10 protein-coding genes (1 of these 10 running past the window's edge) are annotated in these 57,671 nt (G+C 68.9%); 3 read left to right on the forward strand and 7 right to left on the reverse strand.

Annotated elements, in window-relative coordinates; all coding sequences use genetic code 11:
• On the reverse strand, positions 1–1,164 hold a 1,164-nt coding region (locus O6P37_RS14655), incomplete at its 3' end, for an AMP-binding protein (protein ID WP_269894774.1).
• Positions 1,165–1,175: 11 nt separating this feature from the next.
• Positions 1,176–22,187 carry a non-ribosomal peptide synthase/polyketide synthase gene (locus O6P37_RS14660; protein ID WP_456299328.1) on the reverse strand — a complete coding sequence of 7,004 codons (21,012 nt, stop codon included), beginning with the start codon at positions 22,185–22,187 and terminating at the stop codon, positions 1,176–1,178.
• Between the two features lie 1,021 nt (positions 22,188–23,208).
• On the opposite strand from O6P37_RS14660, the gene O6P37_RS14665 reads away from it, so the two are divergent.
• Positions 23,209–24,201 carry a sulfotransferase family protein gene (locus O6P37_RS14665; protein WP_269894775.1) on the forward strand — a complete coding sequence of 331 codons (993 nt, stop codon included), beginning with the start codon at positions 23,209–23,211 and terminating at the stop codon, positions 24,199–24,201.
• Between the two features lie 10 nt (positions 24,202–24,211).
• Positions 24,212–25,522, forward strand: coding sequence for a hypothetical protein (locus O6P37_RS14670; protein WP_269894776.1), 1,311 nt, complete (start codon positions 24,212–24,214; stop codon positions 25,520–25,522).
• A gap of 45 nt (positions 25,523–25,567) precedes the next feature.
• Here the strand turns inward: O6P37_RS14670 and O6P37_RS14675 are convergent, their stop codons facing one another.
• The 4 genes from O6P37_RS14675 to O6P37_RS14690 all read right to left on the reverse strand — a co-directional run bounded on the left by O6P37_RS14675 (position 25,568) and on the right by O6P37_RS14690 (position 32,358).
• The gene (locus tag O6P37_RS14675) at positions 25,568–25,906 is read right to left on the reverse strand and encodes a hemophore-related protein (protein WP_269894777.1); all 339 of its coding nucleotides are present in this window, start codon (positions 25,904–25,906) and stop codon (positions 25,568–25,570) included.
• Between the two features lie 198 nt (positions 25,907–26,104).
• Positions 26,105–29,050 (reverse strand): MMPL/RND family transporter, encoded by a 2,946-nt coding sequence (locus O6P37_RS14680; protein WP_269894778.1) that lies wholly within the window; start codon positions 29,048–29,050, stop codon positions 26,105–26,107.
• A 9-nt stretch (positions 29,051–29,059) separates the two neighbouring features.
• Positions 29,060–31,942, reverse strand: coding sequence for an MMPL/RND family transporter (locus tag O6P37_RS14685; RefSeq protein ID WP_269894779.1), 2,883 nt, complete (start codon positions 31,940–31,942; stop codon positions 29,060–29,062).
• Entirely contained in the window at positions 31,939–32,358 is a 420-nt protein-coding gene (locus O6P37_RS14690) for an MmpS family protein (protein ID WP_269894985.1), read from the reverse strand. The genes O6P37_RS14685 and O6P37_RS14690 overlap by 4 nt, the downstream gene beginning before the upstream one ends.
• Positions 32,359–33,100: 742 nt before the next feature.
• Here O6P37_RS14690 and O6P37_RS14695 point away from each other — a divergent pair.
• On the forward strand, positions 33,101–33,598 hold the full coding sequence (locus O6P37_RS14695; RefSeq protein ID WP_269894780.1) for a DUF2505 domain-containing protein: 498 nt from the start codon (positions 33,101–33,103) through the stop codon (positions 33,596–33,598).
• A 21-nt stretch (positions 33,599–33,619) separates the two neighbouring features.
• Here O6P37_RS14695 and O6P37_RS14700 read toward each other — a convergent pair whose 3' ends face one another.
• Positions 33,620–57,671, reverse strand: the 3' portion of a protein-coding gene (locus O6P37_RS14700; protein ID WP_269894781.1) for a non-ribosomal peptide synthase/polyketide synthase. It continues 7,172 nt past the right edge of the window; only the last 24,052 of its 31,224 coding nucleotides appear in the window; the start codon falls outside the window, past its right edge; the stop codon is at positions 33,620–33,622.

Genomic DNA, 57,671 nt, shown 5'->3' on the forward strand with positions numbered 1-57,671 from the left:
CGCCACATACAACTCCCCCACCACACCCACCGACACCGGACGCAACAACCCATCCAGCACGAAGAATGCGAGATGGTCCAGTGGCGACCCGATCGGGCTCACGTTGCGTTCTGCATCGGCACGGGAGATCTCGCGGAACGAGGCGTGCACCGTGGTCTCGGTGATGCCGTACATGTTGATCATCCGGGGCGAGTCATGATGGCTGTCGAGCCAGGTCCGAATGCTTTGGGGCTCAAGGGCTTCTCCGCCGAAGATCACCGTCTTCAGCGCGAGCTGCCGGCTGGCCGCCTGCTGGCGGGCATCGACTGTCTGCAGCCCGAGGAACGCCGTCGGCGTCTGGCTCAACACGGTCACCTGCTCGGCGACCAGCAGGGCATGCAGGTCCTCCGGTGAGGCGGTGACCGATTCGGGCACCACCACCAGCCGCCCACCACGGAGCAGCGCACCCCACAACTCCCACACCGAATAGTCGAACGCCAACGAATGACACTGCGTCCACACCTGGCCCGGCCCGTCGACGACGGCTCCCAGCACGTCCAGCAGGTCGATGACGTTGGCGTGCGGGATCGCAACGCCCTTCGGACGACCTGTGGTGCCCGAGGTGTAGATCACGTAGGCGACGTCTTCGGGGTCCGGCGGCGTGAGAGGGGTGGCGGGCTGATCAGCGATGCGAGGATCCTCGACGTCGACGATGGGCAGCCCGAATTCGGCCAGCCTCGGGCGCTGCGCGGCAGTGGTCACCGCGACCACCGGACGCGCATCACCGAGGACGAAGCCGATGCGGGCGTCAGGATGAGCCGCATCGATCGGGAGGTACGCCGCGCCTGTCTTGAGCACGGCCAGGATGGCCACCACTGCCACAGCGGACCGCGAGGACAGCACTGCCACGAGCTCGCCCGGGCCGGCCCCCTGATCAGCCAGCAGGTGCGCCAACCGGTTCGACGCCTCATCCAGCTCGCCGTAGGTCCACGAACGACCCTCGAACGTCACCGCCACCGCACCCGGAGACCGCACCACCTGCTCGGCGAACAACCCGGGAATGGAGACCGACGCTCTGACCGAACCGCTCAGCGCCTCCCGATTGCCCCACTCCTCCAGTTCCGAATGCTCGTCCTCGGTGAGGAAATCAGTCGAAAGCAAGGGCCGCGAAGCTTCGGCGGTCACTCAGTCCTCCATCAGTCGGCGGTCATCGATCCAAACACCATTTGTAGTCGCTCGAGGAGCACCTCGACCTTGGCATTGTCGAACACGTCGGTGTCGTATTCGAATCGAATGCTCAACTGGGAGCCCGGAATCGCTTGCATGGTCAGTGGGTAGTCATTGGACTCACGGTTGCTGAAATCGACGATGGTCAACCCGTCGGGGCCCAGCGGAGCCGTGGTGTCGACCGGGTAGTTCTCGTAGACGAACAGCGTGTCGAACAACTGGTCGTGGCCGGTGACCCGGTGGATCTCGGGCAACGCCAGGTGCTGGTGGTCGAAGGTGGCCCGCGAGGACATGTTCAGCTGAGCGAGCAAATCGACCACGGTGGTCGAAGCGTCGAAAGTTGCTCGCACCGGGATGGTGTTGATGAACAGGCCCACCATCGAATCAGCCCCGGCGAGTTCGGCCGGGCGGCCCGAGACCGTGGCGCCGAACACCACATCGTGACGACCGGTCAGTGAGGTCAGCAGCAGCGCCCATGCCCCCTGCAACACCGTCGCGACTGTGGTCTGCTGGCTCCGCGCCAGCTCCGCCAACGCCGTGGTGGTCTCCTCCGAGACCTTCATCGAGGCGATGCCACGCCGCCCAAGTCGTGTCCGGCGTGTCCCGGCGACCAGGGTCGGTGCGTCCAACCCGGCCAACGCCTCAGCCCAGGCGGCCCGCGCCGCGTCGAGGTCGCGATCGGCCAGCCAGGACACGAACCGCCGATAGGGCACCGCCGCGGGCAACCTGTGGCCGTAGTAGGCGGCGAAGATGTCCCGCAGCAGGATCGGCATCGACCAGCCGTCGATCACGATGTGATGGAACGTCAACACGCAGCGATGGGTGTCATCGGCGGTGCGGATCAGTGCCACCCGGAACGGCGGCGAGGCCTCCAGGTCACACACCGCCGTCCGCTCGGCAGCACACAGTCGCTCGAGCCGGGCTTCGTCGTCGAGTTCCGCGTACTGCCATCCCACCACCGGGTCGGCGGGGATGACCTGCACCGGCTCGTCGAACTGTGCACAGAACCGCGCCACCAGGTGCGGGTGGCGCTCGGCGACCGCGCGTACCGCCTTCAGCAGCCGGTCGGGGTTCAGCGGGCCGGCCACGGTGAAGTCGAGCTGCGTCGCGTACAGCTCCTCGTTCGACTCCGCGGAATCCGTGTGGAAGAGCAGCCCCTGTTGCAGCGCCGTGAGTGGCAGCACGTCGGCGATCTGGTGCTGCTGGGCGAGCGTGTCGAGGTTGTGCTGGCTCAGCCGGGCGGGCGCGACGTCCGAGGGGGTCAGCCCACCCCCACCGTGGCGCACGTGTGCGCAGATCCCGGCCAGCGCCTCGAACCACAACGCGCTCAGCCGCTCGACCTGCGGACCGTCGAGCACCGATGTCGCCCATGTCCAGCTCGCCCGCAACCGCGGCCCGGACTCGGTGTCGACGGTGACCGCGTTGAGTTCGACGGTGTGGGGCAGAGGCATCGGTATCGCCGCCGCATCGAGGTCGACCGACTCGTCGTCGCTCGGCCGCCACAGCTCGTCGGACAAGTCGGCGCCACCGCCCAGCCGGCCCAGATAGTTGAACCCGATCACCGGATCGGTGCCGGCCACCTCGGCGTCACCGACGAGGTGACGCAGCAGACCGTAGGTCAGGCCGTCGGGTAGGGCGCGCAGCTGCTCCTTGGCGCTCTTGATCGCCGAGCCGAGCGCCGCCTCGCCGGCGACCACCTCCGGCCACGACAGCGCGCTCGACAACGACACCGGGTACTTCGTGGTGAACCAGCCCACCGTGCGCGATAGGTCCAATCCCTCGGCCAACTCCTCGTGCCGTCCGTGCCCCTCCACGGCGACACCGACCGGCGCGTCCGCAGTGCCGGCGAACTCCGCCAGCGCCAACCCGAACGCGATCAACAAGATGTCCTGCACACCGGCATGGAATGCCGCCGGGACCTCCCCCAGCACCAACCGGGTGATCTCGGCGTCCAGCGACTCCGTCAGGTGCCCGGCAGTGGCGTAGGTGTCGATCTCCGGCCGCGCCGCGGGCAACACTGCCGGGGTCGACGTCACGCGGCGCCAGGCGGCGGCGTCGGTCAGCGTCTTCTCGGCGTGCGCTTGCCCGGCGAGTAGTTGTGACCACCGCGCAAAGGACGTCGCTTCCGCGGGCAACGTGATCGGCTGCCCACTGCGGTGCTGTGCCCATGCAATGTTCAGGTCCTCCAGCAGGATCCGCCATGAGACCCCGTCGACAGCCAGGTGATGGATGATCATCACCAACTGGCCTGTGGCCGCCGCCCAGACCGCGGACAGCATCATCCCCGCCGCCGGGTCCAGCCGCGCCTGTCCCGCCGCGACCGCCTCTCCGGTCAAGACCTCCACCGACGACACGCATGCCGCGGCATCCACCGTCCCGGGTTCGGGCACCCGCAGGGCCCACCCCCCGGCGCCGTCATCCTCCACCCGCAACCGCAACATCGCATGACCATCCAGCAGCGCCTGCAGCATCGCCACCACATCGGGCTCGCGAACCCCGGCCGGGGTCTGCACCACCATCGTCTGACTGAACTGATCCGTCGGACCGTCGACGTCCTGCAACCACCGCATGATCGGCGTGGCCGCCACCGGCCCCACACCGTCGTCGCCGGCCGCCACACTCTCGGCGGCCTTAACCACCCGAGCCAACCGTGCCACCGTCTGCTCGATGAACACGTCCTTGGGCCGGCACGTCAACCCCGCCGCCCGGGCCCGCGACACCACCTGCATCGACAGGATCGAGTCGCCACCCAGCTCGAAGAAGCCGTCATCGACACCGACCCGCTCCACACCCAGCACCTCGGCGAAGATCCCGGCGAGTACCTCCTCGACGGCCGAGGCGGGCGCCCGGTACGCGTCGCCGTCCAGGTACTCCGGAGCAGGCAGTGCCCGTCGGTCGAGCTTGCCGTTCACCGTCACCGGAAGCGCATCCAGAACGACCACCGCAGTCGGCACCATGTAGGCGGGCAACCGCTCACCCAACAACCGGCGCACCTCGACCGGGTCCACCGCCCCGCTCGCCGACTCGGTCACATACCCGACCAGCCGCCGGTCACCCGGACGGTCCTCACGAAGTACCACCGCCGCCTGCGCCACGCCGATCACCCCGGCCAGCGCAGTTTGAATCTCCCCCAGCTCGATCCGGTACCCACGAACCTTGACCTGCTCATCGGCACGTCCCAGGTACTGCAACTGCCCGTCGGCACCCCACGACACCAGATCCCCCGTGCGGTACATGCGCCCGCCCGGCGCCCCGTACGGGCACGCCACGAATCGCGACCCCGTCAATTCGGGCCGGCCGGCGTATCCCACGGCCACGCCACGCCCAGCCACGTACAACTCCCCGACGATCCCGGCAGGTACCGGCCGCAACATCCCGTCCAGCACGAACAGGGCCGCCCCCGGCACCGGCTCACCGATCGGCGCTGCCGTGCCGGCGATCAGCGGCTTGCTCATCGAGGCGTACACGGTGGCCTCGGTCGGGCCGTACGCGTTGATCATCACCCGACCCGGCGCCCACCGGTCGACCACGTCAGCTGGGCACGCCTCGCCGGCCACAACCAGCGCCATCGACTCCAGGCCCTCCGGCGAGAGCATCCCCACCGCCGAGGGGGTCTGGCTCAACACCGTGACCCGCTCACGAACCAGCAGGGCGTGGAACTCCTCCGGTGAGGCCGCCACGTCCTCCGAGACAACGAGCAGTCGTCCGCCACCGAGCAACGGAGCCCAGATGTCCCACACCGAGACGTCGAACGCATAGGAGTGCCATTGCGTCCAGACGCCGGTACGCGGCAGATCCGCGCTCACCGACTCCAACAGCTGAGCGACATTGCGGTGGGTGACCGCCACTCCCTTGGGCCTGCCGGTGGTCCCCGAGGTGTAGATCAGGTACGCCACATCATCGGCGGCCGGTGGCGCCAATGCGGTACTCGGCTGTGCGTCGACGCGCGGGTCGTGGACGTCGACGACGGCCAGATCGTGGCCTTCCAACCGTCCCGCCAACGCCGCGGTGGTGACCGCCGCGACCGGCACGCAGTCGGCGATCACGAACGCGATCCGGTCGTCGGGATGTCCGGGATCCATCGGCACGTAGGCCGCCCCGGTCTTGAGCACTGCGGCGATGGCGACGATCGCATCCGCGCAACGGTGCATCAGGAGCGCCACCGACGTACCCGGACCCGCGCCGTGCCCGGTCAGCACATGTGCCAGACGATTCGACGCCTCGTCCAGTTCGCGATACGTCAACGAACGACCCTCGAACGTCACCGCCACCGCCGACGGTGTCTCGGCGACCTGCGCCATGAACAACGCCGGAATCGACGCACCCGACGGGGCAGTCCGGGTCAGCGACGCCCGGTTGGCCCATTCGTCCACGTGGGCGCGCTCGTCGGCGTCGAGGAGATCGAGCGTCGACAGCCGCCTCGACGGGTCGGCGGCCATGGCCACCAGCACCCGCTGCAGCCGTCGCAGCAGCGCATCGACGGTCCCTGCGTCGAAGACATCGGTGTCGTGTTCGCACCGGATGTCGAGCTCGGTGCCCGGTCGAGCCTGCATCGCCAACGGGTAATGGTTGAACTCCCGGGTCTCGGCGTCACCGATCGTCAGACCCTCGGCCTCCATCGCCGCGGCAGTGTCGGTCGGGTAGTTCTCGTAGACGAAGAGCGTGTCGAACAGCTGATCGTGGCCGGCGCTGCGGTGGATGTCCGGCAGCGCCAGGTGTTCGTATTCGAGGGTCGCGTTGTGGAACTGCTGCAGTTGGGCGAGCAGTTCCGCGACGGTCGTCGCCGGGGTGAGTCTGGCGCGCACCGGCACCGTGTTGATCAACAAGCCGATCATCGAGTCGGCCCCTGCGACGTCATCAGGCCTGCCCGAGACCACCGCGCCGAACGCCACGTCCTGCCGGCCGGCGAGAGAGCCGATCAGCATCGCCCATGCTGCCTGCAAGACGGTGCTGACTGTGGTGGCCTGCGAGCGCGCCAGCTCGGTCACTGCACCGGTGACCGGCGCGGGCACGTTGACCGACACAGCGCGACGCGGTCCCAGTTCCCGTCGGTCCGGGGCGGCGACCAGGGTGGGGGTGTCGAACCCGGCGAGCTCGTCGGCCCATACGGTGCGGGCCTGGTCGAGGTCGCGACCCGCCAGCCACGACACGAACCGGCGGTAGGGCACCGCGGGAGGCAGTTGCTGCCCGAAGTAGCCGGCGAAGATCTCCTGCAGCAGGATGGGCAGGGACCAGCCGTCCAACACGATGTGATGGCTGGTCAGCAGCACGCGGTGCGTGTCGGCTGCACTGCGGATCACCGCCACCCGAAATGCCGGCGCGTCCTCCAGAGCGGACACCGCGGCCCGCTCCGCGGCGGACTCCCGCTCCATCAGGTCGTCGATGGGGAGGCCGTCGTGGTACTCGACGTAGCGCCAACCGGCGACCGGGTCGGCCGGGATGATCTGCACGGGTTCGTCGAAGCGTTCGCTGAATCTCGCCACCAGGTGCGGGTGGCGGCTCACCACCGACTGCACCGCCGTCGCCAACCGATGCGGATCCAGCGGACCCGCGACGGTGAATCCGAGTTGCAGCGCATAGACATCGGCGCTGCCGGTGTGGAAGAGAAGTCCTCGCTGCAGTGGGGTCAGGGGAAGCACGTCGGCGACGCGGTACTGGTTCTGCAGCTCGTCGAGCTGGTCCTGAGTCAGCCTGGCCGGGGCGATGTCCGATGGGGTCAGCCCACCTCCGCCGTTTGCAACCACGGCACAGATTCCTGCCAGCGCCTCGAACCACAGTCGGCTCAACCGCTCGATGTGGGCGTCCTGCAGCGCCGAGGTAGCCCACGTCCAGGTCGCCTGCAACCGCGGGCCGTCATCGCTGTCGAGGGTGACGGCGTTGAGTTCGACGGTGTGCGCCAGCGGCATCGGCACCGCCGCTGCCGCGGCGGGCAGTGAGGTGGCGGTGTGTGGCCGCCACACGTCCTCGGACAATCCGCCCGTGCCGCCGAGGCGACCCAGGTAGTTGAACCCGATCACCGGGTCGGCGCCGCCGACCTGCACGTCGGCGTTGAGGTAGCGCAGCAGTCCGTACGTCACGCCGTCGGGCAGTGCGCGCAGCTGCTCCTTGGCGGCCTTGACCAGCCGCCCCAGCTCGGCCTGCCCGGAAGCAACCAGCGTCCAGTCGATCCGGGCGCCGGCCAGTGCGACGGGGTATTTGGTGGTGAACCAGCCGACCGTGCGCGACAGATCCACTCCAGTCGCCAGATCCTCGTCGCGGCCGTGACCTTCCACGTCGATGCCGACGGGCATGTCAGCGGTGCCGAGGAACTCCGCACAGGCCAGCCCGAACGCGATCAGCAGGATGTCCTGCACCCCGGCATGGAATGCCGCCGGCACCACCCCCAGCAACGCCTGGGTGGTCTCGACGTCCAATTCGAGCGACCGCTGCCCCGCCGAGGCGTAGGTGTCGCGCTCCGGGCGCGGCGCCGGCAAGACCGCGGGCGCCGTAGCCACTTCGTGCCACGCCCGGGCAGTCGCGGTGACCGCATCGGAGACGGCGTGCTGTTCCAGCAGCCGCGACCACCGCGCGAACGAGGTCCCCGTCGCCGGCAACTCGATCGGCTGCCCGCTACGGAGCTGGGCCCACGCGATGTTCACGTCTTCCAGCAGGATCCGCCACGACACCCCGTCGACAGCCAGGTGGTGCACCACCAGGGCCAATTCGCCCGCACCGGACGCCCAGACCGCCGAAAGCATCACCCCCGCAGCCGGGTTCAACCGTGCTCGCGCCTCGATCACCGCATCCTCGGTCAACACCTCCACCGACGACACGCACGCCGCGGCGTCCACCGTTCCGGGTTCGGGCACCCGCATAGCCCATCCGCCGACACCGTCGTCCTCCACCCGCAACCGCAACGTGGCATGCCGGTCGACCAACGCCTGCAACACCGTGACGACATCGGCCTCACCGACCTCCGCCGGCGTCGCCACCACCATCGTCTGGTTGAACTGGCCCGTCGGACCGTCGACACTCTGCAACCACCGCATGATCGGCGTGACCGCCACCGGCCCCACGCCGGAATCGTCGGCGACCTCGACGGCGGCCACCTCGACCACCCGCGCCAGCCGGGCCACGGTCTGTTCGGTGAACACGTCCTTCGGCCGGCACGTCAACCCCGCGGCACGCGCCCGCGACACCACCTGCATCGACAGGATCGAATCCCCACCCAGCTCGAAGAACGAATCGTCGACCCCGACCCGCTCCACACCCAGCACCTCGGCGTAGATCCCGACCAAGATCTCCTCCACCGCCGTGGAAGGAGCCCGATACCCGTCACGCCGCCCGTACTCGGGCGCCGGCAACGCCTTGACGTCCAACTTGTTGTTCGACGTCAACGGCAACGCATCGAGCACCACGACGGCGGTCGGCACCATGTACTCCGGCAATCGCTCGGCCAGCGCGGCCCGGGCATCGGCCGGGTCCGCGGTGCCGGTGACGTAACCGACGAGGCGCTTGTCGCCGGGGCGGTCCTCACGGGCGACCACCGCCGCCTGCGCAACGCCGTGAACAGCGGCCAGGGCAGCCTGGATCTCACCCAACTCGATCCGGTAGCCACGGATCTTGACCTGCTCGTCGGCCCGGCCCAGATAGTCGAGTTGCCCATCGGCACCCCAGCGCACCACGTCCCCGGTGCGATACATCCTCGTACCGGGGGACGCCTCCGCCGTGCCGAACGGGCACGCCACGAACCGCGACGCCGTCAACGACGACCGGCCCACGTAACCGTCGGCCACCCCGTGACCCGCGACGTACAACTCGCCCACCACACCCGCGGGCACCGGCCGCAGCCACTCGTCGAGCACGAACAACGCCGCACCCGCCACCGGCGACCCGATCGGCACCCGCGCCCCCGGCACCAACGGCTCGCTGATCGCCACGCACATCGTGGTCTCGGTCGGACCGTAGGCGTTGATCATCACCCGGCCCGGCGTGGCCCACCGATCCACCACTTCGGCCGGGCAGGCCTCACCGACCACCACCAGCGCCGCCGCCTCCAGGCCCTTTTCCGACAGCATCCCCACTGCCGACGGGGTCTGGGTCAGCACATCGACCCCTGCGCCGACCAGCACGTCGTGGAATTCACGCGGGGAACCCGCGACCGCTTCGGGAACCACGACCACTCGCCCGCCGCGCAGCAGGGCTCCGAAGATCTCCCACACCGAGACGTCGAACGCCAGCGAATGACACAGTGCCCACACCCCGGCACGCGGCAGGCCCGCATTCAGTGATCCGAGCAACTGCGTCACGTTGCGATGAGTGACCGCAACACCTTTCGGCACACCGGTCGTCCCGGACGTGTAGATCAGATAGGCGATGTCGTCGACCGCAGGCATCGGCACCGCCGATGCGGGATGACCATCGACCAGCTCGTCGTCGACATCGATGACCGTCACCGCATGGCCGTCCAGCCGCGCCGCATGGTGCGCGTCGGTGACCACCGCGGTCGGGGCGGCATCGGAGAGCACGAAATCGACGCGCGCATCCGGAGCCGACGGGTCGACCGCCACGTATGCCGCCCCGGTCTTGAGCACCGCCAGGATCGCCACGACCGCCCGGGCGGAACGGTTGAGCAGCAGCGCGACCCGCTCGCCCGGCCCGGCACCGCGACCGATCAACAGATGCGCCAGCCGATTCGACGCATCGTCCAGTTCGCGGTAGGTCAACGAGGCGCCTTCGAAGCTGACGGCCACGGCTTCAGGGCTCCCCGCCACTTGCTCGGCGAAGAGGTTCGGCACAGAGATCCCCGTCGATGCCTGCTCAGCCAGGATCGCGCGATTGCCGACCGCGTCGAGCCAGAGCCGCTCGCCACCGACCAGCACGTCGATCGACGACAGCGGGCGTGCGTGGTCGATCGTCAGCGCGTCGAGCACGCGCTCCAGCCGCCCGGCCAACGCCTCGATCGTCGGGGCGTCGAACACGTCGGTGCGGTACTCCACCACCCCGGAGATACCGGCCGGTTCGCCGTCCTCGTCGAACCGTTCGCCGATCGAGACCGCGAGATCCATCCGCGAGGTCTGCGTGTCGGTCGGCACCTCGGTGGCCCACACGTCACCCATGGGGAACCCACCGCCGGAGTCGAGTTCAGGCCCGGCGAAGTTCTGCCAGGCCAGCATCACCTGGATCACCGGGTGATGAGCCAGCGACCGGGCGGGGTTCAGCCGCTCGACCAACACCTCGAACGGCACGTCCTGGTGCTCGTAGGCGGCCAGGCTGCGTCGGCGCACCTGAGCCAGCAGCTCCGCGACCGTGGGGTCGCCGGCGAGGTCGACCCGCAGCACCAGCGTGTTGACGAAGAACCCCACCAGGTCGTCGAGTGCGGGATCGTTGCGGCCGGCGATCGGGAAACCAACCGCCACATCCGAACTCGCGCTCACCCTACCCAACAGCACGGCCAACGCGGCCTGCACCACCATGAATCCCGTCGCACCGTGGGAGGCCGCGGTCGCCCGTACCTGCCGCTGCAGATCCGCCGACCACGCCACCTTCACCTGTGCGCCACGCTGATCCGCCACGGCCGGGTACGGCCGATCCGTCGGCAGCACCAACCTCTCGGGCAGACCCGCCAATTCGTCCATCCAGTAGGCCAGCTGCCCACCGATCCTGGAATCGGCGTCGCTCATCTCACCGAACTGCGCACGCTGCCACAACGTGTAATCCACGTACTGCACGGGCAACGGCGCCCATGCCGGGGGCCGCCCCGCACTCCGCGCGGCGTAGGCCGCGCCGAGATCACTCACCAGGGGAGCCAGGGACGTGCCGTCCGCGGCGATGTGGTGGACCACACCCGCGAGCACGTGCTCGTCGTCGGAGACGCGAAGAAGTGTCGTCCGCAGCGGGATCTCGGCCGACAGGTCGAACGCGTGCCTCGCCGCCCGCTCGACCGCTTCGTCCAGACGCTGCGCCGGCCACCCTTCGGCGTCGACGACCTGCCATTCGACTTCGGCGTGCCCGGCGTCCACGACCACCTGCCGCGGAACCCCGTCGACCGTGACGAACAGCGTCCGTAGGCTCTCGTGACGGCCCACCACGTCGGCCAGCGCCGTGCGCAGCGCCTCGACGTCCAGGCGGCCCCTCAACCGCAGCGTCATCGCCATGTTGTAGACCGGGGACGGACCGTGCAGCTGGTCGAGGAACCACAGCCGGTTCTGCGCGAAGGACAGCGGCACCACGGTGGGACGCTCACCGGCGACCAGCGGCGCCAATCCGCTCGAACCCGCACTGGCGCAAGACGCCAACTGCCGCACCGTCGGTGCCTCGAACAACACCCGCACCGGCAGATCGGCGTCCAGCGCCTTGTTGATCGCGGCGATCGCCCGCATCGCCGACAGCGAGTCCCCGCCGAGCTCGAAGAACCCGTCATCGACCCCGATCCGTTCCACGCCGAGGACCTCGGCGAAGATCGCGGCGAGAATCTCCTCGACAGCCGTGGACGGCGCCCGGTAGTCATCGGCGTTCTGGTAGTCCGGCGCCGGCAGCGCCCGCCTGTCCAACTTGCCGTTCACCGTCACCGGCAACTCGTCGAGCACCACGATCGCGGTCGGCACCATGTACTCCGGCAACCGCTGCGCCAACACCGCCCGCGCGCGGCCCGGATCCACGGACCCGGTGACATAACCCACAAGGCGCCTGTCGCCCGGACGGTCCTCCCGGACGATCACCGCCGCCCGCTGCACTCCGTCCACCGAAACCAGCGCCGCCTGGATCTCACCCAGTTCGATCCGGTAGCCACGGAGCTTGACCTGCTCGTCGGCCCGCCCGAAGTACTCCAACTGCCCGTCGGCACGCCAGGCCACCAGGTCGCCGGTGCGGTACATCCTCAGCCCGGGCGCATCCCCCGCTCCTCCGAACGGGCACGCCACGAACCGCGACGCCGTCAAGTCCGACCGGCCGACGTACCCGACGGCGACGCCGTGACCGGCGACGTAGAGTTCGCCCACCACCCCGGCAGGCACCGGCCGCAGCCATGCGTCGAGCACGAACAGCGCCGCAGTCGGTACCGGCGAACCTATCGGCGGCGCACCAGTTCCCGGCAGCAACGGCGCCGTCCTCGACGCACAGATCGTGGTCTCCGTCGGTCCGTAGGCGTTGACCACGAGGTGCCCCGGCGCCCAGCGGTCCACGACGTCGGGCGGGCACGCTTCGCCTGCCATCACCAACGCCAGTCGGTCGAGCCCAGCGGGCGACATCATCGTCAACGCCGAGGGTGTCTGGGTGACGATGCTGACCTGTTCGCCGATCAGGACGTTGCGGAAGTCCTCGGGCGACCGGACCACCTGGTCAGGCACCACCACCAGCCGGCCACCATGGAGCAGAACGCCCCAGATCTCCTCAACCGAGGCGTCGAAGGCGTACGAATGACACTGCGCCCACGCCTGGGTCGGCAGGCCGTCCTCCAGTGAACTCAGCAGTCGGGTGACGTTGGCGTGCGTGACCGCGACGCCCTTGGGCACACCAGTGGTGCCCGAGGTGTAGATGACGTAGGCGATGTCGTCGGGCGCCGGCTCGGCCACGGCGGTTCGCGGGTGACCGAGCACGGCCGGGTCGTCGACGTCGACGACCGTCACGCCATGTCCATTCAGGCGTTCGATCATCTCGCTGCTGGTGATGGCCGCGACGGGCGCAGCGTCCCTCAGCACGAACGCGACACGCGCGTCCGGTACCGCCGGATCGATCGGCACGTACGCCGAACCCGACTTCAGCACCGCCAACATCGCGACGATCGCCTCCGCGGACCGATTGAGCAGCAACGCAACCCGCCGGTCCGGGCCCGCGCCCTGGCTGGACAGGAAGTGCGCCATCCGGTTCGAGGCCTCATCTAGCTCGCGGTACGTCATTGCGCGGCCGGCGAAGCTGATCGCCACGGCCGTCGGCGTGGCGACCACCTGGGCGCCGAAGACTGCCGGAATCGATTTCGGCGCAGACGATTCCCGGGTCAACACGGCTCGGTTGGTCCACCGGTCGAGCCGGGAGTGCTCGTCGGCGTCGAGCACGTCGATTGTCGACAGCCGCCTCGCCGGGTCGGCGGTCATCGCCGCCAGCACCCGCTCGAGACGGTCGATGAGGGTGTCGATGGTGGTCGGGTCGAAGACGTCGGAGCGGAACTCGACCTCTCCTGCGATACCGGCGGGTGTGCCGGCGTCGGTGAAGCGTTCAGTGATCGAGAACGTCAGATCCATGCGCGCCGTGTGTGTGTCGATCGGCATCCGGGTGACCTGCAGATCACCCAGTGCCAGCCCCGCCGTGTCATCGCCACCCAGCCCGAAACCGTTCTGCCAAGCCAACATCACCTGCACCAGCGGATGATGTGCGCGACTTCTGGCTGGGTTGAGCCGTTCCACCAGCACCTCGAACGGCACGTCCTGGTGCTCGAACGCTGCGAGGCTGCCGGCGCGCACCCTGCCGAACAGCTCGCTCACCGTCGGATCACCGGCCAGATCCGTTCGCAGCACCAATGTGTTGACGAAGAACCCGATCAGGTCGTCGAGTGCCGGATCGTTCCGGCCCGCGATCGGGAACCCTACCGCCACATCCGAACTCGCCGACAGCGTGCCGAGCAGCATGGACAGCGCGGCCTGCACCACCATGAACCCGGTCGCCTCATGATCGGCGGCGACCTCGTGCAGCCGCTGTTGGAGATCGGCCGACCACGCGAAACCGACCGTGGCACCGCGCTGATCGGCCACCGCCGGGTAGGGCCGGTCGGTCGGCAGCTGCAGGCGTTCGGGCAGCTCTGCGAGGGCATCCTGCCAGTACGCCAACTGCCTCGCGATCCGGCTGTCGACATCGGCCAGATCCCCCAGTTGCTCACGTTGCCAGAGGGTGTAGTCGACGTACTGCACGGGCAACGGAACCCAGTCCGGGGCACGGTTGGCACTTCGCGCGGCATACGCTCGGCCCAGATCGGTCACGAACGGCGTGATCGACGCGCCGTCGGCGGCGATGTGATGCACCACTCCGACCAAGATGTGCTCGAGCTCGGACACCCGCAGAAGCGTTGCGCGCAGCGGAATCTCGCCAGCGAGGTCGAACGCGTGTCCCGCCGCGGCCTGCACGGCGGCGTCCACCTCGCTCGAGGACCAGCCCGCCGCGTCCACCGTCTGCCAGGTCACGACGGCACGCTCGACCGCCAGCACGTCCTGATACGGCACCCCGTCGACGGCAGAGATCACCGTACGCAACGGCTCGTGGCGTGCCACCACGTCATCCAGGGCGGCGCGCAGCGCCTCTGCATCCAGAGATCCGTTCAGCCGCAAGGCGATCGGCATGTTGTACATCGACGACGCGCCCTGCAACTGGTCGATGAACCACATCCGGTTCTGCGCGAACGACAACGGCACCGACGCCGGCCGGTCGACAGGGACCAGCGGGTCGAATCCGTCCGACGGTGATCCGCCGTCGAGCCGCGCCGCCAGTTGCGCCACCGTCGGCGCCTCGAACAACACCCGCACCGTCAACCCGGCGTCGAAGGACCGGTTGATCGCCGAGATCACCCGCATCGCCGACAGCGAGTCGCCGCCCAACTCGAAGAACGAGTCGTCCGCCCCGACCCGCTCGAGGCCGAGGACCTCGGCATAGATCGCCGCCACCGTCGTCTCGTCCGCTGTCGTCGGAGTCCGGTAGTCGTCTCCTGGCTGATACTGCGGCGCCGGCAGCGCCCGCATGTCCAGCTTGCCGTTGACCGTCAACGGCAACGTATCGAGCATCACGACTGCGGTCGGCACCATGTAGTCGGGCAACCGCTGCGCGAGCGCCGCACGAGCGGTCCCAGAATCGACTGACCCGGTGGCGTATGCGACGAGGCGCCTGGCACCCGGCTGATCCTCACGGGCGATCACCGCCGCGGCATCCACCCCGTCCACGGCCGCCAGTGCGGCGCGGATCTCGCCCAGCTCGATCCGATGACCTCGGATCTTGACCTGCTCATCGGCCCGGCCCAGGTACTGCAACTGCCCGTCCGCACTCCAGGTCACCACATCGCCGGTGCGGTACATCCTCGTTCCGGCGGCATTACCGGCCATGCCGAACGGGCACGCCACGAATCGTGAAGCCGTGAGCCCACCGCGGCCCACGTACCCGATCGCCTGTCCGGAACCGGCCACATACAACTCGCCGACCGCACCCGCTTGCAGTGGCCGCAGCCACTCGTCCAGCACGAAGAACGCCAGATGGTTCAGCGGCACCCCGATCGGACTGCCCGTGCTCTCGGCGTCGTCGGCGACGATCTCCCGGAACGAGGCATGCACGGTGGTCTCGGTGATCCCGTACATGTTGATCATCCGTGGCAGCCCTGGATGATCGGCGAACCACCGCGCAAGTCGATGCGGCTCGAGCGCTTCGCCACCGAATATCACCGTCTGCAGCTTCAGCTGCTCAGCGCGTCCGGGTTCCATTGTGTCGACAGCCTGGAGCGCGTAGAACGCCGCAGGTGTCTGGGAGAAGACGGTCACCTGCTCCTCGACCAGCGCCGCATACAGATCCTCGGGGGACCGGGTCACCCAATCTGGCAACACGACCAGCCGCCCGCCGCGCAGCAGGGCCCCCCATGTCTCCCACACCGAATAGTCGAACGCCAACGAATGCGCCAGCGTCCAGACCTGGCCGACCAGTTCCAGGTCGGTATCGAGGGAAGCCAATAGCTCGATCACGTTGCGGTGTGGCACCGCAACGCCTTTGGGAACGCCCGTGGTTCCCGAGGTGTAGATGATGTATGCGATGTCATCCGACGCCGGGAGAGCCAGGGCCGTGGCGGGGTGATCCTCGATCGCCGGGTCGTCGACATCGACGACCACCATGTGGCTGCCACCCAACCGTGTCGTGAGTTCGGCGCTGGTGACCACCGCGATCGGCGCCGCGTCGGCCAACACGAATTCGATCCGCGCGTCGGGATGAGCCGGGTCGATCGGTAGGTACGCCGCCCCCGACTTGAGCACCGCCAGAATCGCCACCACCGCATCGGCCGAGCGCGGCAGCAGCATCGCCACCAGTTCACCCGGTCCTGCACCGTGCCCGACCAGTGCGTGCGCCAACCGGTTCGACGCCTGGTCCAGCTCGCGATACGTCAGGCTGCGACCCTCGAACGTCAGGGCCACCGCTCCTGGGCGCCGCACCACTTGCTCGGCGAACAGTCCCGGAATCGACACCGACGCGGTCACCGGCCGCGACAGCACCGCCCGATTCGACCAGCCGTCGAGACGGGCGTGCTCGACCGTGTCGAGCACATCGATCGACGACACCCGGATACCCGGATCGGCGGTGATCGCCGCCAACACCCGGTCGCATCTCGCGATCAACCCGTCGACGTCGCCGGCACTGAAGACATCGGTGTCGTACTCGATGCGCAACCGCATCCGCGCACCGGGAATTGCCTGCATCGCGAGTGGATAGTGGTTGAACTCGCGGCTCACGACATCGGTGACGGCCAGCCCATCGGCGCCCGGCGCGAAGCCCGCGTCCAACGGATAGTTCTCATAGACGAACAGCGTGTCGAACAGCTGCTCCTGGCCCGCGAGACGGTGGATCTCCCCAAGCGCCAGGTGCTGGTGTTCGAGGGTGTGAATGTGGTTGTCCTGGAGCTGATTCAACAACCCGGCGACGGTGGTCGTCGTGGTGCAGCGCGCCCGCACCGGGACGGTGTTGATCAGCAGGCCGATCATCGAATCCGCACCGGTGACCTCATCGGGACGCCCCGACACGGTGGTCCCGAACAGAACGTCACGCCGGCCCGTCAGCGAGTTCAGCAGCACTGCCCATGCCGCTTGCAGGACGATGTTCACCGTCGTCCGGTGTGCGCGCGCCACCTCGCCGAGCGCCTGGGTGATCGGCTCGGACAGCTCCGCCGATGCGATGCCGCGCGGTCCCGAGCCGGCCGTGCCGGTCCGACCGACCATCGTCGGGGCATCGACACCTGCGAGCACCTGCTCCCACGCCGCACGGGCAGCGCTCAGATCGCGCTCCGCGAGCCAGGACAAGAACCGGCGATACGGCGGAGCGGCCGGCAACTGCTGCCCGTAGTAGCCGGCGAAGATCTCCTGCAGCAGCAACGGCAGCGACCATCCGTCGATCACGATGTGATGGGCCGTCAGCACGAAACGGTGTCGGTCGGAGGCGAGTTCGACCAGAGCCGCCCGCAGCACGGGGCCGTGCTCGAGCGAACCCACCGCGGCGCGCTCGGCGGCACACAGTTGCCGCATCTGTTCTTCGGAGCCGAATGCGGCCTCTCGCCAGCCGATCTCCGGATGAGTCGGGATGATCTGCAGCGGCTCGTCGAATCGCTGAGAGAAGCGTGCCGCCAGGTGCGGGTGACGCCGCGCGACGGTGGACACCGCATCACGCAACCGGGAAGGATCCACCCCACCGTCCAGCGTGAGATCGAGTTGCAACGCGTAGAGGTGATCGTCGTCGGCGCCCATCGCATCGGCGTGGAACAGCAACCCCTGCTGCAACGGACTCAACGGCAGCACATCGGCCACATCGGAGTTCTCGACGAGCCGATCGAGGTCGGCCTGGCGGACCCGAGCCGGGAGGACGTCCGACGGCGTCAATCCGCCACCTTCGCCACGGCGTACCAACCCGCAGATCCCCGTCAGCGCCTCGAACCAGAGCCGGCTCAACCGCTCGACTTCGACGTCGTCGAGTACTGTTGTCGCCCAAGTCCACTGGGCCCGCAGACGCGGCCCCGCAGGGGAGTCGACAGTCGCGGCGTCCAGACCGAGCGAGTACATCAACGGGGTCGTGACCCCCGTCGCCGCAGCGGTCACAGACACGGCGTCGGCGTCGAGGCGCCACAACTCCTCCGACAGCTCGCCCGCACCGAGCCGGCCGAGATAGTTGAATCCGATCACGGGCTCGGGGCCGTCGAGTTCGATTTCCGGATTCACATGGCGAAGCAGTCCGTAGGTGACTCCGTCAGGCAGCGCCCGCAGGTGCTCCTTGGCCTGCTTGACCACACCGTCCAACGCCGGTTCGCCGGCGACCACCTCGGGCCAGGGCAACCCGCCGGACAACGCCACCGGGTACTTCGCGGTGAACCACCCGACCGTTCGCGACAGATCCACACCGTCGGCGATCTCCTCGGCGCGACCGTGGCCCTCCACCTCGATGCCGACCGGCGCGGCACCGGCATCCAGGAACTCCGCACATGCCACACCGTAGGCAGCCAGCAGGATGTCCTGCACCCCGGCGTGATACGCCGCGGGGACCTCGCCCAGCAACATCCGCGTGGTCTCGGTGTCCAACTCCACCGACAACCGCCCCGCCGTGGCGTAGGTGTCACGCCCGGAGTCCGGCGCCGCCAGCACCTCCGGTACCGCCAACACCTGCCGCCATCGATCAGCAACCCCGGCGACCGCCTCCGACACTGCGTGATCGGCCAGCACGGTCGACCACCTGGCGAACGACGTGCCGCCGGGCGGCAGCTCGATCGGCAGACCCGCAAGATGATGAGCCCACGCGATGTTGATGTCCTCGACCAGGATTCGCCACGACACCCCGTCGACGGCGAGGTGGTGGACACTCAACAACAGTTGAGCGGTGGATCTCGCCCACACCGCTGCGACCATCGCCCCCGCGAACGGGTCCAACCGTGACTGCGCCGCCGAGACGACGTCGTCGGTCAGTCTCTCCGCGCTGACCAGGCACTGCGCAGCGGTCACCGCGCCCGGCGCCTGCGCCACGAACGACCGGTTGCCTGCGCCGTCGTCGTCGACACGCAGCCGCAACATCGCATGCCGGTCGAGCAGGGCCTGCAACACGACCGGGACGTCGGCCTCGTCGACGCCGTTCGGCGCCTGCAGCACCGTCGTCTGGTTGAACTGGCTCACCGGCCCGTCGATCTCGTTCAGCCAGGCCATGATCGGGGTCACCGACACCGGGCCCACACCGTCGTCGACCATCCCGGGACCGTCTGCAGCCCGCACGACCTGGGCCAACCGGGCCACCGTCTGCTCGACCACGACATCTCGAGGACGACACACCAGACCCGCCGCCCGGGCACGGGACACCACCTGCATCGACAGGATGCTGTCGCCGCCCAGCTCGAAGAACGAGTCGTCGACGCCGACCCGGTCAACCCCCAGCACCTCGGCGAAGAGTGCGGCCAGGATCTCCTCGACCGCCGTCGACGGAGCGCGGTACCCGTCGACGCCCTGGTATTCCGGCGCGGGGAGCGCACGACGATCCAGCTTGCCGTTCACCGTCACCGGTAACACGTCGAGCAACACCACGGCCGCGGGAACCATGTAGGACGGCAACCGTTCGGCCAGGGCGACCCGTGCCGGGCCGGGATCGACGGTGCCCGTGACATAGCCGACGAGCCGCTTGTCACCCGGGCGGTCCTCACGGGCGATCACCACCGCCTGCTCGACTCCGTCCAGGGCCGCCAACGCGGCTTGGACCTCGCCCAGTTCGATGCGGTAGCCACGGATCTTGACCTGCTCATCGGCTCGGCCGAAGTACTCCAACTGGCCGTCGGCGCACCATGACACCAGGTCGCCGGTGCGGTACATCCTCATCCCGGGTCCGCCGAACGGGCACGCCACGAACCGTGACGCGCTCAACCCCGACCGGCCGACGTAACCAGCCGCCACCCCCGCGCCCGCCACGTACAGCTCACCCATCACACCCGCGGGCACCGGACGCAACCATCCGTCCAGCACGAACAACGATGCCTCCGGCACCGGCTCACCGATCGGCACCACACCTGCGCCCGGCTGCAGCGGGCGGCTGATCGACGCGAAAATCGTGGCCTCGGTTGGACCGTACGCGTTCACCATCACCCGGCCCGGGGCCCACCGATCCATCACGTCGGCGGGGCATGCCTCGCCGTCGACCACCAGCGCCACCGACTCCAGGCCGTCGGGTGAGAGCATCCCGACGGCGGACGGCGTCTGGCTCATCACGTCGACGCGCTCCGCGACCAACAGCGCGTGAAACTCCTCCGGTGATGCCGCCACGGCCTCCGAGACCACGAGCAGCCGTCCCCCGGCGAGCAGCGGACCCCAGATGTCCCACACGGAAACGTCGAAAGCATAGGAATGCCACTGGGTCCACACCCCGGTACGCGGCAGGTCCGCGTTCACCGACGCCATCAACGAAGCGACGTTTCCGTGAGTGACCGCGACACCCTTCGGTCGTCCCGTCGTCCCCGAGGTGTAGATCAGGTACGCCACGTCGTCAGCCGCCGGCGCCGGCAACGCCGTATCCGGCTGCGCGGCGAGCCGGGGGTCGTGCGCGTCGACGAGGACCACACCGTGGCCTTCCAGCCGCCCCGCCCATTCCCCGGTGGTGACCGCCGCGACCGGTGCACTGTCGCCGAGCACGAACTCCACCCGTGCATCCGGATGACTCGGATCGATCGGCACGTATGCCGCCCCGGTCTTGAGTACCGCCATGATCGCCACGATGGCGTCAGCCGACCGGGGGAACAGCAGCGCAACCGATTCACCGGGCCCGGCACCCTGGCCGGACAGCAGATGCGCCAACCGGTTCGACGCCTCATCCAGCTCTCGATAGGTCAGGTTGCGACCTTCGAACGTCAGCGCCACCGAATCAGGGGTCCGAGCCACCTGCGACGCGAACAACGCCGGGATGGACGCACTCGAAGAGGCGGAATCTGCCAGCGCGGCCCGATTGCCCCAGACGTCGAGCCGCTCCTGCTCGCCCGCTTCGAGGACGTCGATCACGGCCAGTCGCTGCCTCGGATCGGCGGTCATCACCGTCAGCATCTTTTCCAGCAGTCTCGCGATGTCCGCGACGTCGAAGCCCGAGAACGACTGCGCCGCACCCGCCGTACTGATGAAGAGGTCATCGCCGGCCGTCGAGAAGATCCACCCGAAGCCGCCCACCGGTCCGGCGTTGGTGTACGACGCGGTCGCCGCGGCGCCGCCGAAGGACAACGAGTAGGCGGACGGCAGGAAGTTGACTCCCACCCTGCCTGCTGTCTGTGCCGCCCCGGGCAGGCGGCCTCGGCGCTCCAGCGCGTCCGCCGGATAGCGCTGGTGCTTCACGACTTCCCGCACCCGGGCGTCCACACCCCGGCAGAATTCGGCGATGGATGCTGCTGGTGAGACCTCGACCACCAGCGGCACGACGCCTGCGAACATCCCTGGAAGGGTCTTCGACTGCGGGCTGACGCGTCTGGTGACCGGGAAGTCGAGGACGACGGTCGATGACTCACCGCTGCGTCCTCGCAGCACGAGAGCGCACGCCGCTGTGAGGATCGACGACCGGGGCATGGCCCAGGCCTCCGACAGCGCGTCCACCTGGTGACGGAGCGAAGGATCCAGTCGCACGGGACGCGAATGTTCGTATCGCGCCTGGGTATCGTCACTTGACGGCGACGAATGGGGGAACTCGGCGGCGGCCGGCAAATTGTTCGTCCACCAGGCCTCGTCCTCGAGGAAATCCTCGGACGCCTCGTATTCGGCTTCGCAATCGACGACATCCTGCAATGCGCCGAACAGTGCGGGAGGGACCGGCGACCCCGAGACGACAGCAGAGTAGACCGATGCAATTCGCTGCCCAGCCAATCCGAGCGCGAATCCGTCCATGTTCAGGTGGTGGCAGCACGCGAACAGATGGAATTCGTCGCTGTGCGTTTGGAACAGGGCGAACTTGAGCAACGGCCCCGACAGCGGCATCGGCGTGCGCTGAATCGACTCGGCGATCCGGTGGACATCGCCCCACCCGTCGAGCGAGCCGGTCAGATCATGAAACGCCAGTTCGATGTCCGGGTCGTCGACGACGTACTGGACGACCTGACCGTCCACCTCCCTGAAGGCAGCCCTGGCCGACTCGACTTCGCGCACCACGCGCTGAACCGCCCACTCGAGCGCGTCGCGATCCACCGCTCCCGCGATGTGCACGAACATGCCCAGCTGCCACGCAGTGCCGACATCACCGGTCTCCTGCGCGAGCCAGATATCGAGTTGTCCGCGCGTCAACGGTAGGGCGCCCCCACCCGATTCCCCGATCGGTATCAACCTCTCAACCCCCTGCCGGTGTCACACGCCGAACCCGATCCGCCACCGATCGCCCCGCGTGGGCGTCCTGGCCGGATCTCGAGCCGATCCCGGCTCACGTGGCCCGGGCCGCAGTGCGCCCGGCTTTGCCGTGGTTCACCTGCCGGTGAACTCCTACGTGAGCGATCACGGGCAGATAGCGTTGCTCGATGTGGCCCATCAAGGTCAGGGGCACGCCACGATCGTGACCGCACGAATCGGCGCCCACCTGGCCCTCCCCTCGCTTCGCCCGCGTCCAACGGAATGGTGCACAGCACACTACTGGAAGGTAGCAAGTGCGTTCGGCGGTTTCGTCAGGTTGATGACGAAGCCGTCAACATATTAGCCGAATCCGTTCGGTGGTTTGACGGGGATACGTTGTCCGGAACGCCTATACCCAATACTCTGCCTGCATTAACCGGCGAAATTCATGGCGTGCTGGTCGTCAGCGGAATAGCAGTGTGGATCAGGTCCGACATTTGCGTCAGCTTCGCCGCGAGCGAATGTCGCCTCATCATCTGCGATTGGCCTGGCAAACGGCCGTCCTGGGCCGGCGCCGAAAAGGGGAGGTTCGCGTCCCGACCGTCGAAGAACGTTGCGCGCGCTAGGCGCACGCCACGATGCGGTGGGCCGGTTCGGGGTCGCCAGAGTTGCCCTGAGCGTCAATATTCCGCTCAGCGTACCTGCGCCGGTGCTGAGCGCCGCTGATTGCGAAATCTGGCGTGCGCCCGCTTTCAACGGGTCAATGCGAGGCGCAGAATCGCTGATGCGGCTCACGCACGTAGCGCCCTGCCCTACTCCGACTCGGCGGATTCGATCTTGCCGAAACGGCCGCGAAGCGAAGCCGTCGAGCTACCTTGTAAACGCAGCGGAGAACTTTCGAACCGTCGAAGTCGGGGGATGGTGTGGGCTCGAATCGGAATGCCGCCGGTAGTCTCTGCGCGTCGCGTGTTGGTTTTCGCTGATGGCGCATTCCGCCCGGAACGCGGGGGCGGCCCGCCCCACCGCGCTCTTCGTAATGGGTTCCGGGCGGTCCGGATCGTCCGCACTCACCCGGATTCTCTCGCAATGCGGTGGTTCGCTGCCGACTGCGCTGGTCGGGGCGACCAAGGACAATCAGCGCGGGCACTGGGAGCCGCGAACCGCCCTCTACGTCAACGAGGCGATCCTCCGTCGCCACGGCAGCGCCGGCTATGACCCGTCATTGCGGATCCAGGCTGAAGACGCGCTGAACCCAGCCGAGAAGGCCGCATGTATCGCCAAGGTGCGACAGTTCTTCGCCAAGTTGCCCACCGCCCCATTCGTGGTCATCAAGGAGTTGAGGATCACCTGTCTGGCGGACATCTGGTTCGACGCAGCTCGTTCGGCCGGATACGACATCGCCACGGTCATCCCGGTCCGCCATCCCGGCGAGGTGGCCGCGTCGATCGCGGCACGCGACAACTTGTCACCCGAACACTCGAGTGCCCTCTGGCTGAAGTACAACCTGCTTGCCGAGAGGCACACCCGTGAGGTGCCCCGGGCATTCGTCGAATACGCGAACCTGCTGGCCGACTGGCGGCACGAAGTCACACGGATATCCGCGGCGCTCGAGATCGATCTGAGCGTCCGGGACGACACCGCGATCGAGGAGTTCCTGCAACCGACCCTTCGACGACAGCGACTCGCCGGACCCGTGCCCGAGCCTTTCGGCACCGACTGGATCTCCGCGGTTTACACGGCCCTCTGCCGGGCCTCGCGGGACGAGCCGTGGGACCAGTCGGAGATGAACCGCGTCTACGAGGCGTACCGGGCCAGTGAACGTGGCCACTGGACGGCGTTCGAGGGCTTCCGCCGCATCCACGACAGCGTCCCGTCCCGCCTGCTCAGGCCTCCGGTGCAGAAGCTGTTCCTCGAACTCTTCGCCTTGGCTCACCGCCGGAACGAGACCTGGACCTACGTGGACCGGCGACCATGACCACGGCGGGATGAGCAACGTACTGCAGCCGCTCGACCAGGCCGTGTTCGACATCGAGCGGGCGACAGGCACGGCCAACCTCCTCCAATGCGCCTGGATTCTCCCCGGCGCGGTGAACCGCCGGGGCCTCGAGCACTTTCACCAGCGCCTACGACGCGATGTCCTGGCGTCTCGACGTATCGAACGATCGCCGCTGCCCTTCGGTCGCCATCGCTGGGTGGCGTCCTCGCGCATGTCGGACATCGAGTTCGTGACGACGGCGCGTCCGCGCAGCGATTTCAGCGATTGGCTGAACGAGCAACCCGGCATCATGCTTGACCCCGAGCACGGACCAGGCTGGCATCTCGCGGCACTTCCCTTCACCGACGGAGGCTCCGGGGTCAGCCTCGTCATCTCGCATTGCCTCACCGATGGCATCGGGTTGTGCGACGCGCTGGTCAACGCTGCCGGTGACGGCGACGCCGACGCGAACTGGCCCGACGCGGCGTCACGCAGACGCTCCCGGGCGCTCCGCGAGGACCTGCGGCAGACGGTGCGCGACACTCCGGCCGTCGGACGAGCCGGTGCCGCCGTGCTCAGGATGGGCCGGCAGGAGCGCGAGTCTGCCGAACCGACGCTTCCCGAGCACACCGGCGGGGACGAGATGGTCGTCATCCCGAGAGCAACGATCTTCGTGGACGCGGGTGACTGGGACAGCCGCGCCGAGACACTCGGGGGAACCAGCAACACCCTGCTGGCAGCCTTCGCCGCCCGGCTCGCAACCGGACTGCGACGAGTCACCGCCGACGGGCTCGTCACGCTGGACATGCCGGTCAACGAGCGCACCCCGGGCGACACCCGCGCAGGCGCCGTGCGGGATGCCCACGTGACCGTCGACCCGACTTCTGCCACAACCGATCTGAGCGGGATGCGGACCGCGATCAAACACGCGTTGATGCAACACCGGGAGACCGCGGACGACGAGATGGCGCTGATGCCACTTGTCCCGCTGCTCCCGCGGCGGGTGCTGAGACGAATGGTCAACGTGGTGCACGGCAGCGCGACGAGAGTCGTCTCGTCGAACCTCGGCGCCATCGACGAAGCGGCGAATCGCCCCGACGGCACGGAGGCCGCCTATTTCGCCATGATGTGGAAGTACCCGCACGTGACGAGGGAACTACTCCATCAGGGCGGGGGAATACTCGCGCTGCTCTCAGGACGATTGCACGGGCGCGTCTTCGTGTCGGTCTTCGCTTACCAACCGGGTCACTCGAATGACCAGCTGCCGCAGCGGCTGGTGGACACACTGCGGGAGTTCTCGCTCACCGGCACCGTGCTGTGAATCAGCGGAGCAGATCGGTCCGATCCGCTCCGCTGACTCGACGGCTCAGTACTTGTTGCAGGAGTTGAAAGCCTGCGCCATGACGGGCACGTTCTGGTCGGCGCCCGGCACGCTCATGAACATCCGCGCCAGCTGCTGACGCTGAGCCGGGCCCGCGGCGAAGAACTGGCGAAGGTAGGACTGCGACATCGGCTGCGAGTCGAACGCCGACGCCGGCCCGGGATTCTCGGCGCGCAGTGCCGCGACCCACTGGTCGTAGGTACAGGTGGAGTTGATGGCCGGCCCGAGATCAGGCTGCGCCGACGCGACGCCGGCCCCTACTGTCAACGACAGCGCCAGACCGCCCACCACAACGGCCACTTTGCTCGACGAAATTTTCATCATGCTTGTCTCCTTTCCCCCCGGCACCGAACTCTAATCGCCGAGACCGAATGTTGCCCATACTTTTCTGTCATCGTCGCCGCCTCGCCGTTCGTTACCAACGAAACGAATTCTCTCGTGATGCGCACGAATTCGACATGGTTCGGACCGGCGATGTGCGTGCGAATGACCCCGGCGCCGATTCAGACAGACCGCAGCGTCCTAAACGGGCGCGCGGGGAAACTCGACCGTGGGCGGATCGTCGTCGTCCCGGCGCTGCTCGGTTCCGAGCAGCGCACGGACCAGCCCACGCGGACCGTAGGGGCGCAGCATTGTGCTCGCCGGCCTCGGCCGCACCCGCTGCGGCCACCAGAACCAGCGCCCCAGCAGCGCGGCGATGGAGGGGGTCATGAACGAGCGGACGATCATCGTGTCGAACAGCAGTCCCAGACCGATGGTCGTGCCGATCTGGCCGATGATCTGCAGGTCACTGACCGCCATCGAGGCCATCGTGGCGGCGAACACCAGACCCGCGGTGGTCACGACCTTCCCGGTCCCACCCATCGCCCGGATGATGCCGGTGTTGATGCCGGCGCCCACTTCCTCCTTCATCCGGGACACGAGCAGGAGGTTGTAGTCGGATCCCACGGCCAACAGGATGATGACCGACATCGCCAGCACCATCCAGTGCAGGTTGATGCCGAGGATGTACTGCCACAGGAGCACGGACAGGCCGAAAGAGGCGCCGAGCGACAGCACCACAGTGCCCACGATGACCAGTGCCGCGATGAAACTGCGCGTGATGATCAGCATGATGATGAACACCAGGCAGATCGCTGCGATGCCGGCGATGAGCAGGTCGTAGGTCGACCCGTCCTGCCAGTCCTTGGCGGTCGATGCTGTTCCGGCGAGGTAGATCTTGGCGTCGCTCAACGGCGTTCCCTTGAGCGCCTCCTCGGCGGCGACCCTGAGTTTCTCGACCCGTTCGATGCCTTCCGGCGTCGCCGGATCACCGTTGTGGGAGATGATGAACCGCGCCGACTTCCCGTCCGGCGACAGGAAGGAAGCCATCGCGCGTTTGAAGTCGGGGTTCTCGAAGACCTCGGGCGGCAGGAAGAACGAGTCGTCGTTCTTGGCCGCGTCGAACGCCTGACCCATCGCACTGACGTCGGTGGTCTGCTCATCCATCTGTGCCGAGATCCCCGACATCGTGGAGTGCATGGTGAGCGACATCGTCTGAATGGTCCGCATCACCTCGATTATCTGCGGGAATTGCGCGGCGAGCTGAGGCAGGAGCACGTCCAGCTGCTCCATGTCCTTGGTGAGGACCTGGATTCTGTCGTGGAGGAAGTCCACACCGTCAATGGTGTCGAAGATGGACCGCAGCGCCCAGCAGATCGGAATGTTGTAACAGTGCTTCTCCCAGTAGAAGTAATTCCTGATCGGCCGGAAGAAATCGTCGAAGAGGGTGACGCTTCCCCGTAGCTCGTCGGTGATCGCGGCGATCTCCTGCGTGCTCACCACCATGCCGTGCGTGATCTCGTTCAACCGCTGGATCAGCGCGTACTGCTCCTGCAAGATGCCGATCATCACGCCCATGCTCTCGGCCTGCTTGAGCATGTCCCCATTGCGTTCGCTCTGGAATTTCTGCACCTGCCACTGGGTGGCGCTCTGCAGGCTGAGGAGAAACGGTATTGACGTCTTCTCTATCGGTGTTCCCTCTGGACGGGTGATCCCCTGCACCCGCGAGATCCCGGGAATCCCGAAGAGGGCCTTGGCGAGCTTGTTGAGAGTGATGAAGTCCGTGGGGTTCCGCAGATCGTGACCGGTCTCGATCATCAGGACGTCGGGCGTCAGACGCGCCTGGGTGAAGTGGCGTTCCGCAGCCGCGAATCCCTGGTTCGCCGGAATGTCCGGGGAGATGTACTTGCGGTCGTTGTAGCTCGTCTCATAACCCGGCAGCGCCAGCAGGCCGACGGCTGCGGTCGCGAGGGCCGCGACGAGGATAGGCGCCGGCCAGCGCGCGATCGCTGTGCCGATCCCCCGCCACCTGCGCGACTTGAGTCTGCGCTTGGGTTCCAGAAGCCCGATCGAGCTCGCCAGGGCCATGCCCGCAGGCACCAGTGTCACCGCGACGGCAACGGCTGCCAGCATGCCGACGGCACAGGGGACGCCCATCGTGTGGAAGTACGGCAATCGAGTGAAGCTGAGGCAGAGGATAGCGCCGGCGATCGTCAGTCCTGACGCGAGGACGACCGGAGCGGTACTGCGATATGTGGTGTAGTAGGCCGTCTCCCGGTCCTCGCCCGCTTGCCGCGCCTCCTGATACCGACCGAAGAAGAAGATCCCGTAGTCGGTGCCCGCCGCGATCGCCAGGAAGACCAGCATGTTGACGGCGAAGGTCGAGAGGACGAACACGTCGTTGGCGCCCAGTATCGCCACGATTCCGCGGGCCGCCGCCAGTTCCACGCCCACCATCACCAACAGCAGGATGACGGTGATGAACGAGCGGTAGACGATGAGCAGCATCGTGAAGATGATCACCACGGTGACGATGGTGATCTTCAGGATCGAGTCGTTGCCGCTGTGCTGCATGTCGGAGGCCAGCGGCGCCGCCCCGGTCACGTAGACCTGAACGCCGGCGGGCGGCGAGGACCGCGCGACGATGTCGCGAACCGCCTCCACCGACTCGTCTCCCAGCGGCGTGCCCTGGTTGCCGGCGAGGTTCAGCTGCACATAGGTGGCCTTGCCGTCCGGGCTCTGAACGCTCGATGACGTGAGCCGGTCGCCCCACAGGTCCTGCACGTGGGTCACGTGTTCGGGATCGTCGCGCAGCTGCTGGATCAGTCCCGCGTAGTACTGCCGGGCAGCCTCACCGAGCGGCTCCTGGCCTTCCAGGACGAGCATCGCCGAACTGTCGGAGTCGGATTCCTCGAACGCCTGGCCCATCCGCAGCATGCCCTGCGCCGAGGGCGCATCGGTGGGCATCAGAGACACCGAGTTCTCCTCCGCCACCTTCTCGAGTGACGGAATCGCGGAGCGCCAGTCCCAGCCGACCGAGGCCAGCGTCGTGTAGAGGATCACGGCGATCCACGCGACGATGATGACCGGCGAGAACCGGCGTATTGTCCGCGCGATGAACGGCGGGCGGTCTGTTCTTGTCCTCATACGACCCGGCTAGTCCCGCAACAGCAGGGAGCGCACCAGCGGTCGGGGCCCCACCGGTCGGAGCATCGAGCTGGCGGGACGGGGCCGCACCTGCTGTGGCCACCAGAACCAACGGCCGAGCAGGGCGGCGATGGACGGCGTCATGAAGGCACGCACGATCAGGGTGTCGAACAGCAGCCCGAGCCCGATGGTCGTGCCCACCTGGCCGATCGTGAGGAGGTCGCTGACGATCATCGAGCCCATCGTCGCGGCGAACACCAGACCTGCTGCCGTCACGACCTTTCCGGTACCGCCCATCGCCCGGATGATGCCGGTGTTGATACCGGCGCCGACTTCTTCCTTCATTCGCGACACGAGCAGCAGGTTGTAGTCCGAGCCCACCGCCAGCAGGACGATGACGGACATCGCCAGCACGACCCAGTTGATCTGTATCCCGAGTAGGTGCTGCCATACGAGGACGGACAGGCCGAACGACGCGCCCAGCGACAGCGCCACCGTACCGACGATCACCAGGGCCGCGATGAGGCTCCGCGTCATGATCACCATGATCAGGAAGATCAGGCACAGGGCGGCGACACCGGCGATCAGGAGATCGATCTTCGAACCGTCGATCTGGTCCTTCACCTGCGCGGCGGTGCCGGTCAGATACAACTTCGAACTCTCGAGCGGAGTCCCCTTGAGCGCTTCCTCGGCCGCCGTCTTGATCGGCTCGACCAGCTTGGTGCCCTCAGGTGTCGCGGGATCGCCCTTCTGCGAGATCAGCAGGCGCGCCGCTTTGCCGTCCGGCGACATGAAGATGTCCAGAACGCGCTTGAAGTCCTTGTTCTCGAAGATGTCCGGCGGCAGGTAGAAGGAGTCGTCGTTGTTCGAGGCGTCGAACGCCTTGCCCATCGCAGTGGCGTTGGTGTTCGAGTCGTCCATCTGGGCGAAGATCCCCGACATGGTGCTGTGCATCGTCAGCATCATCGTGCGGGTGCTCTGCATCTGGGCGATCATCGGCGGGAACGACAACAGCAGCTGCGGCATGAGCTCGTCGAGCTTGTCGAGGTCCGCCGTCAGGTCCTTCATCTTGAGCGTCACCTGGTCGACGCCGTCGATGGCATCGAAGAGTCCCCTGAACGCCCAGCAGATGGGGATGTTGTAGCAGTGCTTCTCCCAATAGAAGTAGTTGCGGATCGGCCGGAACCAGTCGTCGAAATCGGCGATGTGGTCCCGCAGCTCCACCGTGACTTCTTCGATCTCGTGGGTGGTTTCGACCATGCGGTGCGTCGTGCCGACCATCTCGGTCATCAGGGCCTGCATGCGCTGCATCACGCTGATCGTCGTGGACATCTCGTCGGCCTGTTTGAGCAGATCCTCCATGCGCGCCCGCTGGAACGGCATGGTCAGCTTCTGACTGGCATTGCTCATGCTCAGCATGAACGGGATCGAAGAATGCTTGATCTGCGTGCCTTCGGGCCGCGTGATCGACTGCACGTTGGCGACACCGGGAACGGCGAAGACCGCCTTGGCGAGTCTGTTGAGCACCAGCAGGTCCGCGGGGTTGCGCATGTCGTGGTCCGACTCGACCATCAGGAGCTCGGGTGAGGCCATCCGCGACTCCGGGAAGTGCCGCGCGGCAGCCGCGTAGCCCTGGTTCGCCGGGATGTCCTGCGGCAGGTACTTCTGGTCGCTGTAGCTCGGATTGTATCCGGGAAGCGTCAACAGGCCGATCAACGAGATCGCAATCGTGGCAACGAGAATCGGCGCCGGCCAGCGGACGATGGCAGTACCCACCCGACGCCACCGCCGAGTCGCCACCGTCCGTTTGGGATCGAACGTGGCCCAACGGCTGGTGGCGGCGATGCAGGCGGGCACGAGCGTGAGTGCCACTGCGACGGCGACGAGGATGCCTATCGCGCCGGGGACTCCGAGCGGTTGGAAGAACGGCAGTCGGGTGAAACTGAGGCAGGCGATCGCGCCGGCGATCGTCACCCCGGACGCGAGTACGACCTTGGCGACACTGCTGTACGACGTGAAGAACGCATTCTCCCGGTCCTCGCCGGCCTGACGTGCCTCCTGATATCGCCCTGCGAAGAAGATCGCGTAGTCGGTTCCTGCTGCGATTCCGACGGAGACCAGGAGGTTGACCACGTACGTCGTGAGTCCGACATATCCCTGGAGTGCCAGGAACGCGACCACACCACGGGCCACCTGCAACTCCACGAAGACCGTGAACAACAGGATGATGACGATGAGGATCTTGCGGTAGAGCAGCAGCAACATCAGGCAGATGACCCCGATTGTCACCAGGGTGATCAGCAGAACCGTCTTGTTGCCGCTCGTGCCCAGGTCGGCGACGATGGCCGACGGACCGGTCACATAGGTCTTGACGCCCGGCGGCGCCGGTGTGCGGTCGACGATGTCGCGGACGGCTGTGACAGAGTTCGTCGCCTCCGCCTGACCCAGCTCACCGACCAGGTCCATCTGGACGTACGCAGCTTTTCGATCGGCGCTCTCAGCTGCGCCCGCGGTCAGCGGGTCGCCCCAGAAGTCCTGGACGTGCTGGACGTGCGCTGGGTCGTCCTCCAGCTGACGGACGATCTCGTCGTAGTACCTGTGCGCTTCTTCACCGAGGGGCTCGGTGCCCTCGAGGACGATGATCGCCACGCTGCCGCCGGTGGACTGCTCGAACGCCTCACCGATGCGCTCCGCCGCGATCACCGACGGGGCGTCGGCCGGACTGAGCGACACCGAACGCTGCCGCTCGACCACCTCCAGTGGAGGAATCGTGACAGACAGCAGGACCATGATCGCCAGCCACCCGATGATGATCAGGGGCGAGAAGGATCGGATGAACGAGGCGATCCGCGGCCGTCGCACCCGCCGGTCCTCCGTGGAGACGTTACTCATGCGGCCTTCAGGAGGCATGAGGTGAACGCATTCGTGTTGTCGGACGTCTTCTCGGCCTTGACCTCACCGTCGACAGTGATGCGGCAACCGATGTTGCTGCTGTCGCCCTGGGCCATGAGGCTTCCTGTCGCGGTGGCATTCCCGATGTCGAACTGCAGCGTCCAGGGAAGGCTGATGCCCGTGATGTACTGCGGTTCGGAGTCCTTGTCGAAGTAACTGATGTTGGCGACGGTGCCGGGCGCGCCGAACACTTCGTACACCAACTGCTTGGGATCGAACGGCTTGGAATCGGCTGCTCTGGTGTCGGCGTATGAGACCCGATTGTCGGAGCCGAATATCCCGTGCAGACGCGACACCGTGAACCCGCCGGCAGCGACCACCGCGATCACGAGCAACGGAATCCACAACCGCTTCAGCAGCCTGAGAATCGCAGGACTCCTCCCCTGTACCAACAGCCCGGCACCATGCTGAGGCATGGCGCCACCTGATCGCAAACGCTGAACACCCCAGCGGGCGTCAACCGGTGGATGAAGGGTAACCCATGCCTGAAAGTGCCATATGGGCTTGTGCCCGACGCGATATGCGATTGCGATGGTCGCTTGATAAGTGCACGGCCGTACGGAAATCCTCGCTGTAATAGCAAACGACTCCATGCGCTACTACGGACACCGGAGCGGTGTATAACAGCAACTACATGATTAACCCCTTCGACCGTTCTTGAGCTGGTACGAATTCACTGTTGCCGATATCTGGCGAATTGTTGCACTTGCATCTAAGCGTTGCTCGCGGCAGCAGGCGTGAAGCCCGCAGCCGATTCTTCTCCTCGAATGCGAGGACGAGCGTCATCAAAATGTAATCAAGATTTGGGTTCGGTCAGCTTGACCATCCGGGCCTTTCGACTCCCCTGTCGGGGCCCGATGACGACTGGCGGCTCCGTTAATTAGCCGCCTCAGACGACCTCCCCGTCATGCCGATCCGTATCACCCGCGTCCCCGACACCGTCCGTTTGCCCGATGTGTTGGGAAACCTCATCTCCACCTCCTCACTCCTCTACCGTCCGTCTCCGGAGGGACGCGTCGGAAGGCCGCGTGCCGCCCCGGATCCCGGCGGTGGGCTCGACAATGTGCGGCACGGTGCGCAACAGAGGTGGGAGCCGGCATGTCACGAACCCTCGACTTCGAGGTCGAATCCGCGATCAGTGTCGAACAGATCCATGCCGCCTATTCCGAGGCGGACTACTGGGTGTCACGACTGGCGAACTACGGCGACAACGGTCGTCTCGACGCAATCGACGTCGTCGACGGCCTCGTGCAGGTCGTCACCGTCCAGGACCTGCGTAGCGCCCTGCTGCCCAAGCCGTTCGGAAAGCTGTATCCGCGTGACCTGGAGATCGTCCAGGACCAGACGTGGACCCTCGTCCACGGCGAGCTGCACGGGCAGGTCCGCATCGAGGCACGCGGCGCACCCGGTTCCGGTAGCAGCAGCGTGGTGCTGGCTCCGGCGGGCGGCGCCTCGCAGCTGCGCTGTACCGCGACGATGAAGGTCGACGTCCGGTTCGTCGGCGGCACGATCGAGGCCATGCTCGCCCGCCAGATGGTCGACGACACCCCCGAGATGCTGCGCTTCACCACAGTGTGGCTGAACGAGTGTGGCTGAACGAGCAGGCGTAGTGCGCTGTCACCTGACCCGTCGCAGGCGACGCCCGCGGGAGTCGACGGATCCGGCCTCGGCCGGGCCGAGGGGCAGGGCCCGCTTGAGTCGATCCCCGTAGGTGGCGAGCGTCTCCGCGGTCAGCATCTCCTCGTGCGTGCAGTCGACCGAGTGCACGGTGATGTTGCCGGCGACATGAGGGCTCCAGGCCCGCAGTATCTCGGCGCTCCTGTCCTCACCGGATCCCTGTGCACCGAACAGCACCATGTCGCCGCCGAAGACACCCGGTTCGTGCGCGCGGTACGACTCGATGTTCGCGGTCCCGTTCCGGATGATCCGGTCGACGAGCTCCTTGTAGCGGGTGAACACCGCCTCGCCCTGCAGCCGCAGCATCGCTTCGATCTGCTCGTTGCTGACCGAGTCGTCCAGACCCGCGTTGCTGATCTGGTAGAAGCGTGCGAGCTCGTCCCGCACGTGCTTCATGCCGAGAATCTGGTTCGGTGACGCGAGTCGGCCGTCGAGCTCGGGCTGGGCGTCCAGAACGACGAGGCGCGCCACTTCGCAGCCGCGCCGTTCCAGCTCGACGGCCAGTTCGTGTGCCACAACGCCGCCGTAGGACCAGCCGAGCAGGTGGTACGGCCCGTTGGGTTGGAGGTGCTGGATCCTGTCCGCATAGCTTCTCGCCATGTCGGGGATCGACCCGGCGGCGTCGTCGTCTGTCTGCTGGATCCCGACGATCGGGCAGTCGAGGTGCCTGCCGAGGACCTGATAGGGCCAACTCAGCCCGCTCGCGGCATGGACGCAGAACAGCGGAGCGCCACTGCCCTTCTTCAGGGTTTGGATCGGCACGACCTCCTGCGAGGAGTCGGCGCCGGTCTGAAGCTGCTGACGCAGACCCGCCACGGTGGGCGACTCGAACAGGGCCGATATCGATATGTCGGCGTCCAGGCTGCTGTTGACCGCGGCGACGAGGCGCATCGCCGACAGCGAGTCCCCACCGAGTTCGAAGAACGAGTCGTCGACGCCGACGCGCGGCACTCCGAGCACCTGCTCGAAGATCCCGACCAGGACCTCCTCGACGGTATCGGCGGGGGCACGGTACCGCCCCGCGGTGTACTCGGGTGCGGGCAGGGCCCTGGTGTCGAGCTTGCCGTTGACGGTGAGCGGCAACGCGTCGAGCACCACCACTGCCGCAGGCACCATGTACGAGGGCAGCCGTTGCGCCAGCCGCGCCCGGATGCCACCGGGATCCGCTGCGCCGGGGCGTGCTTCGGTGACGTAGCCGATCAGACGGGTGACGCCGGTGCTGCCGTCGCGGGCGACCACAGCCGCCTGGTCCACCCCGTCGAGCGCGGTGAGCGCGGACTGCACGTCGCCGAGTTCGATCCGGTGACCGCGGATCTTGACCTGCTCGTCGGAGCGGCCCACGTAGCGCAGTTGCCCGTCGTCACCCCAGCGCACCAGGTCGCCGGTGCGGTACATCCTCGAGCCCGGCGACCCGAACGGGCAGGCGATGAACCGCGATCCGGTCAGGCCCGGCCGTCGCACATAGCCCTGCGCGACACCGGTGCCCGCGATGTACAGCTCACCGACAACGCCGGCGGGCACCGGCCGCAGCCAGTCGTCGAGCACGAACAATGCCGCCTCGGCGATCGGCGCGCCGATGGGCGCAGGTCCCGATTCCGCCGTCAGCGGCGTGCTCATCGACGCGTAGATGGTGGTCTCGGTCGGGCCGTAGGCGTTGACCATCACCCGGCCCGGCGCCCACCGGTCCACCACCTCCGCCGGACATGCCTCACCGCCGACCAGCAGCGCCGTCGAGCCCAGGCCGCTCGGCGAGAGCATCCCCACCGCCGACGGCGTCTGCGTCAGCACGTTGACCTGCTCGTCGATCAGAAGTGCATGGAACTCCTGCGGCGATGCGGTGACCTCCTCACCGACGACGACCAGCCGGCCACCGCCGAGCAGCGCCCCCCAGATCTCCCAGACGGAGAAGTCGAAAGCGTACGAATGGCATTGCGTCCAGACCTGTCCCGGTGGGAGGCCGGCGTCCAATGAACCCAGCAGCTGGGTGATGTTGCGGTGGGTGATCGCCACGCCCTTGGGGACGCCGGTGGTGCCTGAGGTGTAGATGATCTGGGCGACGTCGTCCGGTGCGGGCATCGGCGCGGCGCCGTGCCAGAAGCCGATGCCCCAGTCGTCGACCGGATCGTTCACGTCGATCACCGCGACATCATGGGCCGCCACCCGCGACCGCAGCTCCGCGGTGGTGATCACCGCAGCCGGGGCGGCGTCGTCGAGCATGAAGCCGATCCGCGCGTCGGGGTGCATCGGATCCATCGGGACGTACGCCGCACCGGATTTGAGCACCGCCACGATCGCGACGACCGCCTCCGCGCACCGGGGCATCAACAACCCGACACACTGTCCGGCGTCGACACCCCGGCCCACCAGCATCCGCGCCAGCCGGTCCGATGCCGCATCAAGTTCGCGATAGGACATCGAGCGCCCGCCCGCCGACACCGCCACGGCGTCCGGCGTCCGTGTCACCTGCGCCGCGAACATCACCGGCACCGAGATTCCGGCTGCCGGCGGGCGGGTGAGTGTCGCGCGGTTGCCGACCTCGTCAAGGCGCGAACGCTCGGTGTCGGCCAGCGCCTCGACCGATGACAACCGCCGCCACGGGTCACCGGCCATCGCGGCGAGCACGCGGCGCAGCCGCTCGAGGATCTCGCCGATCCTGGCGTCGTCGAACACCTCGGCGTCGTACTCGACCCGGAAGCCGATCTCGTTGCCGGGCTGGGCTTCCACCGTCAGCGGGTAGTGGTTGTTCTCGTGGTGGGTGAACTCGCTGATGGACAGCTCGTGTTCGCCCGCCACCGCGCCGGCGTCGACCGGGTAGTTCTCGTAGACGAACAGCGTGTCGAACAGTTGGTCGTGGCCCGTCGCGCGGTGGATGTCGCTGAGCGCCAGGTGTTGGTGGTCGAGCAGGTCGTTGTGCGCGTTCTGCAGTTGGTCGAGCAGATCGGCGACGGTGGTGGCCGGCGTGATCCTCGCCCGCACCGGCACGGTGTTGATCATCAGACCCACCATGGACTCCGCGCCCGCCACTTCCGACCGGCCGGATGCCGTGGTGCCGAACGCGACGTCGTGCCGGCCGGTCAGTGAGGTCAAGAGCATCGCCCAGGCCGCCTGCAGCACGGTGTTCACCGTGGTGTGGCAGGAGCGGGCCAGCTCGCCGAGCGCATCGGTGATCTGCTCCGACACCCGGTACGACCTCACCCCGCGCGGGCCGGCATGGGTCTGTGGAGCGACCAGCGTCGGAGTGGCGAAGCCGTCGAGCGCGTCGCGCCATGCCGCGCGGGCGGCCTCGACGTCGCGATCGGCGAGCCAGGTCACGAAGCGGCGGTACGGCGGCGCGGCGGGCAACCGGTGTCCGTGATAGCCGGCGAATATCTCCCCGAGCAGGATCGGCAGCGACCACCCGTCGACCACGATGTGGTGGAAGGTCAGGACCAGCCGGTGCCGGTTCCCCGGCGTGCCGATCAGCGCCGCCCGGACCGCGGGCCGGTGGGCCAGGTCGCACACCTTGGTCCGCTCGTCGGCACACAGCTGTGCGATCTCCGGCTCCGGATCGCGGTCGTCGCCCCGCAGATCGAGGTACCGCCACGCCATCACGGGGTCGGCGGGGATGATCTGCACCGGTTCGTCGAACTCGTCACAGAAGCGGGCGGCCAGGTGCGGATGCCTGTCGACGACGGCGTGCACGGCATCGCTCAACCGCTCGGGATCGAGCGGGCCGGCGATGGTGAAATCAAGTTGCAGCGCATAGATGTCGTCGTCGGGGCGCGCGGTGGCGGCGTGGAAGAGCAGGCCCCGCTGCAGCGGTGTCAGCGGCAGGATGTCGGCGGCCCCGTAGTGCTGCTGCACGAGGTCGATCTGTTGCTGGTCCAGTTGGGCCGGGACGATGTCGGACGGCGTCAGGCCGCCGCCGCCGGAGCTCACGTGCGCGCAGATCCCGGCCAGCGCCTCGAACCAGAGCCGGCTCAGCCGGCTGACCTGGCCGTGGTCCAGCGCCGACGGCGCCCACGTCCAGGAGGCCTGCAGGCGCGGCCCGCCGTCGGTGTCCATGGTGACCGCGTTCAGTTCCAGCGTGTGCGGCAACGGCATCGGCACCGCCGCGGCCGCCCCGGTGAGCGAAAGCCCCTCCTCGGAGATTCGCCACAGGTCGTCGGAGAGGTCACCGCCCGACACGCCGATTCGGCCCAGGTAATTGAAGCCGACGGTGGGGTCGGCCGCGTTCAGACCGGCCTCCGGATTCAGGTAACGCAACAGCCCGTAGGTGAGGACGTCGGGAAGGGCGCGGAGTTGTTCCTTGACGGCCTTGACCGTCGCCCCCAGCGCAGCGTCGCCGGCGCTCACCTGCGTCCACGACAACCCGCCCGGCGTGAGCGCCACGGGGTACTTGGTGGTGAACCACCCGACCGTGCGCGACAGGTCGACGTCGTCGGCGAGTTCCTCTGCACGCCCGTGTCCTTCGACGTCGACGGCGACCGTGGCCGAGCCGGTGCCCAGCAGTTCGGAGACCGCGAGACCGAACGCGATCAGCAGGATGTCCTGTACTCCGGCGTGGAACGCCGCGGGTACGTCACCGAGGAGACCGCGGGTGGTGTCGGCGTCCAGCGCCGCCGAGAGGTGCCCGGCGGTGGCGAAGGTGTCGCGCTCGGGCTGCACGGCGGGCAGCATGGCCGGGGTCTCGGCGATCCGCCGCCATGAGGCGGCGTGGCCCGCCACCTCCGCGGTGCGGGCGTGCTCGACCAGCAGCCGGGACCAGCGCAGGAACGACGTCCCGCCGGTCGGCAGTTCCACCGGTCGGCCACCGCGGTGCTGCGCCCACGCGATGTTGAGGTCTTCCAGCAGGATCCGCCAGGACACCCCGTCGATGGCCAGGTGATGCACGATCAGCGCGAGCCGGCCGGTGGACGTCGCCCACAGCGCGCTGAGCATCGTCCCGGCGGCCGGGTTCAGCCGGGCCCGCACCGCGGTCATCGCGTCGTCGGTGAGTTGGTCGACGGTGTGCAGGCAGCTTCGCGCGTCGACCGATCCTGGATCGGGCACGTAGATCGTCCAGACGCCGGAGTCGCCGTCGGCGGCGCGCAGGCGCAGGGTGGCGTGCCGGTCCAGCAGAGCCTGGAGCACCACCACGACGTCGTCCTCGGTGACTCCGGCGGGAGCCTGCAGCACCATCGTCTGGTTGAACTCGTCGACCGGGCCGTGCACGCTGTTCAGCCAGCGCATGATCGGCGTGGGCACCACCGGTCCGACGCCCTCGTCGACCTCGACGGCCGAGCCGTCGGCCTGCGTGACCACCCGGGCCAGCCTCGCCACCGTCTGTTCGACGAAGACGTCGCGCGGCCGGCACAGTATTCCGGCCGCCCGCGCCCTCGCGACCACCTGCATCGACAGGATGCTGTCGCCGCCGAGTTCGAAGAACGAGTCGTCGACGCCCACCCGCTCGACGCCCAGTACCTGCGCGTAGATGCCCGAGAGGATCTCCTCGACCTCGTCGGCCGGGGCGCGGTATTCCTCGACGGTGTACTGCGGTGCGGGCAGGGCACGGGCATCGAGTTTTCCGTTGACCGTCAGCGGCAGCGTGTCGATCGCCACCACCGCCGCGGGCACCATGTAGGCGGGCAGCACCTGCATCAGCTGGTTCCGCGCCTCCGCGACATCTACTGTGCCGGGGATGGACTCGATGACATAGCCGACGAGGCGCCGGTCGCCCGGGCGGTCCTCGCGCACGGTCACCACCGCCTGCTCGACACCGGGCAGTCCGGCGAGTGCGGTCTGGATCTCCCCCAGCTCGATGCGGTATCCGCGGATCTTCACCTGCTCGTCGGCGCGACCCAGGTACTGCAGTTGCCCGTCGGCGTCCCACCGGGCGAGATCACCGGTGCGGTACATCCGCGTCCCAGGCGCTCCGAAAGGGCATGCCAGGAAACGCGATCCGGTCAGGCCGGGTCTCCGCCAGTAGCCGGCGGCCACACCGGCGCCGGCCACGTACAGCTCGCCGACGACGCCCGCGGACACCGGCCGCAGCCACCTGTCGAGAACGAACAACGCGCCGCCGGACACCGGTGAGCCGATCGGCACCACCCCGGTCCCCGCGACAAGCGGCCGGCTCATCGCGGCGTAGATCGTGGCCTCGGTCGGCCCGTAGGCGTTGAGCATCACCCGCCCCGGGGCCCACCGCTCCACCACCTCCGTCGGGCAGGCCTCGCCGGCGACCACCAGCGCGGTCGACTCCAGACCGTCCGGCGTCAGCATCCCGACGGCCGAGGGGGTCTGGTGCAGGACGCTGACCTTCTCGCCGACCAGCAGCTGGTGCAGATCGTCGGGTGCGGCCACCATCTCCTCCGGAACCACCACCAGCCTGCCGCCGTGCAGCAACGCACCCCAGATCTCCCACACCGAGACGTCGAAGACCAGCGAGTGCCACTGCGACCACACCTGCCCCGGTCCGGTGGGCAGGTCGGCGTGCAGCGTGGCCAGTAGCCGGGTCAGGTTGCGATGCGTCACCGCAACACCTTTGGGGACGCCGGTGGTGCCCGAGGTGTAGATCAGGTAGGCCAGGTCGTCGGGGCCGGCGGCACGGGCACAGCCCGGCGAACCGGTCGCCGCCGGAGCGGGACCGGCGACGTCGACGACGGCGATTCCCGAGCCCTCCAGCCGGTCCCGCAGGTCCGCCGTCGTCACCGCGGCGACGGGTTCGGCGTCGGTGAGCATGAACTGCAGTCGCGCCGCAGGCAGCGCAGGGTCGATCGGCAGATACGCCGCGCCCGTTCTGAACACCGCCAGGATCGCCATGATCGCGTCCGCGGAGCGCGGCAACAGCAGCGCCACGCACCGTCCGGGTCCCGCGCCCTCGGCGGCCAGCACCGACGCCAGCCGGTTCGCGGCGTCGTCCAGTTCGCGGTACGTCATGCTGCGGCCGGCGCCGCTCAGCGCGACGGCATCCGGTGTCCGGGCCGCCTGTTCGGCGAAGAGTTCCGGCACCGGTACCGGTGAGGCCACCTGCTCGGTCAACACCGCGCGGTGACCCCAGTCGTCGAGGCGTCGGCGTTCGCCCTCGTCCAGCACGTCGGCCGACGACACCCTGCGGGTGAGGTCGACGGTCATCGCCTCGAGCACCCGCCGCAACCGGGCCACGAGGGTCTCGATGCTCCGCGCGTCGAACACGTCGGTCCGGAACTCCACGTTCCCGCCGATTCCGGCGTGGGCGCCGTCCTCGGTCCAACGTTCGGTCAGCGAGAACACCAGATCCATGCGCGCGGTGCGGGTTTCCGCGGGCAGCGGCCTCGCCTCCAGGTCCCCGAGCGCCAGCCCGGCACCCGGGTCGCCCGCGAAGTTCTGCCATGCCAGCATCACCTGCACCAGCGGATGGTGAGACATGCTGCGCGCGGGGTTGAGCCGCTCGACCAGCACCTCGAACGGAACGTCCTGGTTCTCGTAGGCGGCCAGACTTCGGCGGCGCACCTGTGCCAGCACCTCGGCGAACGTCAGGTCGTCGGTGAGGTCGACGCGCAGCACCAGGGTGTTGACGAAAAAACCGACCAGGTCGTCGAGGGCGGAATCGCGGCGCCCGGCGATCGGGAAGCCCACCGCGACATCGGGACTGGCGCTCAGCCTCGAGCAGAGCACCGCCAGCGCGGCCTGCATCACCATGAACGTGGTGGCCTTGTTGTCCCGGGCCACCCTGGCGACCGCGTGCTGCAGCTCGGCCGGCCAGTCCACCGGGACGGCTGCGCCGCGGTGGTCCGCCACCTGGGGGTAGGGCCGGTCGGTGGGCAACTGCAGGCGCTCGGGCATGCCGGCCAGTGCCTGCTGCCAGTAGGCCAGTTGCGCGGCGATCGAGCTCTCGCTGTCGTCGAGGTCGCCGAACTGCTCGCGCTGCCACAGTGTGTAATCCGGGTACTGCACCGGGAGTTCGCCCCACTCGGGGCGCCGCCCGGCGCACCGCGCGGCATACGCCTCACCCAGATCGCGCACCAGCGGGGTGATCGACCAACCGTCAGCCGCGATGTGGTGCACCACGGCGACCAGCAGGTGCTCGTCGCTGTCGACGTGGAACAGCTTCGCGCGCAGCGGTATCTCGGTGGCCAGGTCGAAGCTGTGGCAGACGGTCTCCGCGACGGCGGAATCGAGCCTGTCCCGGGACCAGGTGGCGGTGTCGACGACCTCCCAGCCGAAGTCGGCCCAGCGGGCCGGCAGCACGAGCTGCTGGGGCACTCCGTCGGGCGCGGCGATCAGGGTGCGCAGGCTCTCGTGACGGCCCACCACGTCCGTCAGCGCCGCTGCCAGCGCCTCGGTGTCGACGCGCCCGTGCAGTCGCAGCGCCACCGGCATGTTGTACATCGGCGAGGGGCCCTGCAGCTGGTCGATGAACCAGAGCCGGTTCTGGGCGAACGACAACGGCAGCACGTCGGGCCTCTCGACGCGGACCAGCGGCTTGCGCCCTGCGGCCTGTCCGTCGAGTCGGGACACCAGCTGCGCCACCGTCGGCGCGTCGAACACCGTGCGCACCGAGAGTTCGGACCGCAGGGTGTCGTTGACCGCGGAGATCAGCCGCATCGCCGAGACCGAGTCGCCGCCGAGATCGAAGAAGGAGTCGTCGACGCCCACCCGGTCGAGGTCGAGAACCTGTGCGTAGATGCCCGCCAGGATCTCCTCGGTCGGGTTGCCGGGGGCGCGGTAGCGGTCGCCGTCGCGGTACTCCGGCGCCGGCAGCGCGCGGGTGTCGAGCTTGCCGTTCACGGTGACCGGCAGCGCGTCGACGACGACGACCGCGGCGGGCACCATGTACCCGGGCAGCCGCTCGGCCAACTTCGCGCGGGTCTGGGCCGTGTCGATCGACCCGGTGGCGTAGCCGACGAGGCGCTTCTCGCCCGGGCTGTCCTCGCGGGCGATGACGACCGCCTGCTGGACGCCGTCGAGTTCGGCAAGGGCAGCCTGGATCTCACCGAGTTCGATGCGATAGCCGCGAATCTTGACCTGGTCGTCGGCGCGCCCGATGTATCGCAGCTGTCCGTCGGGGCCCCAGCGGACCAGGTCCCCGGTGCGGTACATCCGATCCCCGGCCGCGCCGAACGGGCAGGGCAGGAATCGCGAAGCCGTGAGCCCCGCGCGATTCACGTAGCCCATTCCCACGCCTCGCCCGGCGACGTACAGCTCGCCGACGACGCCATCGGGAGCCGGTCGCAGCCACTGGTCGAGAACGAACAACGCCGCCCCGTGCACCGGGGCACCGATCGGTGGCGCCTCGTGCCCCGGGGCCAGCGGAGTGCTCCTGGACACCCACATGGTGGTCTCGGTGGGGCCGTAGACGTTGACCATCACCCGGCCCGGCGACCATCTCGTCACGGTCTCCACCGGGCATGCCTCCGCGCCGACCACCAGGCTCGACACATGTCCGAGGTCCTGCGGGTCCAGGCCGCGCACCGCCGACGGCGTCTGGGTCAACACCGTGACCTGTTCCGCGCTCAGCAGCTGATGGAAGTCCTCGGGTGAGCGCGTCACCGCATCGGGCACCACGACCAGTCGGCCACCGTGCAGCAGCGCACCCCAGATCTCCCACACCGAGAAGTCGAAGGCGTAGGAGTGGAACTGCGTCCACACCTGGTCGGCTGACAGCTCGAAACCCACATCGAGGGCGTCGAACAGCTGCACCACGTTGTGGTGGCTCACCGCAACGCCTTTGGGCATGCCGGTGGTGCCCGAGGTGTAGATCACGTGGGCGATGTCCTCGGGCGACGGACCCGGCAGCGCACTGCTGGGGCGGGTGGCGATGCGGGGGTCGTCCACCCAGATCACCGGCAGGTCACCGGTGAACGTGTCGGCCAGGTCTGCGGTGGTGATCGCCGCGACCGGCCGGGCGTCGTCGATCATGAACGCGACCCGCGCCGCCGGATGGGCGGGGTCTATCGGCACGTAGGCCGCCCCGGATTTCAGCACCGCGAGGATCGCGGTGATCGCGTCCGCCGACCGCGGCAGCAGCAGCGCCACATACCCGCCGGGGCCCGCCCCGAACTCGACCAGCATGTGCGCCAACCGGTTCGACGCCTCGTCGAGCTCACGGTAGGTCATCGACCGCGCACCACACGAGACCGCCACCGCGTCCGGCGTCTTCGCCGCCTGGGAGCAGAACACCGCCGGAATCGTCACCGGCGTGCAGGACTCCGTCAGCACCGAACGGTGGCCGACCGCGTCGAGGTGCGCGTGCTCGGCGTCGTCCAGCACGTCGATCTTCGTCGGCCGCAGGGCCGGATCGGCGGTCATCGCCTCCAGCACCCGGCGGAACCGGTCGACGATGCCCGCGATGCCCGCCGCATCGAAGACCGCGGTGTCGAACTCGACCCGCAGGCCCAGTTCGTCGCCGGGCAGCGCCACCACCGAGAGCGGATAGTGGTTGTGCTCGTGGCTGGCCACCTCGGTGACCGCCAGGTCGTGTGCGCCGGACAGCGCCGTGGCGTCGACGGGATAGTTCTCGTAGACGAACAGCGTGTCGAACAACTGGTCGTGGCCGGTGATCCGGTGGATGTCGGTCAACGGCAGATGCTGGTGCTCGAGGGTGTCGGTGTGGGCGCCCTGCAGTTGACCGAGGAGGTCGGCGATCGTGGTCGTCGCGGAGATGGTGGCGCGCACCGGCACCGTGTTGATCAGCAGGCCGACCATCGACTCGGCGCCGGCGAGGTCTGCGGGCCGGCCCGAGACGGCGACGCCGAACGCGACGTCGTTCTGACCGGTCAACCACATCAGCATTTGCGCCCACGCCGCCTGCAGCACCGTGCTGGCGGTGGTGCGGCAGGTGCGGGCCAGCTCGCCGACGGCGTGCGTGTCGGCGGCGGACAGCTGGAACCTTTCGACCGAGCGGGCACTGCGCGCCGTTCTGATCCCGGAACCGACCAGTGTCGGGGTGTCGAACCCGTCGAGCACCTCATGCCAGGCGGCGCGTGCGCCCTCGACGTCACGCCCGGCCAGCCAGGTCATGAAGCGGCGGTAGGGCACCGCAGGCGGCAGCGGCTGCCCGTAATAGCCGGCGAAGATCTCCTGCAGCAGGATCGGCAGCGACCAGCCGTCGAGCAGGATGTGGTGGTTGGTGAGCACGAATCGGTGCTCGTCGTGCGCGGTGCGCACCAGGGCGGCGCGGAAGGCCGGCTCGTCGCCGGGGTCGACCACCGCGGCGCGTTCGGCGGCGAGGAGCCGGTGCATCCGGCCGTCGTCGCTGTCGGCGGCGGCGAGCTCGACGTAGCGCCAGGCGGCGCGAGGCTCGGCAGGCAGTATCTGCACCGGCTCGTCGAACTCGCGGCAGAACGTGGCGACCAGGTGGGGATGGCGCCCGACGAGCGCCTGGACCGCGGCGTGCAGGCGGTGCCTGTCGAGTGGCCCGCGCAGGCCGATGTCGAGTTGCACCGCGTACAGGTCGTCGTCCTGCGCCGCGCCTGCGTGGAACAGCAGTCCGCGCTGCAGGGGGGTGAGCGGCAGGATGTCGGCGATGTCGTGCCGCTGCTGCAGTTCGTCGATCTGCTGCCGGCTCAGGCGCGCGGGTGCGATGTCGGACGGTGTCAGACCGCCGCCACCGGACCGCACGTGTGCGCAGATGCCTGCCAGGGCCTCCGACCACAGTCGGCTCAGCCGGTCGACCTGGTCGTGATCGAGGACCGACGGCGCCCACGTCCAGGTCGCCTGCAGGCGCGGGCCTGCGTCACCGTCGACGGTCGCGGCGTCCAGCGACAGGGTGTGCGCCAGCGACATGGGCACCGCCGCAGCGGCGTCCGTCGGGATCTCCTGGTCGACCCGCCACAGGTCCTCGGAGAGCCCCGCCGCGCCGGCGCCGAGGCGGCCCAGATAGTTGAACCCGATCGTCGGGTCCGCACCGGGCAGGTCGACGTCCGGGTTGAGGTAGCGCAGCAGGCCGTAGGTGAGGCCGTCCGGTAGGGCGCGGAGCTGTTCCTTCGCGTTCTTGACGACAGCGCCCAGCGCGGCGTGGCCGCCGGTGACCTGCGCCCACGTCACGTCGCCGACCGCGAGTGCCACCGGGTGCTTGGTGGTGAACCAACCCACCGTGCGGGACAGGTCGACGTCATCGCCGAGTTCCTCCGCACGGCCGTGGCCCTCGACGTCGATGGTGACCGGGGCGTCGCCGGCGCCCGCGAACCTGGCCACCGCCAGCGCCAGGGCGATCAACAGGATGTCCTGCGCGCCGGCGTGGAACGCCGCGGGCACGTCACCCAGCAGCATCCGGGTGGTCTCGGCGTCCAGCGACGTGGACAAGCGGCCTGCGGTCTCGTAGGTGTCAGTCGCGGGTCGGAGCGCAGGCAGCACCGCGGGGGTGGCCCCCACCTGCCGCCACGCCTGCGCCTGCGCCGCGGCCTGCGGGCTGTGCGCGTACTCGGTGAGCAGCTTCGACCACCGGACGAACGACGTCCCGCCCCCGGGCAGGGCCACGGATTGGCCGGCGCGGTGCTGCGCCCAGGCGATGTTGATGTCTTCCAGCAGGATTCGCCACGACACGGCGTCGACGGCGAGATGATGGATCACCAGCGCGAGCCGGCCTGTCCCGGGCACCCACAGCGCGCTGAGCATCGCACCGGCCGCCGGGTTCAACCGCGACCGCGCGTCGACCAGGGCCTCGTCGGACAGCCGCTCGACCACGTGCACACACCGGCCGGCGTCGACCGCACGCGGCTCGGGGACGTCGAGTGACCATCCGCCTGCGCCGTCGTCGTGGACGGACAGCCGCAGCGCGCCGTGCCGGTCGAGCAGCGCCTGCAGCACCACGTCGACGTCGGCACGGGTGACCTCTGCCGGGGCCTGAACGACCACGGTCTGGTTGAACTCGTTCACCGGACCCTCGACGGAGTTGAGCCACGCCATGATCGGGGTGGGCGCCGCCGTGCCGACACCGTCGTCGGGCGGGCGGATGTCCGCCGTGGCGATCGTGGCGACCCGCGCGAGCCGGGCCACCGTCTGCTCGACGAAGATGTCGCGCGGCCGGCAGGTGACACCCGCCGCGCGGGCCCGCGCGACCACCTGCATCGACAGGATGCTGTCCCCGCCCAGGTCGAAGAACGAGTCGTCCACGCCGACGCGGTCCAGGCCGAGTGTCTGTGCGTAGATGCCCGCGAGCAGTTCCTCGACGCTGTCGGTGGGTGCGCGGTATTGGCCGGCGTCGAGGTACTCCGGTGCGGGCAGCGCCTTGGTGTCGAGCTTTCCGTTGACGGTCAGCGGAAGTGCGTCGAGCGCCACCACCGCGACGGGCACCATGTAGGCGGGCAGCCTCTCGGCCACCGCCGCACGCGCGGCGGCGGGATCGGCCTCACCGGTGACATACCCGACGAGGCGCCTGTCGCCCGGACGGTCCTCGCGGGCGACCACGGCCGCCTGCTCGACGCCGTCCACCGCGGCGAGCACGGCCTGCACCTCGCCGAGTTCGATGCGGTAGCCGCGGATCTTCACCTGTTCGTCGGCGCGGCCCAGGTACAGCAGCTGACCGTCGGAACGCCAGCACACCAGGTCGCCGGTGCGGTACATCCTCAGTCCGGGACCGTCTCCGGTCCCGCCGAACGGGCAGGCGACGAATCGCGACGCGGTCAGGCCGGAGCGACGGCGATAGCCCTGTGCCACACCGGCACCCGCGACGTACAGTTCGCCCGCGACGCCGGTGGGCACCGGCCGCAGCCACTCGTCGAGCACGAACAGTGCCGCTCCTGGAACCGGCGAGCCGATCGGCACCCCGGATCCCGGCACGAGTGGCGCGCTGATCGCCACGCACATCGTCGTCTCGGTCGGACCGTAGGCGTTGAGCATCACCCGCCCGGGCGCCCACTGCTCCACCACGTCGGGTGGGCAGGCCTCCCCGACCACGATCAGCGCCGCGGACTCCAGACCGGCACGCGGCAGGGCCGTCACGGCGGACGGCGTCTGGGTCAGGACGTCGACACCTTCGCCGACCAGCAGGGCATGCAGATCCTCCGGCGACGTCGCCACCTCCTCGGGGACGACGACCACCCGCCCGCCACGGAGCAGGGCGCCGAAGATCTCCCACACCGACACGTCGAACGCCAGCGAGTGGGCCAGCGGCCACACCCCGGCGGACGGGAGGCCGGCATCGAGCGTTTCCAGCAGCTGGGTCACGTTGTGGTGCGTGACCGCAACACCTTTGGGCACCCCGGTGGTGCCGGAGGTGTAGATCAGGTAGGCGACGTCTTCGGGTGCGGGCCCGGGCATCGCGTCCGCCGAACCCAGCCCGGTCACGGGGGTGTGCACGTCGACGATCGGCAGACCGCACCCGTCGAGCCGCGACCGCAGGCCCGCGGTGCTGACCACCGCGACCGGTGCGGCGTCGGCGATCATGAAGTCGCACCGGCCGGCAGGCACCGCGGCGTCGATCGGCAGGTACGCCGCGCCGGTCTTCAGCACCGCCATGATCGCCACGACCGCCTCGGCCGAACGGTCGAACAGCAGCGCCACACACTCCCCCGGCCGCGCCCCGTGTTCGATCAGCTTGTGCGCCAGCGTGACTGCGGCATCGTCGAGTTCCCAGTAGGTCAGCGTCCGCGCGCCTGCACTGATCGCGACCGCCTCGGGCGACCGAAGTACGTGTTCGGCGAACAACGCCGGGATCGTGACCGGCCTCGGCGCGGGGCGCGTCAGCGCCGCCCGGTTGCCGAACTCGTCGATCCGGGCGTGCTCACCGGCGTCCAGCACGTCGATCGCCGACAACGGCGCCGCCGGGTCGCCGGTCATCGCCGTCAGCACCCGCTGCAGCCGGTCGACGAGTGAGGCGATGGTGCCTGCGTCGAACACGTCGGTGCGGAACTCGACCGTTCCGCCGATCCCCGCCGCTTCACCGCCGTCGGCGAAGTGTTCCGACATCGACAGCGTGAGATCCATTCGGGCGCTGTGGGCGGACGTCGGCACCTCGGACACCTGCAGGTCGCCCAGCGTCAGCCCGCCGGCTTCGTCGTCGGTGCTCCCCGGCGCGTTCTGCCAGGCCAGTGCCACCTGGACCAACGGGTGATGACTCAGGGACCTGGCGGGGTTCAGCCGCTCGACGAGCACCTCGAAGGGCACGTCCTGGTTCTCATAGGCGGCCAGGCTGCGACGACGGACCTGGTGCAGCACCTCGGCGGCGGTGGGGTCGCCGGAGAGATCGACGCGCAGCACCAGGGTGTTGACGAAGAACCCGATCAGCTCGTCGAGTGCGGGGTCCCGCCGCCCCGCGATGGGGAAGCCGACCGCGACGTCGGTGCCTGCGCTCAGCCGCGACAGCAGCACGGCCAGGGCCGCCTGCACCACCATGAAGCTGGTCGCATTGTGGGCGCGTGCGACGTCGCGCACCGCCGCGTGCAGATCGGCCGGCCACTCCAGTGCCACGGTGGCGCCGCGCTGATCGGCGACCGACGGGTACGGCCGGTCCGTGGGCAGGTGCAGGCGTTCGGGCATCCCGGCCAGCGCTTCCTGCCAGTAGGCCAGCTGACCGGCGATCCGGCTGTCGCCGTCGTCGAGGTCGCCGAACTGCGTGCGCTGCCACAGGGTGTAGTCGACGTATTGCACCGGCAGCCGTGACCAGCCGGGTGCGTGTCCCGCGCAGCGGCTCTCGTAGGCCTCGCCCAGATCGCGGACCAGCGGGACGATCGACCATCCGTCGGCGGCGATGTGGTGCAGCACGCCCACCAGCAGGTGCTCGTCGTCGCCGATGCGGAACAGCCGGGCGAACAGCGGGATGTCGGTCTCGAGGTCGAAGCTGCGACTCGCGGTGCCGGCGACCGCCTCCTGCAGCCGGGCCGGAGACCAGGTGCTCGCGTCGATGACGTCCCACCCGAAGTCGGCGTGCCCGGGCGGCAGCACGACCTGTCGGGGGACTCCGTCGGGCGCCGTGATCCGGGTGCGCAGGCTCTCGTGCCGGTCGACCACGTCGGCCAGTGCTGCGCGCAGCGCGCCGGCGTCGAGGCGTCCACGCAGGCGCAGCACCAGCGGCATGTTGTAGACCGGTGAGGGTCCCTGCAACTGGTGGAGGAACCACAGCCGGGACTGCGCGAACGACAGCGGTATCACCGCCGGTCGGTCACCGGCCACCAGGGGATCGAGTCCCTTCCCGCCGACGGCGATCCGCGGCGCCAGTTGCGCCACCGTCGGCGCCTCGAACAGCGCAACGACCGGAAGGTCGGCGCCCACGCCGGCATTCACCGCCGCGACCAGCCGCATCGCCGAGAGCGAGTCACCACCGAGGTCGAAGAACGAGTCGTCGACGCCGACCCGCTCGAGGCCCAGGATCTGCGCGTAGATCCCGGCCAGGATCTCCTCGACCGCGTCGGCGGGCGCACGGTACTGGTCGGCGGTGTACTCCGGAGCGGGCAGGGCGCGGGTGTCGAGCTTGCCGTTGACGGTGAGCGGCAACGCCTCGAGGACGACGATCGCAGCGGGGACCATGTAGCCGGGCAACCGCTCCGCCAGCGCAGCCCGCACGCGGGCGGGGTCGATTGCCCCGGAACGGGATTCGGTGACATAGCCGACGAGGCGTTTGTCCCCGGGGCGGTCCTCCCGTGCGATGACCGCGGCCAGCTCCACCCCGTCCTGACCGGCGAGCGCGGTCTGGATCTCCCCGAGTTCGATGCGGTAGCCGCGGATCTTGACCTGCTCGTCGGCGCGGCCGAAGTACCGCAGCTGGCCGTCGGCACCCCAGCACGCCAGATCCCCGGTTCGGTACATGCGCATGCCCGGCGCACCGAACGGGCACGCCGGGAACCGCGATGCCGTCAGTTCGGATCTGCCGAGATAACCGGCGCCGACGCCTGCACCGGCGACGTACAGTTCGCCGACCACGCCGGCCGGCACCGGTCGCAGCCACTCGTCGAGCACGAACAGTGCGGCGCCGGGGACGGGCGAACCGACCGGCACCACACCGGATCCCGGGTGCAGGGGCGCGCTGATCGCCACGCACATCGTGGTCTCCGTCGGCCCGTAGGCGTTGATCATCACCCGCTCCGGCGACCACCGGTCCACCACGTCGGCCGGGCAGGCCTCACCGACGACCACCAGCGCCGCCGATTCCAGACCCTGCTGCGGCAGGGCGGCCACCGCCGATGGCGTCTGGGTCAGCACACTCACACCCTCGGCGAGCAAGAGCGCGTGGAAGTCGTCCGGTGCGGCCACCACCGCCTCGGGCACCACGACCAGCCGGCCACCGCGCAGCAGCGCACCGAAGATCTCCCACACGGACACGTCGAAGGCCAGGGAGTGACACAGCGGCCACACTCCGGCGCGCGGCAGCCCGGCGTCCAGCGACGCCAGCAGCTGCGTGACGTTGCGGTGGGTGATCGCCACGCCCTTGGGCACGCCGGTGGTGCCCGAGGTGTAGATGAGGTACGCGATGTCGTTCGGGGTGGCGCCGGGGGCCTGCGGCGCCGCGGCGGGCCGATCGCCCAGGGACGCGTCCTCGACGAGGACGACCAGGGCGTCGCATCCCTCGAGCCGGGACCGCAGATCGTGGGTGGTGATCACCGCGACCGGCGCGGCGTCGGCGATCACGAAGTCCACCCGCGCCGCAGGCACCGCCGGGTCGATCGGCACGTAGGCCGCCCCGGTCTTGAGCACCGCGAGGATGGCCACCACCGCTTCGGCACGGCGCGGCAACAGCAGCGCCACATACCGCCCTGGCCCGGCGCCACCCGCGCCGAGCAGGTGCGCCAGCCGGTTCGACGCCTCGTCGAGCTCCCGGTACGTCCACGACCGCTCACCACAGGTGACGGCGACCGTCTCTGGTGTGCGGGCCGCGTGCTCGGTGAAGATCGACGTGATCGACGACGGCCCCAGTGTGGTTCGGGTGAGGGTCGCGCGATTCGAGAAGGCGTCGAGCCGGGCACGTTCGCCGGCATCGAGCAGTTCGATGTCCGACAGCCTCCTGCTCGGGTCGGCCGTGACGGCCCGCAGCACCAGCTGCAGCCGGTCGGCGATGGCCCCGACGGTGCCCGCGTCGAACACGTCGGTCCGGAACTCGACCTTCCCGCCGATCCCGGAGGGGGCACCGGCCTCGGTCCAGCGTTCCGCCAGCGAGAACACCAGGTCCATGTGGGAGACCTGGGCGTCGAGCGGCACCGACGCGACGCGCAGCCCGTCCAGCGCCAGTCCGGCCGCGGGGTCGTCCTGGCCGGCGAAGTTCTGCCAGGCGAGCATCACCTGCACCAGCGGGTGGTGGCTGAGGCTGCGGGTGGGGTTGAGCCGTTCGACGAGGACCTCGAAGGGCACGTCCTGGTGCTCGAAGGCCTCCAGGCTGCGGGTGCGCACCCGGGTCAGCAGATCGGCGACCGTGGGGTCGCCGGTGAGGTCGATGCGCAGCACCAGGGTGTTGACGAAGAAGCCGACCAGCTCGTCGAGAGCCGGGTCGCGCCGACCGGCGATCGGGAAGCCGACCGCCACATCGGGATTGGAGCCGAGCTTCGACATCAGGGCGGCCAGTGCGGCCTGGACGACCATGAAGGTGGTGGCGTTGTGCTCGCGGGCGATCTCGCGCACCGCCTGCTGCAGGTCTGCAGGCCAGTCCACGTCGACTGTGGCACCGCGATGGTCGGCGACCCGGGGATAGGGGCGATCGGTGGGTAGCTGCAGCCGCTCGGGCATGCCGGCCAGCGCATCCTGCCAGTAGGCCAGCTGCCCGGCGATGCGGCTGTCCTCGTCGTCGAGACGGCCGAATTGGTCGCGCTGCCACAGGGTGTAGTCCGCGTACTGCACCGGCAGCCCTGCCCATGCGGGGGCCTGCCCCGCGCTGCGACCCGCGTAGGCGACCGCCAGATCGCGCACCAGCGGCGTCAGTGACCAGCCGTCCGCCGCGATGTGGTGCACCACGGTGACCAGGACGTGCTCGTCGCCGGCCACGCGGAACAGGGCCGCCTGCAACGGGATCCGGTTCGCCAGGTCGAACGGCCGGCGTGCTGTCTCCTCGACGGCAGCGGTCAGCCGGTCCGCAGGCCATCCGGTGGCGTCGACGATCCGCCAGCCAAGGTCGGCCCGCTCGACGGGGATGATCACCTGGTGCGGTGTTCCCGCGGTCGCCGGGAACGTCGTGCGCAGGCTCTCGTGGCGGTCGACCACGTCGGCCAGCGCCGCGGCCAGCGCGTCGGCGTCGAGCCGGCCGCTCAGGCGCAGCGCCGCGGCCATGTTGTACGCCGGCGACGGTCCCTGCAGCTGGTCGATGAACCACAGCCGGTTCTGCGCGAACGACAGCGGGATCTCCGCCGGCCGCTCATCGGCGACCAACGGCTCGAGCCGGTCGGTGCCCGTGGCGATCCGCGGCGCCAGCTGGGCCACCGTCGGCGCCTCGAAGACGGTGCGCACCGCGACGTCGGCGTCGAGCGCGGCGTTGACGGCCGAGATGAGGCGCATCGTGGTCAGCGAGTCGCCGCCGAGGTCGAAGAAGGAGTCGTCGACACCGACCCGGGGCAGGTTGAGCACCTGGGCGTAGATGCCCGCCAGGATCTCCTCGGTCGGTGTGGTGGGGGCACGGTAGTGGTCGGCCTGCTGGTAGTCGGGGGCGGGCAGCGCGCGGGTGTCGAGCTTGCCGTTCACCGTGACGGGAAGGGCGTCGAGGACGACGACCGCGGCGGGCACCATGTAGGACGGCAACCGGTCGGCGAGCATCGCGCGGGCCCGGGCCGGCTTGACCGTGCCGGTGGTGTACCCGACGAGGCGTTTCTCGCCGGGGGTGTCCTCGCGGGCCACCACGACGGCCTCCTGCACCCCGGCGAGTTCGGCGAGGGCCGCCTGGATCTCGCCGAGTTCGATGCGGTAGCCGCGGATCTTGACCTGCTCGTCGGCGCGCCCGAAGTACCGCAGCTGCCCGTCGGTGCCCCAGCACACCAGGTCGCCGGTGCGGTACATGCGGGTTCCGGGCGCTCCGAACGGGCACGCCATGAACCGCGACGCGGTCAGCCCGGGCCGCCGCCAGTACCCGATTCCGACGCCACGGCCGGCCAGGTACAGCTCCCCGACCACTCCGGCGGGCACCGGCCGCAGCCATTCGTCGCACACGAAGAACGCGGCACCGGTGACCGGCGACCCGATCGGCGGCGCGCCGGACCCCGCCGCGAGCGGGGTGCTCTTCGAGGCCCACATGGTGGTCTCGGTGGGGCCGTAGACGTTGACCATCACCCTGCCCGGCGCCCAGCGGTCGACCGTGTCCACCGGGCAGGCCTCCGCCCCGATCACCAGCGCCGCCACCCCGTCGAGGCCGTCGGTGTCGAGGCCCCTGACGGCCGAAGGTGTCTGGGTCAACACCGTCACGCCCTCGGTGACGAGCAGCCGGTGGAAGTCCCGCGGTGACCGGGTCTCCGCGTCGGGCACGACGACCAGGCGCGCACCGTGCAGCAGCGCCCCCCAGATCTCCCACACCGAGAAGTCGAAGGCGTAGGAGTGGAATTGCGTCCAGACCTGCTCGGCGGACAGCTCGAAACCGACCTCGAGGGTGTCGAACAGCTGCACCACGTTCTGCTGCGTGACCGCAACGCCTTTCGGGGTGCCGGTGGTGCCGGACGTGTAGATGATGTGCGCGACGTCCTCCGGCGCGGGCCCGGGCAGCGCGGTGGCGGGCTGCGCAGCGATGCGGGGATCCTCGACGCCGAGCACCGGCACGCCGCAGCCGGTCACCGCGTCTCCGAGCCCCACCGACGCCACCACGGCCACCGGTGTGGCGTCGGAGAGCATGAACTCCACGCGTGCACGCGGATGGGCGGGATCCATGGGCAGATACGCCGCCCCAGACTTCATCACCGCCAGAATCGCGGTGATCGCCTCCACCGAACGCGACAACATCACCGCCACACACGTTCCCGGGCCTGCACCCGACTCCATCAGGAGGTGCGCCAGCCGGTTCGACTCCTCGTCGAGCTGCCGGTAGGACAGCGACCGGTCGCCGCACGTCACGGCGGGAGCATTTGGCGTCCGGGCTGCCTGCCTGCCGAACACCGCGGGCACCGACGAAGGCACGCACGACTCCGCCAGCACCGCGCGGTTGCCCCACCGGTCCAGTCGTGCGTGTTCATCGGGGCCGAGCACGTCCATGGCCGAGAGGTGTTGCGCGGGTTGGGCGGTGACGGACACCAGCACCTGCTGGAACCGGTCGATGAAGGCCGCGATGGTCGCCGCGTCGAAGACGTCGGTGCGGAACTCCACCGTCCCGCCGATCCCGGCCGCCGCGCCGGTCTCGCACCAGCGTTCGGCCAGGGAGATCGCCAGGTCCATCCGGGCGGTCCGCGTGTCCACCGGCAGCGGTGTGGCGTGCAGGTCGCCGAGTGCGAGCCCGGCGGCGTCGCTGTCCTGCCACGAGAAGTTCTGCCACCCGAGCATGACCTGCACCAGCGGGTGGTGGGTGAGGCTCCGGGTCGGATTGAGCCGTTCCACCAGCGCCTCGAACGGCACGTCCTGGTGCTCGTAGGCGGCCAGGCTGCGCCGTCGCACCTGAGCCAGCAGGTCGGTGAAGCTGGGGTCGCCGGTCAGGTCGACGCGCAGCACCAGGGTGTTGACGAAGAAGCCCACCAGCTCGTCGAGCGCGGGCTCGCGCCGTCCCGCGATCGGAAAGCCAACGGCGACATCAGAAGTTGCACTCATCTTGGCGAGCAGCACCGCGAGGGCAGCCTGCAGCACCATGAAACTGGTCGCGTTGTGTTCGCGCGCCAACCCGCGGATCTGCTGTTGCAGGTCGACCGGCCAGTCCACGGCCACCCGGCCGCCACGGAGATCGGCGACCGGTGGATAAGGCCGGTCGGTCGGCAACTGCAGGCGGTCCGGCATGCCTGCGAGTGCATCGGCCCAATAGGCGACCTGGGCGGCTATGGGGCTGTCGGCGTCGTCGAGTTCGCCCAGCTGCCTGCGCTGCCACAGCGTGTAGTCGGCGTACTGCACCGCGAGGTCGGTCCAGGCCGGCGCCGTACCGGCGCAGCGGCAGGCATAGGCCGCCCCGAGGTCACGCGCCAGCGGGCCGATCGAGGAGCCGTCGGCCGCGATGTGGTGCACGGTCGCCACCAGGATGTGTTCGACGTCGGTGAGACGGAACAGCATCGCGGCGAACGGGATCTCGTGAGCGAGGTCGAACGTGTGTCGCGCCGCCGTCTCGATGGCCCCGTCCAACCGGGCCCGGTGCCATCCGGCCGCATCGACCACCTCCCAGCCCGGTTCGGCCTGCCCGGCCGGCACCACCAGCTGTTGCGGTACGCCGTCGGGCGCGGCGAACAGCGTCCGCAGACTCTCGTGCCTGCCCACCACGTCGGTCAGTGCCGCACCCAACGCGCCGGCGTCGAGCGGCCCGCGCAGCCGCAACGCCACCGAGATGTTGTAGACCGGCGACGGACCCTGCAGCTGGTCGATGAACCACAACCGGCTCTGCGCGAAGGACAGCGGCACCACCGCGGGCCGCTCACCGGCCACCAACGGTTCGAGCCGGCCGGCGTCCCCGCCGATGCGCGGCGCGAGCTGGGCCACTGTCGGCGCCTCGAACAGTGCGCGCACCGAGAGGTCGGCGTCGAGGGTGTTGTTGACCGCAGCGATCAGGCGCATCGCCGACAGTGAATCCCCGCCGAGGTCGAAGAAGGACTCGTCGGCCCCGACCCGCTCGAGACCGAGCACCTGGGTGTAGATGCCGGCCAGGATCTCCTCGACCGCCCCCGCCGGTGCCCGGTACTGGTCGGTGTCCTGGAACTCGGGCGCAGGCAGCGCTTTTCGGTCGAGCTTGCCCGACGACGTCAGCGGGAATTCGTCGAGCACCACGATGTGGGTGGGCACCATGTATTCGGGCAGCCACTCGGTCAGCCGCCGGCGTACCGCGCCGATCTTGGTGTTGCTGTGCGGATCGTTGGCGTTGACGCCGCGACGATCCGGTCCGGCGGGCCGGACGTAGAGGTCCGTCAGCGGCGGGATGGGCCTGCCGTCGGCGAGGCGCATGAAGACCGCGTCGAGGGTGCCGGGATCGGCGCCCCAGGTGACGCTCACGCGGTAGCCGGCCGCTTCCCCGATGCGGTGCAGGTCCTCGGGGATGACGGCGCCGGAGGACGCGTCCTGCGCGTGGGCGAGAGCACTCGCGGGCGGGAGCCCGTTGGCGATGCCGCGCTGGACCCGGACGTCGTCGATCAGCCCGGCGCGCGGAATACCGGCGACGCGGACGATGTCGGGCTGCTCCGACCCCAGTGTGGCGTTGAGCCCGTCGAGGCCGTCGCAGCGCGCCCACGCCCACGTCGGTGCGCTCGCCAGGGAGTGCACCGGTGCCGGAGCCTTGTGCAGCGTGACGTCGTAGCGGTACCGGGTGAGCTCGTTGTCGGCCCGTCCGCGCTTGACCTCGATCACCACGCCGGCCACCGCCGGATGGTCCTCGGCGCAGGAGGTGAAGAACTCCGGCGCCAGAAGCAGTTCGGTCTCGCCGAGGATGGCGCGCTGAGCGCGCTGACGGATCTCGTCGGCGTCGCCGGCGTCGGTGCGCGCCATGGCGACCGCGGTCTGGAAGGCGCCCTGCAGGGTGTGGTTGCGGACGTCGCCGACGAACAGCGCACCACCGGGTGCCAGCAGGTCCATCGCGTCGGCGATGAGGTCGGCCAGGTAGCCGGCGTTCGGGAAGTACTGGACGACCGAGTTGATGATGACGGTGTCGAAGTAGCTCTGCGGCAGTCCCGAGGTGACATGTGCCGGTTGGGCTTTCAGCTCCACCCGGTCACGCCACGGAATCTCGAGCCGCTCCAGGCTCTGGTTTAGGTTGTCGATCACCACCGGCGACATGTCGGTCGCGACGTAGTGCTCACAGGTGGGCGCGATGTGCGACAGCAACAGGCCGGAGCCGACGCCGACCTCCAGCACCCGCCGGGGTCGCAGCGCCATGATCCGTTCCACGGTGGCGGTACGCCACTCGACCATGTCGTCGAGCGGGATGGCCTCCTCAGTGAGGCTGCTGTTCCAGCCCCGGAAGTCCATGCCGAACGCCGGTACCTCGACGTCCGCGCCGTAGAGCTCGTCGTACAGGGTCTGCCACTCCTCGACGATCTCG

The organism is Mycobacterium hippophais, assembly GCF_027529605.1.
Classification (GTDB): domain Bacteria; phylum Actinomycetota; class Actinomycetes; order Mycobacteriales; family Mycobacteriaceae; genus Mycobacterium; species Mycobacterium arseniciresistens.

What these genes read in the sequence shown, in the direction of transcription:
- O6P37_RS14665 (WP_269894775.1), top strand. Translation starts at nt 23,209, where the DNA reads ATGGCGCATTCCGCCCGGAACGCGGGGGCGGCCCGCCCCACCGCGCTC.
- O6P37_RS14670 (WP_269894776.1), top strand. Translation starts at nt 24,212, where the DNA reads ATGAGCAACGTACTGCAGCCGCTCGACCAGGCCGTGTTCGACATCGAG.
- O6P37_RS14675 (WP_269894777.1), bottom strand. Translation starts at nt 25,906, where the DNA reads ATGATGAAAATTTCGTCGAGCAAAGTGGCCGTTGTGGTGGGCGGTCTG.
- O6P37_RS14680 (WP_269894778.1), bottom strand. Translation starts at nt 29,050, where the DNA reads ATGAGGACAAGAACAGACCGCCCGCCGTTCATCGCGCGGACAATACGC.
- O6P37_RS14685 (WP_269894779.1), bottom strand. Translation starts at nt 31,942, where the DNA reads ATGAGTAACGTCTCCACGGAGGACCGGCGGGTGCGACGGCCGCGGATC.
- O6P37_RS14695 (WP_269894780.1), top strand. Translation starts at nt 33,101, where the DNA reads ATGTCACGAACCCTCGACTTCGAGGTCGAATCCGCGATCAGTGTCGAA.